The sequence below is a fragment of the Nonomuraea antri genome, assembly GCF_013283785.1.
GTDB classification, from domain to species: Bacteria; Actinomycetota; Actinomycetes; order Streptosporangiales; family Streptosporangiaceae; genus Nonomuraea; species Nonomuraea antri.
In genome coordinates this window covers 1-55,503 of sequence record NZ_JABCPZ010000029.1, presented here as the reverse complement: position 1 = coordinate 55,503, position 55,503 = coordinate 1, and the positions used below count along the sequence as shown (strand labels likewise).

The 55,503-nt window shown below is 71.3% G+C and carries 57 protein-coding genes and 1 tRNA gene (1 of these 58 only partly in view); 31 read left to right on the top strand and 27 right to left on the bottom strand.

Annotated features, from left to right (window positions below):
* Nucleotides 1–645: the 3' portion of a CynX/NimT family MFS transporter gene (locus HII36_RS12645; protein WP_173523321.1), read on the top strand. Its footprint begins 528 nt before the window's first position; 645 of the gene's 1,173 nt are visible here — the last part of the coding sequence; the start codon falls outside the window, past its left edge; the stop codon is at nt 643–645.
* A gap of 18 nt (nt 646–663) precedes the next feature.
* A complete protein-coding gene (locus tag HII36_RS12640; protein WP_173523320.1) occupies nt 664–1,329 on the top strand; it encodes a (2Fe-2S)-binding protein in 666 nt (221 codons plus the stop codon).
* Here HII36_RS12640 and HII36_RS12635 read toward each other — a convergent pair.
* A complete protein-coding gene (locus HII36_RS12635; RefSeq protein ID WP_173523319.1) occupies nt 1,301–1,867 on the bottom strand; it encodes a cysteine dioxygenase in 567 nt (188 codons plus the stop codon). The genes HII36_RS12640 and HII36_RS12635 overlap by 29 nt on opposite strands.
* Nucleotides 1,864–2,724 (bottom strand): amidohydrolase family protein, encoded by an 861-nt coding sequence (locus HII36_RS12630; RefSeq protein ID WP_328807690.1) that lies wholly within the window; start codon nt 2,722–2,724, stop codon nt 1,864–1,866. The genes HII36_RS12635 and HII36_RS12630 overlap by 4 nt, the downstream gene beginning before the upstream one ends.
* 244 nt (nt 2,725–2,968) lie before the next feature.
* On the opposite strand from HII36_RS12630, the gene HII36_RS12625 reads away from it, so the two are divergent.
* Nucleotides 2,969–3,955, top strand: a complete 987-nt coding sequence (locus HII36_RS12625) for a LacI family DNA-binding transcriptional regulator (protein ID WP_328807689.1) — start codon at nt 2,969–2,971, stop codon at nt 3,953–3,955.
* Here the strand turns inward: HII36_RS12625 and HII36_RS12620 are convergent.
* Nucleotides 3,952–5,277 carry an aromatic amino acid lyase gene (locus HII36_RS12620; RefSeq protein WP_173523317.1) on the bottom strand — a complete coding sequence of 442 codons (1,326 nt, stop codon included), beginning with the start codon at nt 5,275–5,277 and terminating at the stop codon, nt 3,952–3,954. The two genes, HII36_RS12625 and HII36_RS12620, sit on opposite strands and share 4 nt — an antisense overlap.
* A gap of 7 nt (nt 5,278–5,284) precedes the next feature.
* On the bottom strand, nt 5,285–5,665 hold the full coding sequence (locus HII36_RS12615) for a phage holin family protein (RefSeq protein WP_173523316.1): 381 nt from the start codon (nt 5,663–5,665) through the stop codon (nt 5,285–5,287).
* A 144-nt stretch (nt 5,666–5,809) separates the two neighbouring features.
* On the opposite strand from HII36_RS12615, the gene HII36_RS12610 reads away from it, so the two are divergent.
* Entirely contained in the window at nt 5,810–6,085 is a 276-nt protein-coding gene (locus tag HII36_RS12610; protein ID WP_173523315.1) for a hypothetical protein, read from the top strand.
* Nucleotides 6,086–6,118: 33 nt separating this feature from the next.
* On the opposite strand, the gene HII36_RS12605 is transcribed toward HII36_RS12610, so the two are convergent.
* The gene (locus tag HII36_RS12605) at nt 6,119–6,892 is read right to left on the bottom strand and encodes an FAD:protein FMN transferase (RefSeq protein ID WP_173523314.1); all 774 of its coding nucleotides are present in this window, start codon (nt 6,890–6,892) and stop codon (nt 6,119–6,121) included.
* Nucleotides 6,893–6,951: 59 nt separating this feature from the next.
* On the bottom strand, nt 6,952–7,623 hold the full coding sequence (locus HII36_RS12600; RefSeq protein ID WP_173523313.1) for a hypothetical protein: 672 nt from the start codon (nt 7,621–7,623) through the stop codon (nt 6,952–6,954).
* A gap of 52 nt (nt 7,624–7,675) precedes the next feature.
* Between HII36_RS12600 and HII36_RS12595 the strand changes: the two genes are divergently transcribed.
* The 5 genes from HII36_RS12595 to HII36_RS12575 all read left to right on the top strand — a co-directional run bounded on the left by HII36_RS12595 (nt 7,676) and on the right by HII36_RS12575 (nt 11,760).
* Nucleotides 7,676–8,077, top strand: coding sequence for an OsmC family protein (locus HII36_RS12595; protein ID WP_173523312.1), 402 nt, complete (start codon nt 7,676–7,678; stop codon nt 8,075–8,077).
* 276 nt (nt 8,078–8,353) lie between these two features.
* Nucleotides 8,354–9,277 (top strand): nucleoside hydrolase, encoded by a 924-nt coding sequence (locus HII36_RS12590; RefSeq protein ID WP_217369443.1) that lies wholly within the window; start codon nt 8,354–8,356, stop codon nt 9,275–9,277.
* A 41-nt stretch (nt 9,278–9,318) separates the two neighbouring features.
* A tRNA-Lys gene (locus HII36_RS12585) sits at nt 9,319–9,395 on the top strand.
* Nucleotides 9,396–9,569: 174 nt separating this feature from the next.
* Entirely contained in the window at nt 9,570–11,210 is a 1,641-nt protein-coding gene (locus tag HII36_RS12580; protein WP_173523310.1) for a catalase, read from the top strand.
* Nucleotides 11,211–11,277: 67 nt separating this feature from the next.
* Nucleotides 11,278–11,760, top strand: a complete 483-nt coding sequence (locus HII36_RS12575) for a pyridoxamine 5'-phosphate oxidase family protein (RefSeq protein WP_173523309.1) — start codon at nt 11,278–11,280, stop codon at nt 11,758–11,760.
* Between the two features lie 10 nt (nt 11,761–11,770).
* Here the strand turns inward: HII36_RS12575 and HII36_RS12570 are convergent, their stop codons facing one another.
* The 3 genes from HII36_RS12570 to HII36_RS12560 are packed head-to-tail and all read right to left on the bottom strand — an operon-like array spanning nt 11,771 to nt 13,713.
* Nucleotides 11,771–12,325 carry an NADAR family protein gene (locus HII36_RS12570; RefSeq protein ID WP_173523308.1) on the bottom strand — a complete coding sequence of 185 codons (555 nt, stop codon included), beginning with the start codon at nt 12,323–12,325 and terminating at the stop codon, nt 11,771–11,773.
* A gap of 27 nt (nt 12,326–12,352) precedes the next feature.
* Entirely contained in the window at nt 12,353–12,847 is a 495-nt protein-coding gene (locus HII36_RS12565; RefSeq protein WP_173523307.1) for a hypothetical protein, read from the bottom strand.
* On the bottom strand, nt 12,844–13,713 hold the full coding sequence (locus tag HII36_RS12560; protein WP_173523306.1) for a DUF4429 domain-containing protein: 870 nt from the start codon (nt 13,711–13,713) through the stop codon (nt 12,844–12,846). Before HII36_RS12560 ends, HII36_RS12565 begins: the two co-directional genes overlap by 4 nt.
* Nucleotides 13,714–13,761: 48 nt before the next feature.
* On the opposite strand from HII36_RS12560, the gene HII36_RS12555 reads away from it, so the two are divergent.
* Nucleotides 13,762–14,343 carry an HD domain-containing protein gene (locus HII36_RS12555; protein ID WP_173523305.1) on the top strand — a complete coding sequence of 194 codons (582 nt, stop codon included), beginning with the start codon at nt 13,762–13,764 and terminating at the stop codon, nt 14,341–14,343.
* 16 nt (nt 14,344–14,359) lie between these two features.
* Here the strand turns inward: HII36_RS12555 and HII36_RS12550 are convergent, their stop codons facing one another.
* Entirely contained in the window at nt 14,360–15,070 is a 711-nt protein-coding gene (locus HII36_RS12550; protein WP_173523304.1) for a FadR/GntR family transcriptional regulator, read from the bottom strand.
* 181 nt (nt 15,071–15,251) lie between these two features.
* On the opposite strand from HII36_RS12550, the gene HII36_RS12545 reads away from it, so the two are divergent.
* From HII36_RS12545 to HII36_RS12525, 5 genes are read left to right on the top strand one after another with little or no spacing between them, the layout of a single operon-like run.
* Nucleotides 15,252–16,859, top strand: a complete 1,608-nt coding sequence (locus tag HII36_RS12545) for an ABC transporter substrate-binding protein (protein ID WP_217369442.1) — start codon at nt 15,252–15,254, stop codon at nt 16,857–16,859.
* The gene (locus HII36_RS12540) at nt 16,856–17,815 is read left to right on the top strand and encodes an ABC transporter permease (protein ID WP_173523302.1); all 960 of its coding nucleotides are present in this window, start codon (nt 16,856–16,858) and stop codon (nt 17,813–17,815) included. Before HII36_RS12545 ends, HII36_RS12540 begins: the two co-directional genes overlap by 4 nt.
* Entirely contained in the window at nt 17,812–19,749 is a 1,938-nt protein-coding gene (locus HII36_RS12535) for a dipeptide/oligopeptide/nickel ABC transporter permease/ATP-binding protein (protein ID WP_173523301.1), read from the top strand. The genes HII36_RS12540 and HII36_RS12535 overlap by 4 nt, the downstream gene beginning before the upstream one ends.
* The gene (locus HII36_RS12530) at nt 19,742–20,731 is read left to right on the top strand and encodes an ABC transporter ATP-binding protein (protein ID WP_173523300.1); all 990 of its coding nucleotides are present in this window, start codon (nt 19,742–19,744) and stop codon (nt 20,729–20,731) included. The genes HII36_RS12535 and HII36_RS12530 overlap by 8 nt, the downstream gene beginning before the upstream one ends.
* Entirely contained in the window at nt 20,728–21,636 is a 909-nt protein-coding gene (locus tag HII36_RS12525) for a dihydrodipicolinate synthase family protein (protein WP_173523299.1), read from the top strand. The genes HII36_RS12530 and HII36_RS12525 overlap by 4 nt, the downstream gene beginning before the upstream one ends.
* A 3-nt stretch (nt 21,637–21,639) precedes the next feature.
* On the opposite strand, the gene HII36_RS12520 is transcribed toward HII36_RS12525, so the two are convergent.
* Nucleotides 21,640–22,014 carry a BlaI/MecI/CopY family transcriptional regulator gene (locus HII36_RS12520; protein WP_173523298.1) on the bottom strand — a complete coding sequence of 125 codons (375 nt, stop codon included), beginning with the start codon at nt 22,012–22,014 and terminating at the stop codon, nt 21,640–21,642.
* Nucleotides 22,015–22,082: 68 nt separating this feature from the next.
* Here HII36_RS12520 and HII36_RS12515 point away from each other — a divergent pair, with 68 nt between their 5' ends.
* Nucleotides 22,083–22,769 (top strand): hemerythrin domain-containing protein, encoded by a 687-nt coding sequence (locus HII36_RS12515; RefSeq protein WP_173523297.1) that lies wholly within the window; start codon nt 22,083–22,085, stop codon nt 22,767–22,769.
* A 3-nt stretch (nt 22,770–22,772) separates the two neighbouring features.
* On the opposite strand, the gene HII36_RS12510 is transcribed toward HII36_RS12515, so the two are convergent.
* The gene (locus HII36_RS12510) at nt 22,773–23,717 is read right to left on the bottom strand and encodes a sugar kinase (RefSeq protein ID WP_173523296.1); all 945 of its coding nucleotides are present in this window, start codon (nt 23,715–23,717) and stop codon (nt 22,773–22,775) included.
* Nucleotides 23,714–24,469, bottom strand: a complete 756-nt coding sequence (locus tag HII36_RS12505) for an IclR family transcriptional regulator (RefSeq protein WP_328807688.1) — start codon at nt 24,467–24,469, stop codon at nt 23,714–23,716. Before HII36_RS12505 ends, HII36_RS12510 begins: the two co-directional genes overlap by 4 nt.
* Nucleotides 24,470–24,588: 119 nt before the next feature.
* Here HII36_RS12505 and HII36_RS12500 point away from each other — a divergent pair, with 119 nt between their 5' ends.
* The 3 genes from HII36_RS12500 to HII36_RS12490 are packed head-to-tail and all read left to right on the top strand — an operon-like array spanning nt 24,589 to nt 27,530.
* Entirely contained in the window at nt 24,589–25,833 is a 1,245-nt protein-coding gene (locus HII36_RS12500) for an extracellular solute-binding protein (protein WP_328807687.1), read from the top strand.
* Nucleotides 25,830–26,711, top strand: a complete 882-nt coding sequence (locus HII36_RS12495) for a carbohydrate ABC transporter permease (protein WP_328807686.1) — start codon at nt 25,830–25,832, stop codon at nt 26,709–26,711. Before HII36_RS12500 ends, HII36_RS12495 begins: the two co-directional genes overlap by 4 nt.
* Nucleotides 26,712–27,530: a carbohydrate ABC transporter permease gene (locus HII36_RS12490; protein ID WP_173523295.1), complete on the top strand. Its 819-nt coding sequence runs from the start codon at nt 26,712–26,714 to the stop codon at nt 27,528–27,530.
* On the opposite strand, the gene HII36_RS12485 is transcribed toward HII36_RS12490, so the two are convergent.
* The 3 genes from HII36_RS12485 to HII36_RS12475 form a co-directional block, all read right to left on the bottom strand.
* A complete protein-coding gene (locus HII36_RS12485) occupies nt 27,501–28,601 on the bottom strand; it encodes a winged helix DNA-binding domain-containing protein (RefSeq protein ID WP_173523294.1) in 1,101 nt (366 codons plus the stop codon). The genes HII36_RS12490 and HII36_RS12485 overlap by 30 nt on opposite strands.
* 100 nt (nt 28,602–28,701) lie before the next feature.
* Nucleotides 28,702–30,330, bottom strand: coding sequence for a clostripain-related cysteine peptidase (locus HII36_RS12480; RefSeq protein ID WP_173523293.1), 1,629 nt, complete (start codon nt 30,328–30,330; stop codon nt 28,702–28,704).
* Nucleotides 30,300–31,325 carry a hypothetical protein gene (locus HII36_RS12475; protein WP_173523292.1) on the bottom strand — a complete coding sequence of 342 codons (1,026 nt, stop codon included), beginning with the start codon at nt 31,323–31,325 and terminating at the stop codon, nt 30,300–30,302. The genes HII36_RS12480 and HII36_RS12475 overlap by 31 nt, the downstream gene beginning before the upstream one ends.
* 311 nt (nt 31,326–31,636) lie before the next feature.
* Here HII36_RS12475 and HII36_RS12470 point away from each other — a divergent pair, with 311 nt between their 5' ends.
* A complete protein-coding gene (locus HII36_RS12470) occupies nt 31,637–34,381 on the top strand; it encodes a helix-turn-helix transcriptional regulator (protein ID WP_173523291.1) in 2,745 nt (914 codons plus the stop codon).
* Nucleotides 34,382–34,421: 40 nt separating this feature from the next.
* On the opposite strand, the gene HII36_RS12465 is transcribed toward HII36_RS12470, so the two are convergent.
* The 3 genes from HII36_RS12465 to HII36_RS12455 form a co-directional block, all read right to left on the bottom strand.
* Nucleotides 34,422–37,670, bottom strand: a complete 3,249-nt coding sequence (locus tag HII36_RS12465; protein WP_236003429.1) for a serine/threonine-protein kinase — start codon at nt 37,668–37,670, stop codon at nt 34,422–34,424.
* Nucleotides 37,671–37,781: 111 nt separating this feature from the next.
* On the bottom strand, nt 37,782–38,336 hold the full coding sequence (locus HII36_RS12460) for a GNAT family N-acetyltransferase (protein WP_173523289.1): 555 nt from the start codon (nt 38,334–38,336) through the stop codon (nt 37,782–37,784).
* A 12-nt stretch (nt 38,337–38,348) separates the two neighbouring features.
* Nucleotides 38,349–38,861, bottom strand: coding sequence for a shikimate kinase (locus HII36_RS12455; protein WP_217369441.1), 513 nt, complete (start codon nt 38,859–38,861; stop codon nt 38,349–38,351).
* Between the two features lie 36 nt (nt 38,862–38,897).
* On the opposite strand from HII36_RS12455, the gene HII36_RS12450 reads away from it, so the two are divergent.
* Together HII36_RS12450 and HII36_RS12445 are read left to right on the top strand one after the other, a co-directional pair.
* Nucleotides 38,898–39,179 carry a hypothetical protein gene (locus HII36_RS12450; protein WP_173523288.1) on the top strand — a complete coding sequence of 94 codons (282 nt, stop codon included), beginning with the start codon at nt 38,898–38,900 and terminating at the stop codon, nt 39,177–39,179.
* 13 nt (nt 39,180–39,192) lie between these two features.
* Nucleotides 39,193–39,576: a ChaB family protein gene (locus tag HII36_RS12445; protein WP_173523287.1), complete on the top strand. Its 384-nt coding sequence runs from the start codon at nt 39,193–39,195 to the stop codon at nt 39,574–39,576.
* Nucleotides 39,577–39,654: 78 nt separating this feature from the next.
* On the opposite strand, the gene HII36_RS12440 is transcribed toward HII36_RS12445, so the two are convergent.
* From HII36_RS12440 to HII36_RS12425, 4 genes are all read right to left on the bottom strand, one after another.
* Nucleotides 39,655–41,484, bottom strand: a complete 1,830-nt coding sequence (locus HII36_RS12440) for a transketolase (protein WP_236003423.1) — start codon at nt 41,482–41,484, stop codon at nt 39,655–39,657.
* A 95-nt stretch (nt 41,485–41,579) separates the two neighbouring features.
* Complete coding sequence (locus tag HII36_RS12435; protein ID WP_173523286.1) at nt 41,580–42,347, bottom strand: PIG-L family deacetylase; 768 nt, start codon at nt 42,345–42,347, stop codon at nt 41,580–41,582.
* Between the two features lie 102 nt (nt 42,348–42,449).
* Entirely contained in the window at nt 42,450–43,454 is a 1,005-nt protein-coding gene (locus HII36_RS12430) for an SDR family oxidoreductase (protein ID WP_173523285.1), read from the bottom strand.
* Nucleotides 43,454–43,711 carry a hypothetical protein gene (locus tag HII36_RS12425; protein ID WP_173523284.1) on the bottom strand — a complete coding sequence of 86 codons (258 nt, stop codon included), beginning with the start codon at nt 43,709–43,711 and terminating at the stop codon, nt 43,454–43,456. The genes HII36_RS12430 and HII36_RS12425 overlap by 1 nt, the downstream gene beginning before the upstream one ends.
* A gap of 96 nt (nt 43,712–43,807) precedes the next feature.
* Here HII36_RS12425 and HII36_RS12420 point away from each other — a divergent pair, with 96 nt between their 5' ends.
* The 3 genes from HII36_RS12420 to HII36_RS12410 are packed head-to-tail and all read left to right on the top strand — an operon-like array spanning nt 43,808 to nt 45,807.
* The gene (locus tag HII36_RS12420) at nt 43,808–44,782 is read left to right on the top strand and encodes a DNA topoisomerase IB (RefSeq protein WP_328807685.1); all 975 of its coding nucleotides are present in this window, start codon (nt 43,808–43,810) and stop codon (nt 44,780–44,782) included.
* 43 nt (nt 44,783–44,825) lie between these two features.
* Nucleotides 44,826–45,077 (top strand): BON domain-containing protein, encoded by a 252-nt coding sequence (locus HII36_RS12415; protein WP_236003422.1) that lies wholly within the window; start codon nt 44,826–44,828, stop codon nt 45,075–45,077.
* On the top strand, nt 45,070–45,807 hold the full coding sequence (locus HII36_RS12410) for a metallophosphoesterase family protein (RefSeq protein ID WP_173523282.1): 738 nt from the start codon (nt 45,070–45,072) through the stop codon (nt 45,805–45,807). The genes HII36_RS12415 and HII36_RS12410 overlap by 8 nt, the downstream gene beginning before the upstream one ends.
* Nucleotides 45,808–45,840: 33 nt before the next feature.
* On the opposite strand, the gene HII36_RS12405 is transcribed toward HII36_RS12410, so the two are convergent.
* The 3 genes from HII36_RS12405 to HII36_RS12395 form a co-directional block, all read right to left on the bottom strand.
* A complete protein-coding gene (locus HII36_RS12405) occupies nt 45,841–47,625 on the bottom strand; it encodes a PP2C family protein-serine/threonine phosphatase (protein WP_173523281.1) in 1,785 nt (594 codons plus the stop codon).
* A 140-nt stretch (nt 47,626–47,765) separates the two neighbouring features.
* On the bottom strand, nt 47,766–47,915 hold the full coding sequence (locus HII36_RS12400) for a GPGG-motif small membrane protein (protein ID WP_173523280.1): 150 nt from the start codon (nt 47,913–47,915) through the stop codon (nt 47,766–47,768).
* 64 nt (nt 47,916–47,979) lie between these two features.
* On the bottom strand, nt 47,980–48,465 hold the full coding sequence (locus HII36_RS12395) for a DUF1360 domain-containing protein (RefSeq protein WP_173523279.1): 486 nt from the start codon (nt 48,463–48,465) through the stop codon (nt 47,980–47,982).
* Between the two features lie 67 nt (nt 48,466–48,532).
* Between HII36_RS12395 and HII36_RS12390 the strand changes: the two genes are divergently transcribed.
* Nucleotides 48,533–49,129 carry a nucleotidyltransferase gene (locus HII36_RS12390; protein WP_173523278.1) on the top strand — a complete coding sequence of 199 codons (597 nt, stop codon included), beginning with the start codon at nt 48,533–48,535 and terminating at the stop codon, nt 49,127–49,129.
* Nucleotides 49,130–49,211: 82 nt separating this feature from the next.
* Here HII36_RS12390 and HII36_RS12385 read toward each other — a convergent pair whose 3' ends face one another.
* The gene (locus tag HII36_RS12385) at nt 49,212–49,556 is read right to left on the bottom strand and encodes a PRC-barrel domain-containing protein (RefSeq protein WP_173523277.1); all 345 of its coding nucleotides are present in this window, start codon (nt 49,554–49,556) and stop codon (nt 49,212–49,214) included.
* A gap of 155 nt (nt 49,557–49,711) precedes the next feature.
* Between HII36_RS12385 and HII36_RS12380 the strand changes: the two genes are divergently transcribed.
* The 5 genes from HII36_RS12380 to HII36_RS12360 all read left to right on the top strand — a co-directional run.
* On the top strand, nt 49,712–50,539 hold the full coding sequence (locus HII36_RS12380; protein WP_217369440.1) for an SAM-dependent methyltransferase: 828 nt from the start codon (nt 49,712–49,714) through the stop codon (nt 50,537–50,539).
* A 152-nt stretch (nt 50,540–50,691) separates the two neighbouring features.
* Complete coding sequence (locus tag HII36_RS57820) at nt 50,692–51,567, top strand: DMT family transporter (RefSeq protein WP_173523276.1); 876 nt, start codon at nt 50,692–50,694, stop codon at nt 51,565–51,567.
* Between the two features lie 170 nt (nt 51,568–51,737).
* Complete coding sequence (gene secA2, locus HII36_RS12370; RefSeq protein ID WP_328807692.1) at nt 51,738–53,930, top strand: accessory Sec system translocase SecA2; 2,193 nt, start codon at nt 51,738–51,740, stop codon at nt 53,928–53,930.
* A gap of 42 nt (nt 53,931–53,972) precedes the next feature.
* Nucleotides 53,973–54,347 (top strand): VOC family protein, encoded by a 375-nt coding sequence (locus HII36_RS12365; protein ID WP_173523274.1) that lies wholly within the window; start codon nt 53,973–53,975, stop codon nt 54,345–54,347.
* 318 nt (nt 54,348–54,665) lie between these two features.
* Nucleotides 54,666–55,503: DMT family transporter (locus HII36_RS12360; RefSeq protein ID WP_173523273.1), on the top strand; the 838-nt coding region annotated here is incomplete at its 3' end.

Genomic DNA, 55,503 nt, shown 5'->3' with positions numbered 1-55,503 from the left:
CTCTGGCTGCCCCAGGCGTTCGCCGCGCGGGGCCGGGCGGCCAACGGGCCCCGGCCGTTCGGCGCGGTGCTGCGCAGCAGGACCACCTGGTACGTCACCGCGCTGATGGGCCTGCAGTCGCTGACCTTCTACGTGATGCTGGCCTGGCTGCCGACGATCTACCTGGAGGCCGGGCTGCCCGCCGACCAGGCGGGTTACCTGCTCAGCCTGACCAACCTGATCCAGGTGGCCGCCTCGCTCGCGGTGCCGGTGCTGGCCGGGCGGCGGGCCTCGCAGGTGCCGTACGTGATGGCGGCGGGCGTGCTGACCGTGCTCGGCTACCTGGGCGTGCTGCTGGCGCCGACGACCCTGCCCTGGCTGTGGATGATCGTGCTGGGCGTCGGCCAGGGCGCCTCGTTCGCGCTGGCGCTGCTCATCATCGCGCTGCGTCCGTCGAGCCCGGCGGAGGTGACCGCGCTGTCGGCGGTGGCGCAGTCGGCCGGGTACGTCGTCGCCGCCCTGGGCCCGCTGCTGTTCGGCCTGCTCCGCCAGCTCTCCGGCGGCTGGACGGTGCCGCTGGCCGCCGGACTGGTCGCGCTGGCCTTCCAACTCCTGGCTGGCTGGTTCGCCGGACGCCCTGCTAAGTTAGGGAAGGCTAACCTATAGAACGTAAGGGGTCTCCGCGTGCTGACCGAGACGCTCCAGCGCATCGCCGCCGCCCGCGACGGGGTGATCGGGATCGTGCCCGAGCTGGTCATCGAGCCTGACGAGAGCTGGACGCCCGTGTCGGAGCTGGTGCGCGAGCCGTACCCGCTGCTGACCGGGCTGGTCGAGCAGACGGCGGCCCGATGGAACGCGCCACGGCACGTGGGCGCGGCGCTGTTCTGGAAGACCTACGGCTACTGGCACACGATGCCGCTGGCGCTCGGCTGGGCGCTCGACGGCCGGGTGCCGATCATGCGGCTCGCCGACACCTACTTCAAGGTCTCCGACGCCGGGGTGACCATCGGCGCCACGAGCGTGGAGTGGGGCTCGGGCGCCGAGGGCATCGGTGAGGCGCTGCGCGAGGGGCAGGCGCCGCTGGTCAAGGTGCTCAGCGGCCTGGCCAAGGTGGGCGAGCGCACGCTCTGGGGCTCCACCGCAGAGGCGTTCGTGCACCCGCTGACCGCGGTCGTGCCGAGCGACTACATGGCGCTGCTGCGTGAGGTCGGCAAGCCGGTCGACGGGCTGATCGAGCCCGTCGGCGACTCCTACTTCCGCAAGACCTGCTGCCTGTGGATCACGCTGCCCGACGCCGAGGCGTGCGGCACCTGCTGCGTGCTCAGGCCACAGCGGCAGCGCTGCGCTTGACGACGTCGTCGTCCTCGGCGCTGTCCATCGGGCGCAACTCGTCGGCGTAACTCACCGAGACCCGGCGCATGACGCCGGTGTCGTCGATGGAGTACTGGCCGAGCCGCCACAGCGGCGGCGAGTAGGCGTGGATGGACACGCTGGCGTCCACCGCGCCGTTGAGCCGGTGGATGTGGTCGGGGCCGAACGAGAACGACTGACCCTCCGAGACCACCGTCTCCAGGTGCTCGCCGCCGATGCGTGGGTTGCACTCCAGCAGCGCGCCCTGCACCACCCGGACCGCGCCGGAGGAGATGTCGTGGTCGTGCCAGCCCGTGTCGTCCTCGGGACGCCAGCACAGCAGCCAGACGTCCACGTACGCGTCACGGTAGAGCGAGGCGTAGTGACGGCCGCCGTCGGCCGGGAAGTCGACCTGTTCGCGCCACTCCTCGGGGCGCGCGGCCAGGTCGTCCACCAGCACGCGCAGCTCCCGCCGGTCGAGCGTGCGCTCGGGGAGCCTGGCACAGACGCCCCCGCCTTGGAAGTGCTCAACGGTCATGTGCGAGGCTCCTTTCTGCCGAGCAGGCGACGAGGATTGGTGACACGGATGGCATGGGCCGCCGCGGCGCCCAGGCCGGGATCGGGTGCGGTGGCGTAGGGGGCGTCCGAGCCGTTGACGACGACGTCGATGCCCAGCTCGCGGACGACGGCGTCGATGGCGCGCGGCCCGTAGGAGGAGGTCTCCACGTAGAAGCCGGGGTCGACCAGGCCGCGCCCCGGGCCGCCGCGCGCGATCAGCCGCTCGGCGTGCAGCGGCGCCAGCCCGGCCAGCAGCGCGAAGCAGACGCGCAGCCGGGGGTGCCTGGGGCGCACGACGGCGCGGAAGTAGTGCCAGGACGCGTGCATCTGCTGCACGTACGGCACCAGCGCCGGCCACCAGCCGGGCCGGCGGCCGTCGACCCGGGCCGGGCCAGGGTGCACGAACAGCGGCAGGTCGCGCTCGGTGAGCAGGTCGAGCAGCCGGTCGTCGGGCTCGGCCGTGGCCGGGATCTGCAGCCCGGCGAACCCGCGATCGAGGTCGGCGGCCAGCCGGTCGGGGTCGGGCCCGCTGTGGCAGGTGGAGGCCCAGGCGCCGAACGGCGCACCCAGCGCGAGCGCGCCGGCGTGGTGGGCGTCGAGCAGCGGCCAGCACTCCTCCGGCGGCAGGAACTCGATGCCCAGCGGGCTCGACAGCGACACCAGCGCCAGCTCCAGGCCGGTGGTGTCGCGTTTCTCGTGGTCGGCCGGGTTCACCTGGTAGGGCGGCTCGCCGTCGAGCAGCAGGGTCCAGCCGTCCAGGCGCGGGGGCGCGGTGCGGGCGCGCAGGGCCGCGACGAACGACGGCGTCCACAGGTGCTGGTGCACGTCGATGCTCACGGCCACTCCTCCCTCTATTTCCTACTCATAATATAGGTAAACCGTTCACGCTGCGAAGCTCTGGTGGTGAACCGATTCAGTGATACGGTTCAGTGAACCGCTTCACTAGGCGATTTGTCAACGTATGGCACCTCTGCGCCCGCGCACGAAAACCATGGTCAGCAACGGACTTCTGGCCGCCGCTCGGTTCGGCGGAGCGCCTTTCCACTGCGTCGGGCGCCGCTCCTCGCAATAGGCTGTCGGCGTGCCCCGCAAGAGAGCGACGATCAGGGAAGTGGCTCAGGCGACCGGCCTGTCGCCGGCCGCCGTCTCCTACGCGCTGCGCGGCCTGCAGGTGTCCGAGGAGACGATGGAGCGGGTGCGCGCCGCCGCGGCCGAGCTCGGCTACGAGGCCGACCCCATCGCCAGGGCCCTGGCCAGCGGCCGCACCGGGATGATCGGGCTGCTGTGCGGCTCGCTCGAAGACCTGTGGCAGCAGTCGCTGGCCGTGGGCATCAGCAGAGGGCTGCGGGAGAAAGACCGCTACGCGCTGATACTCGACGCCGTCGGCGACCCCGCCAGGGAGCGCGCGCTGGCCCAGCAACTGCGTGACCAGCGGGTCGACGGGCTGATCGTCCAGCCGCTCGACCCGGCCGCGCCGTTCTGGGCCGAGCTGTGCGAGTCGCTGCCGGTGGTCGCGATCGGCGACTCACTGCCCGGAACGGCCGGCGAGGTCATCTTCGACAACCGCAGCGGGGTGACCCTGGCCCTGGAGCACCTGCGCGACCTCGGCCACCGCCGCGTCGCCGTGCTGACCCCCACCAGGCCGAGCACCCCCGACCGGCCCGCCGACGTGCACGTCACGGCCGAGGCCGACCGGCTGGGGCTCGACATCGAGGTCGCCACCGCCCCGCACGACCTGGCCGGCGCCACCGCGGCCGCACACCGGCTGCTGACCACGTCCGGGCCGAGCGCCGTCTTCTGCTTCGCCGACTCCATCGCGTACGGCGTCTACGCCGCCGCCCGCGACCTGGGGCTGTCGATCCCCGGCGACGTGTCGGTCATGGGCTACGACGACCATCCGATGTCCGGGCTGCTCGCGCCCGGCCTGTCGACGGTCGACTGGGACCTCGACGGCATCATCAGGGCCGCCGTCCGGCTCATGTCGGCGGCTGCCGACGGTGGCGCTCGTCGCCGGCGTATCGTCCAGCGTCCGACCCTGCGCGAACGCGGCTCGGTCGCCCGCCGCTAGGGGCGCGGCCCGCCCCGCAGGGCCTGGCGGGAGTCGGCCAGGGCGGCGGTGAGCGGGGTGTCGGGCGGGGGGCCGTCGAGCGCGCGGGTGGCGGCGGTGCGTTCGCAGGCGAACACGATCTCCAGCGGCTCCACGCAGCGCAGCGCGTGCCTGGCGGCCTGGGTGGCGAACCCGGCGTGGTCCTCGGTGCCGCGCGAGATCACCGCGGTGCCGGTGGTCACCGGCGTGGCCAGGTGACGCAGGTCGGCCAGGGCGTCGTGGGCCACGTACTCGAGTATGAGCGCGCCCGAGCTGCCCGGACGGTCGGCCAGGAACGGGTGCAGTCCGGTATGGGCCGGGTCCATCAGCGTGGCCAGGCGGGTGGTGCTGAGCTGGGCCGTCTGCACCAGGGCGGCCCGCAGCGCGTCGAGCGCCAGCGCCACCGGCGCCGAGTGGAAGTTGCCGTTGTGCCAGGCCAGCGAGCCGGCGATGAGCGGGTTCTCGGCGGCGGCGTTCAGATCCGTCTCCACCGCCGACTCCGCGCGGTCGAGCGCGTCCATGGCGGCGCCGTGCACCTGGGCGAACGCGCGGTAGCCGTAGGTGTCCTGGACGCGTACCGCCCACTCCTGGCTGAGCAGGCCGCGCAGGCGGGCGGCCACCGTGGCCTGCCCGGGGTGCGGCCGGGCCTCCTGCACGGCGGCGGCCAGCGGCTCGGCCGAGGCCGACACCGCGACGAACGAGCAGGCGACCACGTCGACGGCGGCCTCGAGCAGCACGCGCAGCCGGTGACAGGCGAGCGCGGCGTCGGCCAGCGTGGCGGCGCCCGAGCTGATGAACGGCAGGGCGTCGGCGGGCGCGAGCGGGTAGCGGGGTCCCGGATCGCCGCCGGGCGGGCCGTCCCAGGGCAGTTCGCCGAGCAGGCACAGGGCGGTGGAGGACAGCGCGGTCAGGTCGCCGGTGCCGATCGCGCCGTAGGTGTGCAGCGGCGGGGTGAAGCCCTCGTTGATCGCGTCGGCCAGCACCGGCAGGACGCCGGGATCGACGCCGGAGCCGCCGGCCAGCAACTGGTTGAGCCTGACCACCAGCATCGCCTTGGCACGTTCCCGGCCGACCCTGGGGCCGGCCGCGCAGGCGTGGCTGCGCAGCAGATCGAGGCCGCAGGGCACGGCGAAGTCCTTGTTCGCGCCGACGCCGGTGCTGCGGCCGTACACCGGGCCGGTCAGCTCGCGGGCGGTGGCCCAGGCCGCCCGGGCCCGATCCGTCGAGGCGATCGTGACCCGGGCGCCGCCGCAGGCGGCTTCGTGGACCTGCGCGCAGGTCAGGCCGGTGCCGTCGAGCTCCATGGACGTGTCAGTCGCCGTCCGGGATGATCAGTCCGAGCACCCAGCTGACGACGCTGATGATGACGGCGCCCCAGAAGGCGTCGGGGTAGAAGCTGTCGACGTGGAAGGGGATGTCGAGCTGGCCGGAGATCCAGCTGGTCAGCAGCAACATGCCGGCGTTGATGACGAGGAGGAAGAGCCCGAGCGTCAGTGCGATGATCGCACAACCCAGGGCCTTGACGATCGGCTTCACGATCGCGTTGACCAGACCGAAGATCAACGCCACGATCAGCAGGACGCCCCAGTAGTTGGGGGTGTTCTCGGCCACGGTGATTCGGATGCCATCGAAGAACTGCATGGCCACCCAGAGCGCGGCCGCGGCCGCGAGGGTTCTGATGATGAATCTCACGCTGGTTGATCCTCCCACTTGTGCTCGGCGCTCCGATAGAGGCGTGAGTCCCCCGAACGGTACGTGCCCGGAGATGACCTTCCGTAGTCGCCGGTTATCGACGGGCGAACCCGGGAAGGGGCGGATCGGGGGAGGGAGCGAGAGATGGACGCGAATGGCCTGGAGTCGTTGCCCGCCGACGAGTTGCACGAGCGTGCCGTGAGGTACGCGGTCCGTCACGGGGACCTGGGGTTCCTGTGGAACCTGCTGAAGGTGATCCCGGCGGCCGAGGCCGCCAGCGGTCACGAGAACGAGACCGCCAACGACCTCACCAAGGTCTCCGCGCTGCTCAGCGACGCCATCGCGGCGGGCGAGGGCAAGCTGGGCGACGCCCTGCGCCCGATCTACCTCGACTACCTGCGCCGGCATCCCGAGGCGTAGCCCTGATCCGGCCCGCCCCGGGTCGGGCCGGTCTCAGCCGGCCAGGCGCTCGGTCGTGCCGTGGGTGGCGAAGCCCGGGGTGGCGACCTCCTGGCCGTCCCGCGCGATGATCAAGGTCTGGTACGGCTCGGCGGCCGCGAGCTCGGTGGCGAAGCGCCGGGCCAGCACCGGGCCCATGGCGTACATGGCGGTGGCGTACGCGTCCGCCACCGCGAGGTCCGGCCCGATCACGGTGACCGCGCGCAGCGTGGCCTGCGGCTCGCCGGTGCGCGGGTCGACCACCGGAGATCCGCCCGAGGTGGAGATGCCCAGGTCGTGGGCGAGGACGATCTTGCGTACCCGGTCGTCGTGCGGGTCGCGGACGCCGATCCGCCAGGGCCGTCCGGGTGTCGCCGAGCCGCGCACCCTGATGTCGCGGCCCGCGGTGATGCGGTGGTCCACGGCGCCGGCGTTGGCCAGGGCGCGAGACAGCCGCTCCAGCGCCCAGCCCTTGATGTAGCCCGACGGGTCGAGCACGCCGTTCCTGCGGGCGTCGAACCAGCCGCCGGTGGCCTCGCTCAGTTCGTCGCAGCGGTGCAGGACCTCGATGAGCTCGGGAATCTGCTCGATCGTGCGGCCGTGGTTCAGCCGGCCGATCTGGCTGCCTTCCTTGTCGGGGCTGAAGGTGTCCTCCACCCAGCGCAGCCAGGCGAAGGCGTCGTCGAGCAGGGGGTTCAGCTCCCTCCTCGGCAGGGCCGTGCGAATATCCACGCTGACCGGCATGCCCATGATCGTGTCGACACGGGCGCTTCCCGGGAAAGTCGTCACCTTGCCTCCCTTGTCCGCAGCTACCGTCCCACGCCGGGCGTAATGTGAGGCTAAACGTTTTACAGTGATTTGAAATGAATCTGTGATCTAGGGATCGCCAGGCGTGACAACGCGCCGCCGACGTACTGCTTGAAGCGGCGCGGACCGGCCACCAGCACGTCGCGTTCCGCGATGTCCGGCACCTGCCTGCTGAGCCCGGAGGCGCTCAGTCGCTCCTTGACCCTGGGGTCGTGCTCGTCGCCGACGACCAGCACCAGCCCGTACCGCGATTCCAGCTCGCGCAGCTCGTGGGTGGCGTGCTCGGTGCGGTAGACGGCCACCGTGTCGCCGCTGTTCAGCAGGCGGCGCAGGCCGTCGGGGGCCATGCCGGTGGCGATCACCAGGGAGCCTCGGGTCCTGATCGGGACCCGGTGGTGCCAGACGGCCATCACGGCGGCCACGGCGTACAGGACGATCGCCCCGACCCTGATCGGGCTCGCGCCGGAGCCGAAGCCGTGCGCGACCACCAGCGCCCCGGCCAGGTAGCCGCCCAGCCGCAGCCGCTGCCTGGCCTGTTCCGATCGGATGTAGTCCGAGACCTTGAGCGTGAGCAGCCCCAGCCCGATCAGCAGTGCCGCGCCCACGTACGCGGAGGTGACGCCGAAACCCGGCTGGATCGCGCCGAACTCGGCGACCGCGACTCCGCACCAGAAGAGGAGAGGACCTTGATTCGCTTTCACCTGGCTTGCCATGTCACCAAGGATGCGGGAAGAACATGAGATTGATCTGAGTAAGGTCTGAAACATGGCTAACGTGCGTGTTGAGCGGACTGAGAATGGTTTCCGGGCGACCAATGCCCGGGGCGCCGAGGTACTCATCGGCGGCGGGGACGAGGACGGCGTCTTCACCCCGGTCGAGCTGCTGCTGGCGGCGGTGGGCGGCTGCAACATCGTCACCGTCGAGCCGCTCACGGCCAAGCGCGGGCACCGGCTGGTCCGCCTGGCGATGACGGTGCAGTCGGACAAGGTCGAGCCGAACCTCCTCGGCCCGGTCACGGTCACCTACGACGTCGAACTCCCCGCGGAAGGGGACTCGGAGAAGGCCGACGAGGTCTACCGCGCGGTCGCCGAGCGCGTGCACGAGAAGTACTGCACGGTCAGTCGTTCGCTGCAGGAGGGGACGGAGGTCCGGTTGGAGCTTCCCTAGTCGGATTAAACAGATATTCGACCCCGTTATGACGCGACCGTTGCATTCGTCTCGGTAGCGTTGTAGCAGGTCGAGAGACCCGACGAACCTTCACCGAAGCGGACACGGAGGGGGACCGTGGTCTGCTAGTGCGGGACCGCCGACGTTTTTGGGGGAAAGCGTCGGCCTGGACCGCCGCCGATCGGGGGCCGGACAGATTTGGGGGAACTGTCCGGCCCCCGATCCATGCCTGGGGGCACCCCGATCCATGCCTTGAGCGGCCGTATTGTTCCTTTCGTGACAAAAGTTCTGATCGACTGCGATCCCGGCATCGACGACGCGCTCGCCCTGGCCCTGGCCGCCGGCTCGCCGTCCCTGGAGATCGTGGGCATCACCACGGTCGGCGGGAACGTGGACCTGTCGATGACCACCGCCAACGCCCTGGCCCTGCGCGAGTTCCTGGACCTGGGCGACGTGCCCGTGACCCCGGGCAGCGCCGGCGCCCTGCTGCCGCAGACCGTGCGCGCCGCCCACGTGCACGGCGAGAGCGGGCTCGGCGGCGCGGTGCTGCCCGCCCCGGTCCGCGACGTCTCCGCCGGGCACGCCGTGGACTTCATCATCGACGCGCTCAAGGCCGCCCCCGGCGAGATCACCCTGATCGCGGTCGGCCCGCTGACCAACATCGCGCTGGCCGTGCGCCGCGAGCCCAGGATCGTCGAATGGGCCCGCGACCTGGTCATCATGGGCGGCTCGTACACGCGCGGCAACCACAACCCGGCCGCCGAGTTCAACATGCTCGCCGACCCCGAGGCCGCCGCGATCGTCTTCGCGGCCGGCTGGACGGTCAAGCAGCTCGGCCTGGACGTCACGCTGTCGGCCGTGGTCACCTCCGCCGTGCTCGACCGGATGCGCCCGCTGGGCCGCCTGTCGGAGCTGCTGGTGCCCGCCGCCCAGTTCTACGGCATGGTCACCGCCGAGGGTGGCCCGGCCATCCACGACGCGTGCGCGGTGGCGTACGTGCTCGACCCGTCGCTGTTCGCCGCCGTCCCCGCCGTGGTGAACGTGGAGACGGCCGGGACGTACACGCGGGGGATGACCGTGACCGACTTCAAGGTCGCCGACCGGCGGCCGAACGCCCTGGTGACGACCTCGCTGGACGTCAAGCGATTCTGGGACCTGGTGCTCGGCGCGTACGAGGGGCTGGCGGCCAGGCTCGGGTGATGTGCGAGCAGTGCTCGGCGGCTGATAGAGTTATGCGTGTTGCGCCGCTAGCTCAGTTGGTCAGAGCAGCTGACTCTTAATCAGCGGGTCCGGGGTTCGAGTCCCTGGCGGCGCACCAGCGAGAAGCCCAGATCATCACCGATCTGGGCTTCTCTGTTTTCGCCGCACGGATGCGTCTCGTGCGGGTTTGTCCGCGGTGCGGGTTTGCGTGCCGTGCGACAAGTCTTTGCGGCACTCGCACCCCGGCTTGAGCCCCGCCGGGCATTGGCTCTGCGGGGAGAGGAGTCAGGCCATGGCCGACGATGCGGACAACGGGCGCGAAGTGCTCACCAACCGGCAGGGGCACCCGGTCTACGACAACCAGAACCAGCGGACCATCGGGCCACGCGGCCCGGCCACGCTGGAAAACTACCAGTTCCTGGAGAAGATCAGCCACTTCGACCGCGAGCGGATCCCCGAGCGGGTGGTCCACGCCAGGGGCGCGACCGCGTACGGCTACTTCGAGGCGTACGGGAAGATCGGCGACGAGCCGATCGACCGGTACACGCGGGCCAGGCTCTTCCAGGAGCCGGGCAAGCGCACCGAGGTGGCCGTGCGCTTCTCCACCGTGATCGGCGGCAGGGACTCCGCGGAGACCGCCCGCGACCCGCGCGGGTTCGCGATCAAGTTCTACACCGAGGACGGCAACTGGGACCTGGTGGGCAACAACCTGGCCGTCTTCTTCATCAGGGACGCGATCAAGTTCCCCGACGTCATCCACGCGCTCAAGCCCGACCCGGTGACGTTCAGGCAGGAGCCGAGCCGGATCTTCGACTTCATGTCGCAGACCCCCGAGGCCATGCACATGCTGGTCAACCTGTTCAGCCCGCGCGGCATCCCGGCCGACTACCGGCACATGCAGGGCTTCGGGGTGAACACCTACAAGTGGGCCAACAGGCGGGGCGAGAGCTTCCTGGTCAAGTACCACTGGATGCCCAGGCAGGGCGTGCGCAGCATGACCGAGATGGACGCCGCCGCCGTCCAGGCCCAGGACCTCGGGCACGCCACGCGTGACCTGCACGAGGCCATCGAGCGCGGCGAGCACCCGGAGTGGGAGCTGCTGGTCCAGCTCATGAGCGACGACGAGCACCCCGAACTCGACTTCGACCCGCTCGACGACACCAAGGTCTGGCCGGAGAACGAGTTCCCGGCCCGGCCGGTCGGGCGCATGGTCCTCGACAGGAACGTGGCGAACAACTTCGCCGAGAACGAGCAGATCGCCTTCGGCACCGGCGTGCTGGTGGACGGGCTCGACTTCTCCGACGACAAGATGCTGGTCGGCAGGACGTTCTCCTACAGCGACACCCAGCGTTACCGGGTCGGCCCCAACTACCTGCAGCTCCCGGTCAACCAGGCCAAGAACGCGGCCATCCGCACCAACCAGCGCGACGGCCAGATGACGTACTTCGTCGACACCGCCGGCGAGAGCCCGCACGTCAACTACGAGCCCTCGCTCATCGACGGCCTGCGCGAAGCCGACTACGCCACCGACGACGAGCAGGGCCCGATCATCTCGGGCCGGCTCACCCGCAAGCGCATCCCGCGTACCAACGACTACGTCCAGGCCGGGCAGCGCTACCTGCTGATGGAGCAGTGGGAACGCGACGACCTGGTGCGCAACCTCGTCACCGCGCTGGCGCAGTGCGACAGGCGCGTGCAGGAACGCATGGTCTGGCACTTCCTGCTCGCCGAGGACGACCTCGGCCAGCGGATCGGCGAGGGCCTCGGCATCGGCGCCCAGGACGTCGCCCATCTCAAGCCGCTGCCCGGCCAGACGCTCACCGAGGAGGACGAGGCCCGCCTGGCCTCGCTCGGCAACAACGGCCCGAGGAACGTGGAGGGGCTGAAGATGACCCACTGCGTGCCCGACGAGCGGGCCGTGCGGGAGCCGTGACGGGTTGACGTGACCGGCTGAAGGGCCTCCGAAGGAAACCCGAAGCGGCGCGGCGCATGGTGGTCGCATGACGGCAAGGGTGAAGGAGTTCGCCGAACTCCAGGACGACTTCGAGACCTACATCGGCGACATCGTGTACGCCACCATGACCACGGTGGACGGCAAGGGCCGGCCCAGGGCCCGGGTGCTGATCCCGATCTGGGAGGTCGTCGACGGGCGTCCGGTGGGATGGCTGGCCACCTACCGGACGCCGGTCAAGGCCGCGCACCTGGCGGGGAACCCGCACACCACGTTCTCGTACTGGACGCCCAGGCAGAACGCGGTCAGCGTGGACGCGGTCGCCGCGTGGACGGACGACCTGGCGGTCAAACGCCGGGTCTGGGACCTGTACCGGACGGGCAGCCCGCGCGGCGCCGGCTACGACCTGGGCAACTTCTGGCGGGACCCGGCCGACCCCAAGCTGCACGTGCTGCGGCTGGAGCCGTGGCGGGTGCAGGTGATCCGGGGCAGGGACCTGTTCAGCCGCATCTGGCGGTCGCCCGACACGTGAACCGGAGGGCTCAGGCGAGCGCGTCGCGGGCGTCCATCAGGGCGAAGCCGAGCAGGTTGAGCCCGCGCCAGGCGGACGGCGTCGCGGCGTGCTCGTCGTCGGCGGCCAGCCCGATGCCCCAGACCCGGTCCACCGGGCTGGCCTCGACCAGCACGCGCTGCCTGGTGCCCAGCAGGTATGCGGCCAGGTCGGGGTGTGCGCCGAACTTGGCGACGCCGGCGCGCACCACGATGGCGTAGCGGTGCTCCCGCCAGCGGGCCTCGTCGAAGCCGCGTACCTGGCGGCCCAGGTCCTTGGCCTGCTTGGGGTGGGCGGAGCGGAGGATCGCGGCGGCCGTCTCTTCGTCGCCGAACAGCCACGCCTTGTGGGCCATCATGTAGTGCTCGGCGGTGGCGTAGGTGTGGCCGTCCGCGGTGAACGGGGCCGGCCACCACTGGCTCAGGCAGCCGGGGCCGGGTGAGCCGTCGCGCGCCGGGCGGTGCCCCAAGAAGAACAGGTAACGCAGCCTGCGCCCGGCGTTCTGCGCGGCCACGGCCTGGTCGACGGAGCGGGGGAGGTCGGACATGCGTGACAGGTTGCCGTAATCGGCGGGTCAGCCGCCAGCGGTTTCCCGCCGGCCCAGCCAGAGGCCGTACCCGGCGGTGACGAGCGTGACGAGCAGGGCGGCGGGCAGCCAGTACGCGCCCACGGCGTCGAGCGTCGGCTGCGGCACGCCGGTGATCAGTGCGACGGCGAACGCCAGGTTCACCGCGAGCGCGGCCGCGACGTGCCCGGTCAGCGGCCTGCTGAGGCGCAGGGTGCGGACCACGACCGGGCCGCCCGCGAGCGCGACGGCCAGGGCCGCGGCCACGGCGGCGAGCATCAGGGTCCAGGCCAGCATCAGCAGCCCGCCCGCCGGGGTCAGGCCGGTGATCCCGGTGGGGAGCAGGGCGACGATGACCGAGATGATCGGCAGGCCGGCGCCGAACAACGCGCCGAGGCTCCGCAGCCGGGTGTCGCCCACGGCGGCGGCGAGGCGGCGGGTGCGCGCCGTGATGCCGCCCGCGCCAGGCCGCGCGCCGGGTAAGCCGGTTTCGTGATCCGTCATGGCGTCTGCTCCAAGCGGCGGAGGACGGCCTGCTTGGCCGCGGTGAACTCATCGTCGGTGAGCACCCCGGACCGGTGCAACTCGCCCAGTTCGGCCAGGCGGCGCAGGACGGCGTCGTGCGCGTCGGCCGTGACGGCCGGCGGCTCGTCGGCCGGCGACAGCTCGGCGAGATTGCGCGGCAGGCAGGCGACGACGGCCGCGGCGACGAGCGCGGTGGTGCCGCCGAAGCGCTGCATCCCCCACGAGATGCAGTGCGGGTCCTTCTGCGGTGGTTTGGCCGGGCCCTCGCCCTTGACCCGGAACCGCAGGCTGCCGTAGCCGACGCCGGTCTGCGGCTTCCACTCCACGCCCGTCAGGTCGGACAGCGGCCACTCGCGCGGCCCGATCCGCTCCTTGTCGCTGCTCGCGAAGCCGGTCCACTCCAGCCGGACGCGCTCGCCGTCGAAGACCACCGTGCCGTCGCCCGCCGTGGCCGTGATCGGCACCGGCGGCCCGGGCAGCAGGTACGTCTCGCACGGCCCGGTCGGGGTCTGCCAGACCAGCAGCGCGTCGCGCAGCTCGTCGACGAAGTATTCGGCGGCGCCGGTGCGGTCTTTCGCGACCGCCAGCCGGTACGGGTCGGCGGGCGCCTCAAGGGCGCCGGCCACCGCGTCGGTCAGCGGATCTGCGCCTTTACGCAGCCGCAGGCGCACGTGGCCGCCCCTGCGCGCGGGCTCGAAGGCGATGCCGGCCACCGCTTCGAGCGGGACGACCAGCTCGCCCAGCTGCTTGCGTACCGCGTGCACGTCCCTGCCGCTGCCGGGCACGATTCGGAGGATTTCTCCATTGAACGTCCATGCCCCGTCGGGGACCGCGATCTCGGCCATATTCTCAGCCTAGGACACCTTCCGGCGGGGCACGGCGAGAGGAGCGGGATGGAGATCTTCACGAGCTGGAAGTCCTGGAGGGAGGCCGAAGGGCCGCTGGAGAAGGCGTTGCCGCAACAGACCGTCGACACGTTGCGCGGGGCCGTCGAGTTCGCCGTCCGCAGGCACGGCGTGCAGCAGCGGCCGACCGGCGCCCCCTATCGGGAGCACCTGCTCGAAGCCCTAGAGGTGGCCGTGACCGGGGCCGGGCTCGACGACGGCGACGTGCTGACGGCGATCGTGCTGCACGACGTGGTCGAGGACACGCCGTGCACGGAGGCGGACGTCGCGGCGCGCTTCGGCCCGGTCGTGGCCGGGCTGGTGCGCTGGGTGACCAAGCCGAAGGGCGGCACGAAGGAGGCCTACCTGCGCGCGCTGGCCACCGCACCGTCGCGGGCCGTGCTGGTGAAGCTGGCCGACCGGGTGAGCAACGTGCAGGAGCTGCAGCGCATGCCGTACGCGTTCCAGCGGCGCTACTACCGCGAGACGGTCGAGCACATCCTGCCGCTGGCCGACCCGTACCCGTGGTTCGCCCAGTGGTACGCCGACTGGCGGCGGCACTGGAGACGGCTGGAGCGCTGGCCCGACTGATCCCCGGAGCGCTCCCTCAGCCGCCGAGCCGTTCCAGGCGGTTGCGTACGCCGTCGAAGTGGGCGTAGACGGCGGCCACGGCGGCGCTCTTGTCGCCGGCCAGCACCGCGGTGTAGATGTCGCGATGCCTCCTGGCCACGTCGGACGGTGATTCGTCCGGGGTGCCCAGGTGGTCGCGCAACTGGTGGTAGACGTCCCAGAACGCGCCGAGCAACTGGCTGACCAGCGGGTTGCCCAGCGGCCGGTAGAGCAGGTCGTGGAAGAGCCTGTCGGTCTCGGGCGAGACCTCCCGCACCGCGGACTCGTCCTCCATGCGCGCCATGACGTCGGCGACCGGGCCGAGGTCGGCCTCCGGCCCGAGGTCGATGAGCCGCTGGACCAGCCCGGCCTCCAGGATCTCGCGGATCTCCACCAGGTTCGCCAGGTGGTTCTTACCGTTCTGGAGGGTGATGCGGCTGTGGAAGGCCAGCTCGTCCACCAGGCCGGACAGGGACATGCGCCCCACGAACATGCCGAACCCGTGGCGGATGTCGACGATCCCGACCGCCTGCAGCGCCTTGAGCGCCTCTCGGATCGAGTTGCGGCTGACCTGCAGCTCCTCCATGAGCTCGGTCTCGGTGGGCAGGGGATCTCCGGCCACCAGCCCGCGCCGGACGATCAGGTCCTTGACGCCCTGCTGGGCCTCCACGGCACGGCTCGGCCGGGCAGGACGCGGGACAGTGGTCATGAAAGATCCTTTCGTCGTAGGTAACAATCCTGAAATGTTCTGTTGACCTCAAGTGCGCCCGGCCTTTAGCGTCCAGGTTACGCAAACATAGGACATGGGATGTCCCACGTTCTACCCCTAGCCCGCGTCCGGCGGGCCAGGCGGCGCCGAAATGTTTCGCGCTACCCCCTGGGAGGCATCCGTGAGCCCTGAGTTCAGCCGCCGCGACTTCCTGCGTTACAGCGGAGCGACCGGTGCGGCGGCGTTCATCGCGAGCACCCTCGCCGCGTGCAGCGGAGGTCCCGCCTCGACCGGCTCGGTCGGCGCCGGGTCGAACAAAGACCTGATCACGGCCGTCATCGGTTACGGCAACGACCAGAGCTGGGACCCGACGCAGACCGCCTCGGCCTTCGCCATGGCCGGCATCAACCACATCTACGAAGGACTGCTCGACACCGATCCGATCAGCCGCGAGCCGTACCCGGCGCTGGCCACGGCGCTGCCGTCCGACCTGAACGCGACCTCGTGGCGCTTCACCCTGCGCGAGGGCGCCAAGTGGCACGACGGGCAGCCGGTCACCGCCGACGACGTCGTCTTCACCTTCCAGCGCATCCTCGACCCCGCCGCCAACGTGCTGACCGGCAACTTCTTCAAGTCCTGGCTGCAGGAGGTGAAGAAGGTCGACGACAGGAACGTGGAGCTGGTGTTCAAGTTCCCGTTCCCGGACGCCGCGCCCAGGCTCACCATCGCCAAGATCATGCCCAAGCACGTCTTCAGCCAGCCGGGGGCCTGGGACCAGGCCAAGAGCGGCAAGGCGGTCGGCTCGGGGCCGTACAAGCAGGTCCAGCACAACCCCAAGTCCAACACCGCGTTCGAGGCGTTCGCCGAGTACAACGGCCCCCGCCCGGCCACGGTCAAGAAGATGAACTGGCTGACCATCGTCGACGCGTCCGCCCGGGTGGCCAAGATCTCCGGCGGCTCGGCCGAGGCGCAGATCGCCGACAACATCCCGTACGCCAACGTCGAGCAGCTCAAGCAGCAGGGCCTGACCGTCGAGGGCGGGCGCGGCATGAACCACATGTTCCTGATGTTCAACACGGCCACCAAGCCGTTCGACGACGTCCGGGTACGCCAGGCGCTGCACTACGCGATCGACAAGAAGAAGATGATCGACGTGGCGCTCAAGGGCCACGGCACCGCCTCCAGCTCGTTCCTCAACGAGGGGCACCCGGACCACAAGCGGGCCTCGGTCGTCTACGACTACGACCCGGACAAGGCCAAGGCGCTGCTGAAGGAGGCGGGCGTCGGCGAGCTGACGATCAACCTCATGGCCGTCAACGTGAGCTGGATCGCCGACTGCCTGCCCACGATCGCCTCGTCCTGGGAGGCCATCGGCGTCAAGACCACGCTGGAGCCGCAGGACACCGCCGCGCTGTTCACCAAGATGGACCAGTTCCAGGACTACCAGGTGGTCGCCGCCGCCTCGAACCCCAACCAGTTCGGCATGGACGCCGACCTGATCCTGCACTACAACTACGTGCCCGGCGGCCTGTGGATGAAGTACAGCCACTTCGACGGCACCGACGACGCCGAGAAGCTCTTCACCATGATGGACGCGGCGAGCAAGGAGACCGACAAGGCCAAGCGGTCGGAGCTGATCCACAAATATCTGGATCTGGTCGCCGAGCTGGCCGTGCTCTACCCGGTCGTGCACAACGAGCTGATGACGGCCTGGGACCCGAAGAAGCTGTCCGGCATCCGCGCCCAGCCGTACCCCGGCATCAACCTGCTGCAGGCCAAGAGGACATGACCCTCGTCGCCAGGATGCTGCTGCGGCGGCTCCTCATCCTGATCCCGCTGGTGCTCGGCGTGGTCGCGTTCGTGTTCATCGTGATGCGGTTCTCGGGCAGCAAGCCGGAGTACGCCTACTTCCAGGGCGCGAACCCCACCCCCGAGCAGATCCGTCAGTTCCAGCTCGAGAACGGCCTGCTCGATCCGCTGCCGGTGCGTTACGTTCGATTCGTCGGCGACCTGCTCCAGGGCGACCTGGGCACCAGCGTGCTGACCAAGAAGCCGGTGCTGGAGTCGGTCACCACCGCGCTGCCGCTGACGCTGCAGCTCACCTTCCTCGGCCTGGCCGTGGCCGTGGTGCTCGCCCTGGTCTTCGGCGTCACCGCGGCACTGTTCCGCGACCGCTGGCCCGACCAGGTGATCAGAATGGTGTCGCTGATCGGCGTGGCGGCGCCGGCGTTCTGGCTGGCGCTGCTGATGATCCAGTGGCTGGCCGTGGGCGAGGGGCTGTTCCCGACCGGCGGCTACATCAACCCCGCGGACTCCGTGAGCGGCTGGCTGCGCTCGATGGCGCTGCCCGCGCTGTCGCTGTCGCTGCCGGTGGCCGCCCAGCTCATCAGGATCATCCGCACGTCCATGGTCGAGGAGCTGGACCGCGACTACGTGCGCACCGCGATGGGCAACGGGCTGCCGCCGATCGTCGTGGTCGGCCGCAACGTGCTGCGCAACGCGCTGATCAACCCGCTGACCGTGCTCGGCCTGCGCATCGGCTACCTGATCGGCGGCACCGTCGTCATCGAGACGATCTACGGGCTGCCCGGCATGGGCCAGCTCATGATCAACGCGGTGCGCGACGGCGACCCGGCCGTCGTCCAGGGCGTCGTGCTGACCATCGCGGTCGGCTTCATGGTCGTGAACCTGGTCGTCGACATCCTCTACCTGCTGGTCAACCCCCGCCTCAGGAGTGCCGCATGAGACGTGGACTGACGGACCGCCTGTCCAGGCCCGGCGTCGGGTTCAGGCGGCTGAAGCCGCTGTCGTGGGCGGCGATCGGCATCGTGGCCGTCGTCGTGCTGGCCGCGCTGCTCGCCCCGGTGATCGCGCCGCACTCGCCGTACTTCCAGGAGGCCGCGGGCGGCGGGCCGTCCGCCGAGCACTGGATGGGCCTCGACAGCGCCAACCGCGACATCCTGTCCAGGCTGCTGTACGGCGCCCGCTGGTCGCTGATCATCGGACTCGGCGCCACCGGGCTCGCCCTGGTGGCCGGGGCCGTCATCGGCGCGGTCGCGGCCACCTCACGCCGCGCCGTGGACGAGACGATCATGCGGCTGCTCGACGTCATCATGGCCTTCCCCGGTATCGCGCTGGCCGCGGTGCTGGTGGCCGTGTTCGGCGGCAGCATCCCGGTGCTGGTCATGGCCATGGCGTTCCTGTACATGCCGTCCGTGGCCCGGGTCGTCCGGGCCAACGTGCTGGCCCAGTACGGCGAGGACTACGTGGCTGCCGAACGCGTCATCGGCGCCCGCACCCCGCACATCCTCATCAGGCACGTGGCCATCAACTGCGCGGCCCCGGTGCTGGTGTTCTGCACGGTCATGGTGGCCGACGCGATCGTCTTCGAGGCGTCGCTGTCGTTCATCGGCGCCGGCGTGCGCCCGCCGAACCCGTCGTGGGGCAGCGTCATCGCCGACGGCAAGAACCTGGTGCTGCTCGGCGGCTGGTGGGCGACGGTCTTCCCGGGCCTGCTCATCCTCATCACCGTGCTCGCGCTCAACATCCTGTCCGAAGGCATCTCCGACGCCTGGGCCGCCCCGGCCGCGCGCAAGCCGGTGCCCAGGAAGGACGACGCGTTCGAGCAGGCCACGCCCGGCTCCGGCGAGATCGTCGAACTGCCAGGGCTGGCCGAAGCCGCCCGCAGGCTCGCCGAACGCGCCCGGCCGCTGCCCCAGGGACCACCCGTGCTGGAGGTCAAGGGGCTGCGCATCGGCTTCGACGCCGGCGTCGACATCGTGGACGGCATCTCCTTCGACGTCCGGCCCGGCGAAGTGCTCGGCCTGGTCGGCGAGTCAGGCTGCGGCAAGTCGCTGACCGCGCTGACCGTCATGGGCCTGCAACCACGCAACGCCAGGGTCGACGGCGAGATCGTCTTCGCCGGACAGCAACTGCTGACCATGCCGCGCAAGGCCCGCAGACGGCTGCTCGGCCACGACATGGCCATGATCTACCAGGACGCGCTGTCCTCGCTGAACCCGGCCATGACCATCAAGGCCCAGCTCAAGCAGGTCACCAGGCGCGGCGGCCGGCGCTCACCGGCCGAACTGCTCGACCTGGTCGGGCTCGACGCGGCGCGCACGCTCACCTCGTACCCGCACGAGCTGTCCGGCGGGCAGCGCCAGCGGGTGCTCATCGCGATGGCGCTCTCCCGCGAGCCCAAGCTCATCGTCGCCGACGAGCCCACCACCGCGCTCGACGTCACCGTCCAGGCGCAGGTCATCGAGCTGCTGCTGAAGCTGCGGGAGGAACTGGGATTCGCGCTGATCCTCGTCTCGCACGACCTCGCGCTGGTCGCCGACGTCACCGACCGCGTGGTCGTCATGTACGGCGGCCAGATCGTCGAGACCGGCGTCACCGCGAGCCTGGTCGGCGCCCCCGCGCATCACTACGCCCGCGGGCTGCTCGGCTCGGTGCTCTCGCTGGAGTCGGGGGCCGAACGGCTCACCCAGATCCGCGGCGTCGTGCCCGCGCCCGCCGACTTCCCGGCCGGCTGCCGCTTCGCCGACCGCTGCCCGATGGCCACCGACGTCTGCCGCACCGACGCGCCGCCGCTCGAAGGCGACATCAGACGGCACGCCTACGCCTGCCACCACCCCGCCGTGATCCCCGAGGTCCAGGAGAAGGCGCATGCTTGAGCTGAAGGACGTGCACGTCGTGCACAAGGCCCGCTCGGGCGGCGTGTTCTCCCGCGACAGGGTCTACGCGCTCACCGGCGCGAACCTGACCGTCGAGCAGGGCGAGACCGTCGGCGTGGTGGGCGAGTCGGGCTGCGGCAAGTCCACCCTGGCCAGGGTGCTGGTCGGGCTGCAACGGCCCACCTCGGGCAGCGTGGCCTTCCGCGGCCGAGACCTGTGGGCGCTGCGCGAACGCGAACGGCGTGAACTCGTCGGATCCAGCGTCGGCATGGTCTTCCAGGACCCGTCCACCGCGCTCAACCGGCGGCTGCCGATCAGGCAGATCCTGCGCGACCCGCTCAACGTGCACCGCCGCGGCACCCCGGCCGCCCGTGACGCCCGCGTCCGCGAACTGCTCGACCTGGTCGGCCTGCCCGCCGGCGTCGCCGACGCGCTGCCCGCGCAGCTCTCCGGCGGCCAGCGCCAGCGGGTGGCCGTGGCCAGGGCGCTCGCGCTCGAACCCGAACTGCTCATCGCCGACGAGCCGACCAGCGCGCTCGACGTGTCCGTCCGCGCCCAGATACTCAACCTGCTGCTCGAACTCAAGGAACGGCTCGGGCTCGCGCTGGTGTTCGTCTCGCACGACATCCAGACCGTACGGCGGATGAGCGACCGCGTGATCACCATGTACCTGGGCAGGATCGTCGAGCAGACCCCGGCCCCGGCCGTGCCCCTGGGCGCCAGGCACCCGTACACGCGGGCGCTGTTCTCCGCCACACCCGGGCTGATCTCGCCCATCAACCCGATCCCGCTGGTCGGCGCGGTGCCCTCGGCCACCAGGCCGCCCAGCGGCTGCCCGTTCCGCACCCGGTGCTGGCGGGCCGACGACGTGTGCGCCGCCGAATGGCCCGACGCCGGGAACGGCGACGGCCACCTGTTCCACTGCCATCACCCGGTGGCGGCCGGCGCCACCGACCTCGAACTCATCCAGGAGCGTTCATGACGCAGTTGACCGGTGTGATCCCCCCGGTGTGCACCCCGATGACCCCCGATCGCCAGGTGGACACCGCCTCGCTCACCCGGCTGGTCGATCATCTGCTCGACGGCGGCGTGGACGCGTTGTTCGTGCTCGGCTCCTCGTCGGAGGTGGCGTACCTGACGGACGAGCAGCGGCGCGTCGTGCTCGACACGGTGGTGGGGCACGTGGGCGGGCAGGTGCCGGTGCTGGCCGGGGTGATCGACATGACCACGCCCAGGGTGCTGGACCATGCCCGCGCCGCCTTGGCCGGCGGCGCGTCGGCGCTGGTGGCGACCGCGCCGTTCTACACGCGCACGCATCCGGAGGAGATCCGCACGCATTTCCGGGGGATCGCCGCCGCGGTCGAGCTGCCGCTGTACGCCTATGACCTGCCGGTCTCCGTGCACACCAAGCTCAGCGCCGAGCTGCTGCTCGACCTGGCCGCGGAAGGAGTGCTGGCCGGGGTGAAGGACTCCAGCGGCGACGACGGCGGGCTGCGCCGGGTCATCATGGGCCGCGAGGCGCCGTTCAGCGTGCTGACCGGCTCCGAGGTGACCGTGGACTGCGCGTTGTGGATGGGCGCGGACGGCGTGGTGCCGGGGCTGGGCAACGTCGACCCGCACGGCTACGTCGAGCTCGTCGCCGCCGCCGGGCGCGGTGACTGGGAGACGGCCAGGAAGGAGCAGGAGCGGCTGATCAGGCTGTTCGAGATCGTCCGGGTCGGCGGCGGCCGGATGGGCGGCAGCTCGGCCGGGCTGGGCGCGTTCAAGGCCGCGCTGCACCTGCGCGGCGTCATCGCCTGCCCGCTCACCGCGCTGCCGCAGATCCCGCTGGACGACGACGAGACCGCCGCGATCGGCCGGCTGCTGGCCGCCGCCGGGCTGCTGTGACGGCTAGGACCGCGCGGTCTTGGGGGGAATGACCTGGAGCGCGGCCTCCAGCGCGGTGGCCTCCTCCGGGGTCAGCCGCTCCAGGAAGTGCACCAGCGTTGCGGCCTGGTTGCCGCTGGAGGCCAGCGCGTGGCGCATGAGCTCGGCGGTGTAGGCCTCCTTGGAGGCGACCGGCTCGTACACGTACGCGCGGCCCACCGATTCGCGCCTGAGCAGGCCCTTGGTGTGCAGTTTGTCCATGACGGTCATGACCGTGGTGTAGGCGGTCTCCCGCTCGCGCCTGAGGTCTTCGAGCACGTCACGGACGGAGGCGGGCCGCCGATACGACCACATCCTGTCCATGATCGTGGACTCGAGCTCTCCGAGGGCGCGCTTCATGACCACATGGTACGGGTTTGCAGTGGGGCACAAGCGTTTGACAATCGCGGGCGTGCATCCTAGTGGTCATGACTACTGAGAACAAGCCTGCCGTCTGGGAGATGGTGGTCGTCCACCGCGCGTTCCGCCGTGAGTTCAAGCTCGCCCCGGAGCTCGTCCGCCAGGTCGCACCAGGTGACCTGGACAGGACGGGCACGCTGGTGTCGTACCTGACCGAGCTGCTCGACGGCCTGCAGATCCACCACAGTGGCGGGGACAAACTGCTCTGGCCGTTGTTACGCAGCCGGGTCACGTTCGAGGTCGAGCTGGCCGACTCGATGGAGCGCCGGCGCGAGAGCGTCCACGCGCACCTGACGCGGCTGCGCGAGCTGCTGCCCGCGTGGGCGGCGAGCGCCGGCGCCGGCGAACGTGACCTGGTCGCCGACGCGCTGCTGCGCCTGCACGACGACCTGGTCGAGCACCTGGACCAGGAGGAGGCGCGGGTCCTGCCGCTGGTCGCCGAGTTCGTGACCAAGGACGAATGGGACACGCTGTCGGAGCACGCCAGCGGGCGGTTGCCCAAGGACCGGCGGCTCATCCACCTCGGCTCGGTGCTGGAGGACGCCACCGAGGGGGAACGCGAGAGGTTCCTGGCGCTGCTGCCGCTGCCCGCCCGCCTGGCCTGGCACGTGCGCGGCCGGCGGCAGTACCGCAGGGAGCGCGCCGACGTGCGCCGCGGGTTCCGCAGGGAGCGGGCCGGGCTGCGCGGGCGCTGACCGCTACCGGCTCACCCCGTCGGCGGGCCGGGCCAGCAGGCTCAGATCCGCCCGCCTGGGCAGGCTCTCCCAGTCGCCCTGGGAGGTCACCGCGAACGCGCCGGCCGCGCACGCCGTCGCCAGCCGCTCGTCCGGGCCCGCGCCGGCCAGCCAGTCGGCCAGCCAGCCGGCCGCGAAGGCGTCGCCCGCCCCCACCGGGTCCACCTCGGTCACCCGGTAAGGACGCCCCTGCCGCAGCACCCCGCCCGACAACTCCAGCGCCCCCCGCGCCCCGGACTTCAGCAGCACGTGCCCGGGCCCGAGCGCGGCCAGCGCCTTGGCCAGCTCGGCGGGATCGGCCACCTCGGCGATGAGCCGGCCTTCTGCCTCGGTGGCGAACAGCACGTCCACCTCGCCGATCGTCTCGCGCAGCCAGCGGCCCGCCTCGTCGTGGGTCCACAGCGCCTTGCGGTAGTTGACGTCCAGCGACACCGGCACCCCGGCCGCCCGCGCGGTCGCGATGGCGTGCCGTACGGCCTCGCGGGCGGACGCCGACAGCGCCGGCGTGATCGCCGAGACGTGCAGCACCCGGGCGGCGGCGATCAGCTCTTCGTCGAGGTCCTCCGGGCGGAGCCGCGAGCCCGCACTGTGCTTGCGGTAGTAGCGCACGTCGACCAGGTCGGCCGTGCGCCTGCCCTTGATCATCAGCCCGGTGGGCGCGTCAGGGTCGGTGATGGCCCGCGTGTCCACGCCCTCGCCGGTGAGCGTGGCCCTGATCAGGTCGCCGAACTCGTCGGCGCCCACCCGGCCGATCCAGGTGGCGCGGTGCCCGAGCCTGGCCACGCCGACGGCCACGTTCGACTCGGCGCCGCCGAGCCCCAGGTCGAAGTCGCGGGCGAAGCGCAGCGGACCGGTACGGCGGGCCGCGAACAACGCCATGGTCTCGCCGAAGGTCACCAGATCGGTCATCGGTTAGGGCTTCCCAGCTTTCTGGAGATGCGTGCGGCCGCGCCGGCCACCAGCGGTCCCAGTTCCCTGACCCGGGTCGCGGTGATGCGCGAGGTCAGGCCGGAGACCGAGATGGCGGCGATGACGGCGTCGTTGTGGTTGAAGATCGGCGCGCCGACGCAGCGCACCTCGGGCTCGTTCTCGCGGTCGTCGACCGAGTAGCCGCGCCGTCTGATGCCGGCCAGCTCGGCGCGCAGCCGGTCGAGGTCGACGATGGTGTGCTTGGTCCTGGGCTCCAGGTCCAGCTCGGTCAGGGCGTCCTCCGGCTGCCAGGCCAGGATGGCCTTGCCGACCGCGGTGCAGTGCATCGGGCCGCGGCTGCCGATGCGCGAGGCCATTCTGACGTTCGTCTGGTTCTCCACCTTGTCGATGTAGACGACGTGCGGCGGGTCGTAGACGACGAGGTGGACGGTCTCGCGCACCTCGCTCATGAGCCGGTGCGACTCCTCGGCGGCCACCGCGCGCAGGTCGAGCGTGGCCAGGTAGGCCTGGCCGAGCCGGAGCGTGCCGTGGCCGAGCCGGTAGGCGCCGCTCTTCCTGTCGCGTTCGAGCAGCCGGGCGTCGATGAGCGGCGCGGTGAGGCGCAACACGGTGCTCTTGGGCAGCCCGACCGCCTCGGCGAGCTGGGTGAGCGTCAGGCCGCTGTGATCGCGTACGTGGTCGAGCACCACCAGGGCACGGCGGAGTGAGGCGGACTGGTTGCGATCGGACACGATCTACAAAATACGCCATAGACCGATTTCGCAGCATCTTGTTGTGCAATGCAGAACATCTGGCGACAGCTCTTTCCGGCGCCGGTGCGGGTTTCTAGGGTCCGGTCAGGGAGGTAATAGTGAGGTTTCTTTACTGTGCCGCGGCCGGAATGGCCCTCCTGGCGCTGGCCGCCTGTGCGCCTTCGACCGCCCCGGCCACCGGTGGCGGCGACGAGAAGACCGGGACACTGCGGGTGTGGCTCTACGACGAGCCGAACCGGGCGCCCAAGGAGAAGGTGGTCGGTGAGGCGATCGCGGAGTTCACCGCGACGCACAAGGACGTGAAGGTCGAGGTCACCTACATCCCGACCACGCCCGCCAGGCACGAGAAGTTCAAGGGGGCGTTCAACGACCCCGCCAGCGCGCCCGACGTCGCCGAGTACGGCAACACCGACCTGGCCGAGTACGCCGCGGCCGGCGGTTTCGCCGATCTCACGGCCGATCTGCAGGGCCAGGACCTGACCCCTGACCTGCTGAAGTCGGCCTCCGTGGACGGCAAGGTCTACGGCCTGCCGTGGTTCATCGGCATCAGGGCGCTGTACTACCGCACCGACGTCTTCGACGAGCTCAAGCTCGAACCGCCCACCTCGATCGAGGAACTGACGACCGCGGCCCGCACGATCCGGGCCAAGAAGCCCGACCTGTACGGCATCGCGGTCGGCGGCGAGTACACCTTCGGCGCGCTGCCGTTCGTCTGGGACGCCGGCGGCGACATCACCACGCTCGACTCGCCCGAGGCGCGCAAGGGCGTCAAGGCGTACACCGACCTGCTCTCCGACGACATCTGCCCGCCGCAGGCGTGCGTGTCGCTGACCGGCGGCAAGACGGTGGAGCTGTTCGCCAGCGGCAAGGCGGCGATGGGCATCCTGGGCAACTTCAGCCGCTCGGCCGTGGACGCGGGCGCGGCGGCCGGCAAGTACAAGGTGGTGCCGCTGCCCGGCGCGGCCAAGGGCTCGATCGCCCCGGCCTTCGCCGGCGGCAACAACCTGGGCGTGATGAAGAACGCCAAGCACCGCTCGCTGGCCGTGGCCTTCATGAAGCTGCTCGGCAGCAGGGGCTACCAGATGAAGATGTACCAGGCCATGGGCAACCTGCCGACGCTGTCCGGGGCACGTCAGGAACTGGCGACCAAGGAGCCGTTCCTCCAGCCGTTCCTCGACACGGTCGAGAAGGGCACCCGCTTCGTGCCGATCGACCCGGCCTGGGTGAAGATCGACAACGGCAAGGTCATCCCGACGATGCTGCAGAAGATCGCCACCAAGCAGTCCACCGTGGACGAGGCGACGACCGAGGCCGCCACCTCCGTCAAGGCCGCCTTCGGGTGAGGACGCGCAACAAGCCGCGGCCGTGGGTGTATCTGCTGCCCGCGGCCGCGGTGCTGGTGCCGATGTTCGGCTACCCGATCTACATGCTGGGCCTGCTGTCGGTCTTCGACTACCGGCAGGCCCAGGTCAGCGGCGGCCAGCCGACCACGTTCGTGGGCTTCGGCAACTACGCCAGGCTGCTCGGCGACGGCCGGTTCTGGGAGGTGCTGGCCCAGACCGTCGGCTTCGCGGCGGCGCTGGTGGTCTCCACGCTGGCGGTCGGCGCGGCCCTCGCGGTGCTGATGACCAGGATCTCGCCGCTGCCCCGGCTGCTGCTGTCGCTGGCCGCGCTGGGCGCCTGGGCGGCGCCGGCGATGACCGGCTCCACGGTCTGGATGTTCCTGTTCGACGCCGACCTCGGCCTGGTCAACCAGGTGCTCGGCATCGACGGCTTCAACTGGTTCTACGACAAGTGGATGACGTTCGCCGTGGTCGGGGCCACGATCGTGTGGCACTCGTTCCCGCTGGTCATGGTCACCCTGTACGCCGGCATCCAGGCCATCCCCGGCTCGGTGCTGGAGGCCGCCGCGCTCGACGGCGCCTCGGCCTGGGCGAGCTTCTGGCGGGTGATCGTGCCCATGCTCCGGCCGCTGATCACCATCGTCGTTATCCAGTCGGTGATCTGGGACTTCAAGGTGTTCACCCAGATCTACGTGATGACCAACGGCGGCGGCGTGGCGGGCCAGAACACCGTGCTCAACGTCTACGCCTACCAGACCGCGTTCGGCTCGTCCGAGTACGGCCTGGGCTCGGCCATCGCCGTGGTCATGACGCTCATCCTGCTGGTGGTCACCCTGTTCTACATCCGCGCGCTGCACCGGTCGGGAGAGGAGCTGTAGATGCGCAACCGGCTCCTGCCCAACACGATCGCCGTGGTGGTGGCGGTCCTGACCGCGTTCCCGCTCTACTGGATGGTGCTCTCGGCGCTCAAGCCGGACGGCGAGATCCAGTCGCTGGACGTCAAGCCGTGGACGCTGAACCCCACGCTGGACAACTTCGTCCGGGTGCTCACCGGCGAGAACTTCGCCCGCTACCTGCTCAACAGTGCGCTGGTGGCGTTGAGCGTGGTGGTGCTGTCGGCCGCGGTGGCGTTCCTGGCGGCGGTGGCCGTCACCAGGTTCCGCTTCAGGTTCAGGACCACCGTGCTGATCATGTTCCTGATCGCCCAGATGGTGCCGGTCGAGGCGCTGACCATCCCGCTGTTCTTCGTGGTCAGGGATCTCGGGCTGCTCAACACGCTGGGCTCGCTGGTGCTGGTGCAACTGGCGTTCTCGCTGCCGTTCGCGATCTGGATGATGCGCGGGTTCGTGGCCGCGGTGCCCGAGGCGCTGGAGGAGGCCGCGATGATCGACGGCGCGAGCCGCGCCACCGTGCTGTGGCGGATCGTGTTCCCGCTGGTCGCGCCGGGACTGGTGGCGACCAGCGTGTTCTCGTTCATCACCGCGTGGAACGACTTCATCTTCGCCCGCACGTTCATCATCTCGGCCAAGGACAGCCAGACCCTGCCCGCCGCGCTGCTCGTCTTCTTCAAGCCGGACGAGAACGACTGGGGCGGGATTATGGCGGCCTCGACGCTGATGACGATCCCGGTGCTGATCTTCTTCATCGCGGTGCAGCGGCGGCTGGTGTCAGGGCTTGGAGGGGCGGTCAAAGACTGAAATATCGTGCTTGTCGTCGGGGGCGAGGAACTCCAGCAGCCGCTGGCCCTCCTCCTCGACCTCGTCCAGGCAGGCGATGGGCTCCCACTGGTGGATGTTGAGCGTGGAGACGCCCTTGGCCCGGGTGACCGTCCAGTCGCCGGCCGCGACGCCGTCCACGAGGATGGAGCGCGGCATCACGTTCGTGCCCATAAATCCGGACATGGCGGCCAGGCTCGTCTCGGTCAGCACCCGTGACCGGTCGGCGTGCGACAGGAACAGGTTGTCGAAGTCGTACATCAGCCGCACCGGGACCGGGGTGTCCTCGGCCGGGCGCGGCGCGTCGGGCAGGTCGTACATGGTCCGGCCCGATTCGTCCCTGAACCGGACCAGGTCCATCGGCTCCACCACCTCGGCCAGCCTGGTCAGGCCCGACCAGGTCTGCACGTCCATGACCGAGGCCGGGCCGAACGCCTGGAGGTAGCGGCGGACCAGCTCGGCCGGCGTCATCGGCGGCACCTCGACGCCCAGCCACGACTCCGCGCTGGTGTGCGCGATGGGGCCGCTCCTGCCCCAGAGGCCGCGCGGCGGCACCTGCACCAGCGGCACCCGCCAGCGCACGCCCTGGCCCAGCGCGTGCGGGTCGTTGTCCGGCCACCGCTCGGCCAGGGCCTTGCCCAGGTCGGCGAAGGTCATCGGCCGCTCCTCGACGAGCGCCCGCGCCGCCGACTCCAGCTCGTCCAGGTCGACGCCGGCCAGCCGCTTGCCGAACGTCGTCCGCGTCATGCGCTCGGTCACCACCTGCAGCAGCGGCCGCATGGCCAGGCAGTCGCGGGCGCTGACCAGGTGGATGGTGGAGCGTTGCAACGCGATCCGCACCAGGTCGCGCGAGACCAGCAGGTCGGCGGCGTCGGACGCGGCGAAGCCGGCGATGCGGTTCCACAGGCCGACGTACCAGGTGTGCGGGGTCTGCGCCTGCAGCCCGGCCAGGTGCTCGACCACGTCGAGCACCGGCAGATCGGTGCGGCGGGTCAGGAGCTGCCGCTCCAGGGTGGCCCGGTTGAGTGCCCGTCGGCTGATGAGGGGATCCATGAAGACAAAGGTAGGGGCTATCGCGGCCGGTCCCGGGCCGCGATAGCCCCCTCGTCACCGGCGGATCGCCGGATTTGTGGCTCGTGTCGTGCTCAGGCTCCTACTGGCGTGGAGGCCTTCTGCCGCCGATGGTACGCGCGTTTCCGTACGCCGTGAGGAACTCGTCCCAATCGGTGTCCTGGGCGATCTGGAGCCTGGCGTAGTGCCTGGAGATCGTGCGTTCCATGGGGAAGTAGGCGCTCAGCCCGCCGCAGTCCTCGACCTTCGCGCCCTGCCGGTCCTCGTGGATCACGAAGCCGCCCGGATTGTGCACGGCGAGCATCTTGTCCGCGACGGAGGCCAGCGTCGCCTCGGTCCTGGTGTCGGCCACCAGGGCCAGGCACAACGTGCGCAGGTCCACCAGCGACCGGTCCGAGTTGAACCGGGTGACCACCGACTGCACGCTGTCCACCACGGACCTGTTGGCGTGCACCTGGTGCTTGAGGCTCTCGGCGAGCGTCTGGAATTCGCGCATGAACTCGTCGATGCGGGTGGCGTCCACCGCGCACTGCGTGACGGTCTTCTGGGAGGCGCGGTGGGACCTGATGTACTCCTCCACCACGAGCCCGGCGAGATCCCTGGCCTCCATGCGCGGGTTGGCCGCCAGCGCGTTGACGATCTCGGTGTACGGCCAGCCCTCGTTGGGCTCCAGCTCCTCCGAGCCCACGACCGAGCCCACGTGCTCGCGGATCTCGTAGCAGACCTCGAGGTTGCTCATCAGGCAGGCGTCCATGCCCAGCAGGTCGAGCGGCCGGCCGAGATCGTGGTGCACCTGCCGCAGCACGTTGCGCAACTCGATGGTGTCCAGCGAGTGCAGGGTGCCGTCGTCGCCGCAGATCGCCCGGTCCTCGCCGGTGGGCAGCGTCAGCACCTCGCGCAGGGACGTCGAGAACAGGCTCTTCCTGACCTCGGGGGTCTCGGTGAGCCTGCTCAGCTCCGAGAAGGTGGGCTCGGCGTCGGCCATGCTCGCCCGCGGCGCCCTGCGCACGTAGCCGCTCTCCACGTCGTGGCCGACCGTACGGCCTCTCACCTGGGTGTAGAGCTGGTCGAGGTCATCGGGGGTCCAGCCGCCGCCGTGGTTCCACAACACCAGCGCGTACCTGCGCGCGGGGGCGCGCCCGGCCGCCCAGCGGACGAAGTCCACCACCGTCTGGGGATGGCCGGAGTCGGTCGGGCCCAGCTCCTCGATCGCGTCGGGGGCGCCGCCCCGGCCGATCTCCATGCGCTGGGCGCGGCCCTGGGCCTCCTGGCGCTTGACGAAGGCCGTGACGCGGACGCCCTCCGCGGCCCTGGCGGCACGCAGCTCCTCCAGGTCGCGGCCGGCCGCGTCGGACAGGTTGTTGTTGCCCGCCATGTACACCATGAGGTTCCACTCGGCGGGCTCCGCCGGCCTGCCCGGCTCGCTCACCGCCTGGACGTACCGCGGGTGCACGGCGACCGGCTGGGGCGGGGCGCCGCCTTCGAGCGCCTGCCAGGTGCGCGGGCCCGCCACGCCGTCGGCCGTGATGCCGGCCCGCTGCTGCATGCTGAGCAGCGCGCCGTAGGTGGAGCCGCCGAAGTAGCCGTCGGCCTGGATCCGGTGGCCCCGGGCCCGCAGCAGCTCCTGCAGCCGCCTGACGTCCTCTCCTGTGCTGCCGAGTCGCAGCCTGCCGGCGGCCATCAGTCCGCGGCCCAGTGGAAGGTGAGGCACTTGGCGTCGGGTGCGAGCTCGCTGATCGGGATGACGTACATGGGCAGCGGCTCGCCGTACATCCCGGCCTTCCACAGCACGATCGCGCCGCCGTTCTGCAGCGCCCTGGACTCGAAGCTCGCGTACGTCTCGCGCTCGGTGTCGACGAACGCGATCTGCCGGTCGGTGCCGTCGGTGACCTGCACGCCCTTCCACCACAGGCTGTGCGGCGAGAGGCTGATGCGGATCTCGGTGGTGCCGGGCGGCGCGGCGGTCTCGGTCAGGTGCACGACGTCGCCGTCACGCAGCCGGTGCGCGTTGACCAGCTCGTTCCTGCCGCAGCGGATGAGCCGGACCTGGGCGCGTCCGGGCATGCGCTCGTAGCGGGCGGGCGCGCGCTGGTCGCCGTGCACGATGGCGAGCAGCTCGGGCAGCTGAGAGATGATCGCGGGCAGCAGCGCGTGCACGATCGGGCCGAAGTAGCGCTGGTTGAGCTCCCGGTCGGTGACCCGGATCGGGTGCTCGACGCGGCCGCGGTTCATGGTCTGCAGCAGGCCGGGCAGCACCTGCATGACGATGGGCGTGATCGTGCCGATGAGCTGGGGCACGAACTGGAGGAAGCGCTCCTCCTCGTTCTGGTCGGTCTCCGACTTCGCGGGCCCGAACTGCAGCAGCTGCTCCACCAGCGGCGGCACGACGGCCTGCACGACCGGCATGAGGACGCAGGCGACGTCCATGAAGGACCGATCGGCCGCCTGCTGGGGGTGGCCCGCGGAGAACGGGTACGGCTGCCGGTGCTCCGGCGGGTACCCGTAGGTCCGGTGCTCCAGCTGCACGGCCATCTGCATGGCCATCTGCGGCGGCAGCAGCGGCAGCTGCGCCGCGCGCGGCGCGGGCGCGCCGATCTGGTTGGCCGCCTGGTGGGTGAGCTGGAGGCCCTGGAGGATGGTGGGGAACAGCACGTTGAGAATCCGTGCCTCCGTTCCCCGCTGCTCCTCTGCGATGTAGGACGGCATGATGTTCTCCCGGCGTTGGGGGCATTCGTCCACGTTGGACGCTATGAACGGGTTCTGCCGCGAGCATCAGGGAAAGTCCTGGGGATAACCCCGGGGCCATTCCCTAAGGACGGTCATGACCGGCTCGGGGTGATCGGGCGACCGGGCCGATATCGGGAACACCGGCGTTCTCGCTGGTCAGGCATCCGGGTGGACCCCAGGGGCGGCCCTCGGGTCAGTCCCTAGTGAGGGATACGGCCGACTCGGGTCAGGCGAAGGGTGGACGCATCCCGGACCAAGGATCAGGATGAATTGGTCCAGGGGGTGAGTCCATGACAGCCCGCGCCCTACGTAACGGACCCGAGCGCTCCCGCGACGAACAGTTCGTAGGTCGCTGCCGGGAACTGGCGGTGCTGCACGCCCAACTGGCCCGCGTGTGCGAGGGCCGCTCCAGCCTGGTGGTGGTGGAAGGCCCGGCGGGCATCGGCAAGACCGCGCTCGTCGGCGAGTTCCTGGCCGCCGTCGAGAACGCGGTCGTACTCGACGTGAGCGGCGAGGAGAGCGAGAGCGAGCTGGCCTACGGCGTGCTCGGCCAGCTCGGCGGCCAGGTGCAGCCGGTGCCGGAGGCGCTGGCCGGGCTGCCCGGGATCGGCGAGCCCGGCCGGCCCGACCCGCTGGTGGTCGGCGCGGCGCTGCTCGACCTGCTCGGCCAGCTCCAGCGCTCCTGGCCGGTGGTCATGGCCGTGGACGGCGCCGGCTGGGCGGATCTGCCCTCGCTGCAGGCGCTGACGTTCGCGCTGCGCCGGCTGCGCGCCGACCGGGTGCTCGCCGTGGTCATCGCCAGGGACAGCGACCATCCCAGGCTCCCCGACGGGCTGCGCAGGCTGCTGCGCGGCAGCGCCGCGCTACGCCTGCCGCTGCTCGGGCTGAGCGGCCGCGACCTGCAGGCGCTCAGCGCCAGGCTCGGTCCCGTCCGGCTGAGCCCGCAGGCCGCGGACCGGCTCTGCGAGCACACCAGGGGCGTGCCGCTGCACGCCCGCGCCCTGCTCCAGCAGGTACGCGCGGAGACCCTGGCCGACGTGGACGCCCCGCTGCCGGCCCCCCGCTCGTACGCCACGCAGATCCTGGGCAGGCTCACCACCTGCGGCGGCGCCACCCAGCGGCTGGTCACCGCGGCCGCCGTGCTCGGCACCTCGGCCCCGCTGCACCTGGTGGCCCGCATGGCCGAGCTGGACGAGCCGCTGCCCGCACTGGAGCAGGCCACCGCGCTCGGCCTGCTCGCCGAGTGGCGCACCGGCGCCGGGGTCTCGCTCGGCTTCCCGAACCCGCTGGTCAGGGCCGCCATCTACCACGACCTGGGCCCGGCCACCCGCCGCCGGCTGCACCTGCTGGCCGCCGAGCTGGAGGACGACGTCGTGCACCGGCTGCGGCACCGCTTCTCCGCCGCCGACCAGGTGAACGCCGACCTGGTGCGCGAGGTCGCCAGGATCGGCCGCGAGCAGGCCGCCGCCGGGCTGTGGCCGAGCGCCTGCGGCTGCCTGACCAGGGCGGTGCAACTGACCCCCGAGGGGCCAGAGCGCGACAGGCTCATCGCCGAGGCCGTCGAGTCGCTGCTGGCCGCCGGTCGGCCGGCCGACGCGGGCGCGCTGGCCGCCCAGGTCGCGCCGACCGCGGACCCGGCCGTGCGCGACTTCACGCTCGGCTCGGTCGCGCTGGTCAGCGGACGCCTGGACGAAGCGGGCAGGCAGCTCGACAACGCCTGGGCGCACGCCGCGCACGACCGCCGCCTGGCCACCGGCATCGCCGCCAGGCAGGCCATGGCGGCCCTGGCCCGGGGCCGCGGCGCCGACGCGGTCACCTGGGCCCGCCGCGCCGCGGACGGCGAACTGGTGCGCTTCTCCCACCTGATCGGGCTGGGCCTGTGCGGCCAGGTCGAGGACGGGCTGAGCCGCGCCGGCGACCTGCCCGCCCCCTCGCAGGGCCGGCCGGGCGAGGTCGACGCGCTGCTCGGGCGCGGCATGCTCCGGCTGTGGGCCGACGACCTGCCGGGCGCGCACGACGACCTGCTCGGCGTGCTGACGGTGAGCGCCGGCCGGTCCGCACCGTTCCAGCTCCTGGTCTCGATCGCGCTGGCCCAGGCCGAGTACCGGCTCGGCCGATGGGACGAGTCGGTCATGCACGCCGAGATCGGCGCGTCCACCGCCGACGACTTCGGCCAGGAGTGGCTGGCCGGGTACGCGCACGGCGTGGCCGCGCTGGTGCCGGCCGCCAGGGGCGAGTGGGAACGCGCGCTCGCCCACGTCCGGGCCGCGCGGGCCGCCTGCCACTCCGACAACGCCATCGCCCACCTGAGCACGGCCGGCGCCGAGGGCCTGCTGGCCACCGCCAGAGGCGACTACGAGGGCGCCATCGCCGCGCTCGCCCCGCTGGTCAAGACGAACCTCCCGGACGAGCCCGCCGTGACGCTGTGGCCCGCGCTGCTGGCCGACGCCCTGGTCAGCGCCGGACGCCTGGACGAGGCGGAGGCGGTGCTCGTGCCGTGCGAGCTGCTGGCCCTGGACCGGGACCGGCGCAGCGCGCTGGCCGCCGCCGCCCGCGCCAGGGCCGCACTGCACGCGGCCAGGCACGAGCCGGCCGAGGCCGAGACCGGCTACCAGGTGGCGCTCGAACACGCCGCCAAGATCGACATGCCCTTCGAGGAGGCACGGATCAGACTCGCCTACGGCACGTTCCTGCGCCGCAGGGGCCGCCGGGCCGCCGCCGCTGAGCAGCTCGAAGCCGCCCAGGTCACGCTGTCCAGGCTGGGCGCGCTGCCGTACCTGGAGCAGTGCGACCTGGAGCTGGCCGCCAGCGGCCGGGCCACGCTGCGCCCGCAGGACACCGCCAGGCTGGGGCTGACGCCGCAGGAGCACACGGTGGCGGTGCTGATCAGCCGCGGGCTGACCAACCGGCAGGCGGCACGCAAGCTGGTGCTGAGCGTGAAGACCGTCGAATACCACCTGAGCCACATCTACACCAAGCTCGGCATCACCTCGCGCACCGCCCTGATCGGCCGCCTGAGCGACCTGGAGCCGTGACGCGGTCAGCAGGCGTCCTGGAGCCGTGGGAAGGCGCGGGTCAGCAGGCGTCCTGGTAGCCGCTCTCCGGGATCAGCCTGGCCCATTCGAGCTGGCTCAGCGGGCCGCCCGCGCGGGCGCACACCTCGCGCACCGTCAGCGCCGGATCGACCGGCGTCTCGCGCACGCTGCCGTCGCGGGCCAGCCCGAGCAGCCGCTTGCCGTCGTGGCTGAAGGCCAGCCCGCTGGTCCGCGAGCCGGCGGGCACCCGGCCGACCTCGCGCAACGTCTCGGTGTCCCACAGCGCGGTGCGCTCGCCGTCGACCGCGAGCAGCTTGCCGTCGGGGGAGAAGCGCAGCTCCTCGACCGGGCCCGAGTCCGTCTCGATCGTGGCCTGCCGCTCGCGCGCCCGCACGTCCCAGAGCAGCACCTGGCCGTCGGCCAGCCCGTACGCCAGCGTGCCGCCGTCCGGCGAGAACGCCAGCGCCGACGGCGATCCGCCGGCCAGCGGCTCGATCCCGCCACTGGCCAGGTCGAGCAGGTTCGACCCGGCCGCCAGCCTGGCGCCGTCGGGGCTGAAGGCCATGGCCAGATCGCCGGCCCCGTCGTAGGCCTTGATGCGCCGGCCCTGGCGCACGTTCCAGGTCTCCAGCTTCTTGCCCCTGGCGGTGGCCAGGGTGGCGCCGTCGGGGGAGAGCGCCACCGCGGGGACGTCACCGCCCGCCTCGATCACCGCCAGCCGCCTGGGCCCGGCCACCTCCCACACCGTCACCGGGTCGCCTGACACGGCCAGCAGCCTGCCCTCGGCGTCGAAGGCCAGGTTGCCCGCGGCCGCGATCGTGCCCAGCTTCGTGTGCCCGGTCGCGTCGGTCAGCGTGATCTCGTCGTCCACCTCGCTGGCCGCGACCCGGCCGTTGCCCGACAGCGCGGCGGCCCCGGTCTCCTGCCGCGGCACGGACAGGTCGGCCACGTCCAGCGAGACGACCGAGCCCTGCCTGCCCAGGTAGCGCAGCGAGCGCCCGTCGGCGGAGAAGGCGTAGCCGTGCTCGGAGTCGCGCAGCGGGAAGCTGCCCGCCAGGTCCTGGCCGGAGTCGCGGCGCACGTCCCACACCCGGACGGAGTCCATGCCGGCCAGCGCGAGCAGGGCCCCGTCGGGGCTGAAGACCGGGGTCTCGCGGCTGGTGTCGTGGATGGTGCGGGTGCCGCCCGGGCTGATCAGCGTCACCCCGTCTCGCCCGGCCACCGCCAGCGTGTCGCCGTCGGGGCTGAAGGCCAGCGGCGGGGCGGTCGCGTCCTGGCCGGTCAGCGGCGGGAGCTTGACGATGCGGGTGCGCCGCCTGGACGGCAGCTCCCACAGCTCGACGCGGCCGTCGAGGCTGGAGATCGCCGCCGTCGCGCCGTCGGCCGACAGCGCGATCCTGCGGTCGGTGAGGTCGAACAGGGTCCGGCCGCCGACGTGGATCCTGGCCCGGTTGCCGTTGACGATCGCGTACGTGCCGGTGGTCAGCGGCCGTCCGGTGGCCACCTCGAACGGCTTGCCGTCGGGCCCCTCGGCGACCCTGCCGTCGTCGCTCAGCGCGGTGATGTCGACCGGCAGCGTGTGCGTGGCCAGCCGCCGGCCGTCGGCCACATCCCAGACGGTGACCGTGCCCGCCGCCCACTTGATCAGGTTGTCGCCGTGCAGCCGGTAGCGGGCCGGGCGGCCGGCCCCGGGGGCGTCGGCGGCCTCGGGGTCCTTGAACACGCCCAGCTCCGGCTGCACGAGCGAGGCCTGCAGCGCCACGCGTGCCTCGAACACCGGCGACAGCCGCCAGGCGGCCACGCTCAGCCGCATCGCCGTCCGCGGGTCGGACGTGCGCATCGCCTCCGCCCTGGCCGCCACGGCCCGCGCGTTGGCCTCGACGAGCTGGGCCCGCAGCTCGTGCTGCCCGTTCACGGCCAGGACGGCGGTCGAGACCGCCACGGCCAGCACCGTGGCCACGGCCGTCAGCAGCGGGCCGCGCATCCTGCGGCGCTGCGCGGACAGCGTGACGCTCTCCTGCAGGAAGTCGCGTTCGAGCTGGTTCAGCCGCAGGTGGCGGCGCTTGGTCGCGGCCCAGCCGAGCGCGGTGTCGAGGCGTCGGCCACGGAAGAGGTGGTTCCTGCCGCGCCGGTGCTCCGACCAGTTCCTGGCCGCGTCGCGGACCTGCCGGTGGACGGGCAGGCCGGCGCGCTCGTCGGCCACCCAGCCGCGCAGCCTGGGCCAGGCCCGGTAGAGCGCGGCGCTGGCCGGGGCCACCCGGTCGTCGGCCACCGCCACGAGCTTGCCGATCTCGGTCTCCGCCGGCGGGACGCGCACGCTGCGGCGCACCAGGAGCCCGGCCGCCAGCAGCGGGGCCAGCACGCCGCCCTCGTCGTGCGGGAAGTCGCCGTCCATGAGCCGCAGCAGCAGGCCGGGCACCTCCTCCTGCTGGCGGGGGGTGAGCGCGGCGTAGACCGCCTCGGCCACCTCGCCCAGCGAACGCGGCCCGGACATCCCTTCGGGCGGCCGCAGCCCGGCTGCGGCCTCGACGATCAGCTCGGCCGCCAGCCCGGCCGCATCGGGCCGGTCGGCCGGGTTCTTGGCCAGCGCGCGGGCGACCGGCTCGCGTAAGGAGTCGGGCAGTTCCGACAGGTCGGGATCGGCGGTCAGCAACCGGTGCATGACCGCGCCCGGGCTCGCGCCGTGGAACGGGTCGCGTCCGGTGGCCGCGAAGACCAGCACCGCGCCCCAGGCGAACACGTCCGCGGCCGGCCCGGGCGGCGCGCCGGTCAGCACCTCGGGCGCCTGGTAGGTGCGTACGCCGCCGGACGGCACGCGCACGCAGCCGGCGCCGGGGCCGTCCGCGCGCGTGCCGTCGGTGCGGAAGTCGATGAGTTTCGGCCCGTCGCGGGCCAGCAGGACGTGCTCCGGCTTGAGATCGCGATGCGCCAGCCCGGCCTCGTGCAGCGCGCGCAGCGCCGCCGCCAGCGCCGCGGCCAGCGCGAGCAGGTCCGCGCCCGCGTACGGCCCCCGCCCGGCCACCGCCTGCCGCAGGTCGGGCCCGTCGACGAACTCGCTCACCACGTACGGCACCGCGCCGTCGAGCCCGAAGCCGACGACCTCGGCCAGATGGGGTGACGTCACCTCCGCCGCCGGCGTGCTCCCCGACGCGCCGCGCGGCACCCGGACGGCGAACCTGCGGCCCTCGTCGTCGCAGGCGTCGTAGACCACGCCCCGGCCGCCCGCGCCGAGCCGACCCGCCAGCCAGTAGCCGCCGAGCCTCTCGGGATCACCGGGCACCAAGCGCATCGTCACCACTGCTTAGATGCGCTGGAGAGCGCATTGGTTGTCGTCCGATGCCGTCGCATCAGAACGTCACAGGCCCCCCGCGCGCCTCGGGGGACCCGTGCGTCATGATCATTATGCCAGCACTCCGGATCTTGAAGCCCATTCCGGGCGCAGCACCGACATGGTGATGGAGTCGTAGCGCTCGCCGCCCCAGAGCAGATCGTCGCGCAGCACGCCCTCCGCCACGAAGCCGATCTTCTCGTAGACGTGCCGCGCCCGGTCGTTGAACGCGTACACGCTCAGGCTGATGCGATGCAGCGGCGTGGTGGCGAAGGCGTGGTCGAGCACCAGGGTGATCGCCTCCGTGCCGTAGCCCCTGCCGAACGCGCGCGGGCCGATCAGCGCGATGCGCAGGTTGCAGGCCAGGTTGTCGGGGTCGAGTTCGTTGAGCACCACCTCACCCACGTAGTCGCCGTCGGCCATGATGGCCAGGTCGAGCCGGTCGGCGTGCTCGGCCCTGGTCGCGCACCACCGCAGGGTGGTCTCGCGGTCGAACTCGCCGTGCGAGCCCGTCAGCCGGCGCACCTCCGGGTCGCGGGTCAGCTCGTACAGCCCGGCGGCGTGCTCGGGGCCGACCGGGCACAGCGTCACGCGCTCGCCCTTGAGTGTGGGTTTCTCGTCGAACATCCCTCGTGGCTATCAGTCCCGCTCGTCCGGGGGCAATCGGATTTCCCGCAGCACCGCGTCGCGCACCCGTTCCGGTGACATGACGCCGACGTCGCACTTCAGGTCGGCCACCTCGACGAAGTACGCCTCGCGCCTGGCCCGCATCGCGGTGGGGGAGAAGCCCGGCCGGTGCGAGCCGGACTTCATGCGCTCGGCCAGGATCGCGTCGGCGGCGTCGAGCCAGACCACGTGCGCCTCGCGCCGCAGCGCCGCGCGCACCCGCACGTCCTCCAGGGTGCTGGCGGCGGCCGCGATCACCTTCGGCTCGCCGCCGAGCTCGTGCAGCACGTGCTCGGCCTCGTAGTGGTGCAGGGCGTCGGCGCCCTCGCGGGCGACGATCTCGGCGGCCGTCCCGCCGTGCGTGGCACGCAGGTAGGAGTCGCTGTCGGTGAACGGCAGCCCGAGGGCTTCGGCGATGAGCCGGCCCGCGGTCGACTTGCCCGACCCCATGAGCCCGATCATCACGACTGGTTTGTTTTTCGACATGTGGATAGAGGTTCCCGTGTCAAGGAGGTAAATCAGATGACCATCGCCGGAAGCATCATCCTCATCATGCTCGGTGCGATCCTCACCTGGGCCGTCGAGTTCGACCTCGCCGGTCTGGACATCAACGTCGTCGGCGTCATCCTCATGCTCGGCGGCGTGGTCGGGCTGTTGTTCGGCCTGTACAGGATCAGTGTCACCCGCCGGGCCGTCGGCCCGATCGACGAGCCGGTGCACCGCCACGAGGTCTACGAGGAGCCCGAGCCTCGCCGGACCACCGTGTACGAGGAGCGCCGCCACTACAACGAACCGCCGATCTAGGAGGTGAAGCGACATGCCAGCCGTGCAGGAGCTGCCGTCGACCATCAAGCGTTCGCCCAAGAAGGCGCAGGACACGTGGATCAAGGCGCACGATTCGGCCGTGGAGGAGTACGGCGAGGGTCGCCGCGCCCACATGACCGCGTTCGCGGCGTTGAAGCACGCCTTCGAGAAGGTCGGCGACCACTGGGAGCCGAAGGCGAAGAAGGGGCCGTCCGACAAGGGCGCCACCGATCGTTCCGGACGGACGGCCGAAGGCGTCGACGCCAACGCCAGCAAGGACCATCTGCAGGGCGTGGCGTCGAAGCTGGGCGTGCGCGGCCGGTCCAGGATGACCAAGGCACAGCTCGTGGACGCCATCAAGATGGCCAACAGGAAGGCCACGGCCAAGTCCCGCTGACCCGCCCCACGACCTCGGCCGGGTCCCGGGGCCGGCCCCCGCGCCTCGGACCCGGCCCGGTCTCACCCCCGATCCCTCTCACAGCAGCCGCTTGACCGCCTCGGCGATCGCCCTCCTGTCGATGTGCGCGTCGGCCAGTTGTTCCGCGGGCGTCGCCGACGCCGGCAGCCCGCGCACCGCCAGCTTCACCACCCTCGGCCCGAGCTCGCTCACCGCGTCGAGCACCGCGTCGCCCAGGCCGCCCTCCAGCCGGTGATCCTCCACCGTGATCAGGTTGCCGGTGGTGGTGGCCGCCTCGACCAGCGCGGCCGTGTCGACCGGCTTCACCGAGTACAGGTCGATCACCCCCACCGGGATGCCGTTCTCGGCCAGCTCGTCGGCCGCGGCCAGCGCCTCGTGCACGGTGACGCCCGCGGCGATCACCGTCGCCCGGTCGTCCGGCGAGTGCCGCAGCACCCGCGAGCCGCCCACCGGGAACCGCTCGCCCGGCTGGTAGATCACCGGCGTGCCGCCCCTGGTGGTGCGCAGGTACGACACCCCGGCCAGATCCGCCATCTCCACCACCAGCGCCGCCGCCTGGTTGGCGTCGCACGGGTACAGCACCGTGCTGCCGTAGACCGCCCGCATCATGGCCAGGTCCTCCAGCCCCATCTGGGACGGGCCGTCCTCGCCGATCGCCACGCCCGCGTGCGAGCCGACCAGCCGGATGGCCGCCTGGCTCACCCCGGCCATCCTGATGAAGTCGTGTGCCCTGGTCAGGAACGCCGCGAAGGTCGCCGCGTACGGTTTCCACCCGCGCACCTGCAGGCCCACCGCGGCGGCGACGAGCTGCTGCTCGGCGATGTACATCTCGAAGAACCGCTCGGGGAACGCCTCGGCGAACTCCTCCGTCTTGGTCGAGTCGGCCACCTCGCCGTCGAGCGCCACCACGTCGCCCCTGGCCGCGCCGAGCGCCGCCAGCGCCGCGCCGTACGCGGCCCGCGTGGCGACCTGGTCGCCGAGCTGATACTCGGGGACCGTGGCCGGCCGGGTGTCGAAGCGGAACGGCTCGCCGCCGTCGGCCGGGGCCCGCACCTCGACGCGCACGTCGCGCGGCCCGCCCAGCTCGCCGATGGCCTGCTCGGGGTCCTTGAGCGCCTTGCCGTGCGCGCCCTCGCGGTTCTCCACCTCCAGGACGCCCTCGCCCTTGCGCGTCTTGGCCAGGATCACGGTCGGACGGCGGCGGGTGTTGCCGGCGTCGCCCAGCGCGTAGTCGATCTGCCCGGGGTCGTGGCCGTCGATCTCGATCGTGTGCCAGCCGAACGCGCCGAACCTGCGCGCGTACGCCCCGGTGTCCCAGCCGTGCCGGGTGGGGCCGCGCTGGCCGAGCCGGTTCACGTCCACGATCACGGTCAGGTTGGCCAGCCCCTCCGTCCCGGCGTGTTCCGCGGCCTCCCAGATCGACCCTTCGGCCAGCTCACTGTCGCCGCACAACACCCACACCCGGTACGGCATCCGCTCCAGCCGCCCGGCCATCGCGACCCCGACGCCGACGGGCAACCCCTGCCCCAGCGACCCGGTCGCCACGTCCACCCACGGCAGGCGCGGCGTCGGATGGCCCTCCATCCGGCTGCCGCGCCTCCTGAACGACAACAGCTCCGCGTCGTCGATCGCGCCCGCGGCCTTGTAGAGGGCGTACAGCAGGGGGGACGCGTGACCCTTGGAGAAGATCAGGTGGTCGTTGGCGGGGTTGGCGGGATCGCCGAAGTCGTAGGTGAGGTGGCAGGCGAACAGCACGGCCATCAGGTCCGCCGCGGACATCGACGACGTGGGGTGTCCCGACCCCGCCGCCGCGGCGGCCCGCACCGAGTCGACGCGCAGTTGCGCGGCCAGATCGGAGAGGAACTGAAGATCGCGTTCAGGCATCATGACCTCCTCGTGACTTCCCGCCGCCTACCCCTCCGTGCCCGCTTAACGCGGTCGCATCACCAGGTCGTCCCTTTTATCCACAAGCGTGCGGAGGGTCAGAGCTCCCCGCGCCAGGCGCCGGCCTTCTCGCGGCCGTAGGACACCCGCCGGTACCACTCGTTGCCCAGCAACCGGGCGCGGGCCCGCTCGGGCAGCGAGGTCAGCAACGTCATCGACGCGCCCCGCCCGACCTCGGACTCGTGCGCGTGCATGGCCGCCCACTTGAGTTCGGCGTACGCAGACACGTCGAGGTGCGCGTCGATCTGGTCGTCGGGGACGCCGGGCAGCGTCTGCCCGGGGTCGGGCGGCGTGCCGAACACCGACTCCCACTGCGCCGCGACGACCGAGCGCGGCATCGTGACCAGGTAGGCCGCGCGGGGCCGCCAGGGCGCGCCGGAACCGGGGTAGAGCTGGTCGTACCCGGCCGCCTCGACCGCGGCCAGCGTGATCCGGTGGACGAGCACGTGGTCGGGGTGCCCGTAGCCGCCGTAACCGTCGTAGGTGAGCACGACGTCGGGGCGGACGTCCCTGATATGCTCGACCACCCGTCCGACCGCCTCGTCGAACGGCACGTCCTGCAGGCGCGGCCGGCCGGGGGCCGAGTCGGGGTTGCGGCCGTCGGCGTAGCCGAGCAGCCGCGGCTCGCCCGCGCCGAGGAGGTCCAGCGCGCGTTCCAACTCGCCGGCGCGGTGCGTGCCCTCGGCCCAGGTGCAGGTCACGACCGCCGTCCTGGCGCCCTGGTCGGCGTACTTGGCCAGGGTGCCGCCGGTCCAGATGGCCTCGTCGTCGGGATGGGCGTGCACGCACAGCAGGCTGAGATCCACCGCGATCCTCCAGGATGATCAGGGGCGGCCCATGCTAGCGACGCCGGCCGGCCCTGAGCGCGGGGATCCGCGCGGGTCCTGGGTGCGGGGTCCTGCGTGCGGTCAGTGGCGCAGGGCCTTGATGGCGGCGCCGGTGGCGGCGGCCCCGGCCAGCGCCATGGCCACGGCCTTGCGGTGCTGGGAGAGCCACACCTGGGGGCTGCGGGAGTGCGAGCGGTCGTCGAAGCTGCCGTGCGCCCCGTAGTCGGCGTTCTCGTCGGCCGGCTCCCAGAGGTTCGACACGCCGGTGGGCGGTTTGTCCGGGGTCTGCTGCGAGTCGACGCCGGTCCTGGCCAGGTAGCGGTCCACCAGGGCGGGGGCGATGCGCTGCGCCAGCAGGGTGGCGGCGGTGGTCGCGCCGACCCAGTACTCCTTGCGCTCGGGGTGCTCAGCCGCGTACACGATGGCGCGCGCGGCCACCTCCGGCTGGTAGATCGGCGGCACCGGCTGCGGATGGCGGCGCAGCTTGGACAGGACCCAGTCGAACTGGGGCGTGTTCACCGCGGGCAACTGGACCAGCGTGAGGTGGATGTCGCGCTTGTCCGCCAGCAGTTCGGTGCGAATCGACTCGGTGAAACCTTTGATGGCGTGTTTCGCCCCGCAATACGCGGACTGCAGGGGGATGCCGCGCTGCGAGAGCGCGGAACCGGTCTGCACAATGGTGCCGGTGTTTCTCGGCGCCATGACGTCGAGCGCCGCCTTGGTGCCCCAGACATATCCCAGGTACGTCACATCAGTCGTACGTTTGTATTCCTCTGGCGAAATATCGATGAATTTCGCGAAAACCGAGGAAAAAGCGGTGTTGATCCAGACGGAGATCGGCCCCATTTCGGCCTCGATCCTGGCCGCGGCCTCCCGTACCTGGTCGTAGTCGGCCACGTCCGCCTCGTAGATCTGGGCGCTGCCGCCCTCCGTGCCGACGTCCACGGCGGCGGCGCCCAGCCCGGTCGTGCCGCGCGCGATCAGCGCCACCCGCGCGCCGCGTGCGCCCAGCTCACGGACGACCGCCCGCCCGACCCCGCCGCTCGCGCCCGTGACCACGACGACACGTCCTCGTACCGCCGCCATCAGCCTGCCTCTCCCGTCCGGTGGTTCTTCTGCCTGCGCAGCGCCAGAGCGATGTCGATCACGGTGATGACGGCCAGGACGACCGCGATGCCGGTCATCACCGGCGCCTGGGCGATGATCCCGAGCACCGCGAACGCGAACAGGAACATCAGGATGAACGACCCCACCCGGACGTGGACCACGTCGCGCGGCGTCGCCGGCACCATCGGGTGTCCCCGCGGAGATCGTTCTTCGTGCCATTCTTCTTTGTCAGCCATACGCCCCACCTGCCCGTCCCGTTTGTCGCCTAACGTCACGGGTAGTCCGGCCTCGTGCCCGAGCTACATCCCAGTGACCAGAGTGAGCCGGGAATCGTGCGGCGCCGGCGCGGCCGGGGGTTCAGCTATCACGGGCCTGACGGGGCGGTGATCGGAGACGGCCCCACCCTGGCGCGCATCAAGGCCCTGGCCATCCCCCCGGCCTGGACGGACGTGTGGATCTGCGCCTCACCGTACGGGCACCTGCAGGCGGTGGGCACCGACGCGGCGGGCCGCCGGCAGTACCGCTACCACGACCTGTGGCGCGAGCAGCAGGACCGGGTCAAGTTCGACCGGGTGCTCGAGGTGGCCGAACGCCTGCCCGCCTTCAGGAAGGCCGTGGACGACCAGCTCAAGGGCCGCGGCCTGACCAGGGAACGGGTGCTCGCCGCGGCCGCGCGGCTGCTCGACATCGGCTTCTTCCGCATCGGCGGCGAGAGCTACGACACCTACGGCCTGGCCACGCTCAGGATGGAGCACGTGAGCTGCGGCAACGGCATCGTCACCTGCTCCTACCAGGCCAAGGGCGACATCCCGCGCGAGGTGGAGGTGGCCGACCCCGGGGCGTGCGCGGTGCTCAGGTCGCTGAAGTCCCTCGGCGTGGACGGCGAACTCCTGCGTTACCGCCGCCCGGAAGGCGGCTGGGGCGACGTCAGGAGCGAGGACATCAACGACTACCTGCGCGAGATCATCGGCTACGAGGTCACCGCCAAGGACTTCCGCACCTGGCACGCGACCGTGCTGACCGCCGTCGGCCTGGCGGTCTCGCTCGACCCCGGCACGGCCGGGCGCACCAGGACCGCCAAGAAGCGCGCCGTCACCCGGGTGATGCGGGAGGTGGCCGAATACCTGGGCAACACGCCCACCGTGGCCAGGGCCTCGTACGTGGACCCGCGCGTGGTCGAGGCGTACGACCAGGACAAGAGCATCGCCGGGGCGCTGACCGAGCTGGGCGCGGACGCCGATTTCGGGCAGCTGGCCACGCACGGGACCGTGGAGCGGGCGGTCATCGACCTCATTCGTGCCGTTTGAGCTGTTCGTGCCCGGGCATGCGGCGTCAGAAGAAGGGAGGCGAATGATGGAAGCTCCGCAGTACGTCGCGGCCCGGGTCCAGCAGGCCATGGCCGAGGACGGGCGCACGCACGAGCTGGGCATCCGCGTCGACGTACGCGGGGACCAGGTCTTCCTGCGTGGTGAGGTGAGCGGGGCCGAGCAGCGCGAAAGGCTCGGCGAAGTGGCGCGCGAAGCCGCGCCAGAGCTCCACGTCCACAACGAGATCAAGATCGTGCAGGTCAGCGAGCCGGGGGAGGACGAGCACCTTGACTGATCTACGCATCGCGGCCGTGGGCGACATCCACCTCGGCGAGGACGTCAGAGGCCAGTACCGGCGCAGGCTCGCCGGCATCGAGGACCGGGCCGACGTGTTCATGCTGGCCGGCGACCTCACCAGGCACGGCACCCTGGAGGAGGGCCGGGTGGTGGCCGACGAGGTGCGCGGCCTGCCGATCCCGGTGGTGGCCGTGCTCGGAAACCACGACTACCACTCCGACCTGCAGTACGAGATCGCCGGCGAGCTGCGTGACGCGGGCGTCATCGTCCTCGACGACGACGGCGCGGTCATCCAGTGCGGCGACAAGAAGCTCGGCGTGGTCGGCGGCAAGGGCTTCGGCGGCGGGTTCGCGGGCAAGAGCGCGAGCGAGTTCGGCGAACGTGAGATCAAGAACTTCATCTCGCACACCCGCTACATCGCCGAGGCGTGGAAGGTGGCGCTGAAGGAGATCGTGGCCGACCACCGCGTGGTGTTGTCGCACTACTCGCCGGTCAAGGAGACGCTGGAGGGCGAGCCGCCGGAGATCTACCCGTTCCTCGGCAGCTACCTGCTGGCCGAGGCGGTCGACACCGCGGGCGCCGACCTGATCCTGCACGGTCACGCGCACAAGGGCAGCGAGAAGGGCATGACGCCGGGCGGCATCAGGGTGCGCAACGTGGCGCTGCCGGTGCTGGGCAAGGCGTACGGCGTGTACTGCCTGGAGGAGAACGGCGAGCACGGCTTCTGAGCCCACCGACCGCACGGCTTCTGGGCCGGCCGATCAGAGGATGCGCGCGGCGAGTATGCACACGTCGTCGTCGGTCTCGCCGCCGAGCTGCTTGAGCACGCAGTCGATCATCTTCTCCGGGTTGTCGCTGACGCACTTGCGCGCGGCCTGCACCAGGGCCGCCATCCCGGCGTCGAGCTCCTGGCCGCGCCGCTCGACCACCCCGTCGGTGTAGAGGATCAGCGTGTCCCCCGGTTCGAGCTGCGTCTCCTGCAGCTCGTACTCGGTGGTGTCGAAGGCGCCGAGCAGGGTGCCGGTGGCGCCTTCGAGCAGGTGGGCCTCGCCCTGACGGACGAGTATCGGCACCGGGTGCCCGGCGTTGGTCCAGCAGTAGCGGCGTTCCTGCGGCTCGTAGTGGCCGATGACGGCGGTTCCGGTCACCGTGACGCCCTCGTTGGAGTGCACGATGAGATCGTTCAGCCAGACGGCGAGCTGGTCGGCAGGGGCGTGCGTGTAGGCCAGGCCGGCCAGTCCCGAGCGCATCTGCATCATGATGCTCGCCGCGGTCAGGCCGTGCCCCATGGCGTCGCCGATGGCCAGTAGCACCCGCCCGTCGGGGATGAGCCTGGCCTTGAACCAGTCGCCGCCGAGCTTGGACAGCTCGCCGCCCGGCTGGTAGCGCACCCCGATCTCCAGTCCGGGCATGTGGATGAGCCCGCGCCTGATCGGCAGGATCGTGTTCTGCAGCTGCACGGTGACCTGGTGCTCCTGCTCGGCCCGCTGCCGCTCGGACGACGCCTGCTCGTGCGCCACGGCCAGCGCCCGCTCCCTGCGCCGGTTCCTGGTCATGTCCTGCACCAGGCATCTGACCTTGACGGGCACGCCGTCGGTGTCGAGTATCGGCTCGCTGTAGACGCTCAGGTGATGCAGCCCGGTCCGCTGCTGCACGCGGAACTCCACCTGGGTGGCCTCGCGGAAGTCCAGCAGGGAGCGCAGCTGCTCGTCCACGATGGCCAGGTCCTCGGAGACCACGATGTTGGGCAGCTCCTCCAGCGGCATCGGACCGTCCGCGGGGTCGCGGCCGAACATCTCATACATCTGGGACGTCCACAGCGCCCGCTCGCTGGTCAGGTTCCACTCGCCCCAGCCCAGCTCGGCCAGGCGCTGGGCGCGTTCCCAACCGGAGACGAGCATCTCCTCGTCGTCCAGCATGCGCCAGCTCACCAGCAGCCCGTCGGCCACCCTGGCGGCGCGCACGGCGAGCGTGGCCGGCCACAGCCGCTGGTCCTTGGCCTCGACGAACTCCACCTGGGGCCGGTACATGGGCTCGCCCGTCTCGTACACGTGCAGGTAGTCGTCGAGCAGGCCGGCGGCGGCCACGCCGGGATTGGCGGTCAGCAGCCGCTGGCCCGCCATCTCCGCGCCGGTGCGTCCGGTCGGGGTCCTGGCGTGGTCGTTGCCGGCGACGACGAAGAAGTCCACCACGCGGCCCGCGGCGTCGGTGACCGGGGTGAGGTAGAGGGCGGAGGCGTGCACCGCCGCGAGCACGCTCGCGACCCAGTCGGGGGCCTCGCGGCGCTCCGCGCCGTCCTGCGGGAGCGGGGCGTCGACGCCCCTGGCGACCTCGACGAGATCGAGGCCGCTGTGCTGCGCCATCCGGTTGAGCTGCTCGGCCGCCTCGCTCGGACGGAGGTCGAGCCTGGTGGCCAGCTTGGCGATGGCCTCGTCCACGATGGCCTCGTTACGCATGTGCCGCTGCAGCCGCGCCAGCCTGGTGCGGATCCTGGCCGCCGCGGTGCTCGCCTCGTAACGGCCACCGTACAGAGGGTAATCGCTCACCTTCTCCTCATGCCCGGAGGAGCGCCCATGAGGTGGATTATGAGCGATATTTCAGTAAAGCTCCGCTGGGCCGGTCTCGGAGAATCGGCCCAGCGGAGGAGACGGACAGCGGGCAGCGCTTCTGCTAGACATCACTTCATCTAGACATTGAAGATGCTGACCCCACCGGGCCCCACGAGGAGGCCGATAACGATGAGCACGATTCCCCAGAGGAGATCGCGCCGGGCCAGGATCACGTAGATCCCGGAGATGACGAGAATTACCGCGATGATCCAGAGCAATGTAGCCATGAGCTGGCAACTGCCCTCATTGCTCGCTATTTAACGTGTTTCCGAAATATGCGGAGAGGGCCGGTCAGGACGCCGACCTCATCAGTTTGCAGTACGCCAGCTGCAACCAGTCCGACGCGGCCACCGCCGTCATCGTGGCCCCCGCCAGCCGGGTCAGCCTGGGTGCGAACACCAGCCCGATGGCGTACCCGGTGGCCGTCCACTGGGCCAGGCAGAACGGGCAGGCCAGCAGCTCGCCCATGGTCCCGCGCGGCTCCTCGTCGATCTCGGAGGGGCCGCTGTGCCCCTCGAACCTGGTGAACGGCGCCCTGATCGGGCTCGTCACCGGATCCTTGGCCAGCCGCCGCGACAGCTTGTGCGTGCACCCGGCCATGAGCAGCAGGTCCATCGGCCCGACCCGGATCGGCGGCCGCCGCCCGGTGAGCGCCGCGACGGCGATCGCCGCGGCGACGGTGGCGCCGTAGACGGTGAGAATGCGCGCGTAGCCCCGCAGTGGCAGGTCGTGCTCGCCGTTGTACGCCCGTCCCGCCTTTTCCAGCATCTCCGTCATGGGCCTGGCGCTACCCTCAGGCACGCTTCTAACGCCTACTTGGCCACCGCGCGGGTAGCCCGATCACATGAGCAGCCACGGTCACGCGGTCACCGACGCCATCCTCGACACGCTCAAGCGCGCCAGCTCTGGGCTGAAGGATGCCGGGGTGAAGTTCGCGCTGGCCGGCGGGTGCGCCGCCTACGCCCGCGGCGCGGCCCCCTCGCTGCACGACGTGGACTTCGTCCTCACCGAGCACGACGTGCCCGCCGCGCTGGAGGCGCTGCGCGGCCTCGGCTTCCAGACCGCCAAGCCGCCCGAGGACTGGCTGGTCAAGGCGTACGACGAGGGCCGGCTGGTGGACCTGATCTTCCGCGTGTCCGACTTCCCGATCACCGACGACCTGCTCGACCGGGCCGAGCCGCTGAAGGCGTCCGCGGTGATCGTGCCCGTGCTGGAGGCCACCGACCTGGTCATCTCGTGGCTGCTGCCGCTGTCGGAGCACGCCTGCGACTACGGGGCGATCCTGGCCCAGGTGCGGGCGATGCGCGAGCAGGTCGACTGGTCGCGGGTGGCGGCCGTGGTGGCCGGGTCGCCGTACGCGACGACGTTCATCACGCTGCTGGAACGGCTCGGCGTGCTGGACGGCCCGGTGCAGCCGGCCGGCGACGTCAAGTGGCCGTGAGTCCCGGCGCACGGAACCTCGCCGCAGGGAAAGGGCCGCGCCCTCGGGGGGCGCGGCCCTTCCTGCGGCAGATCCCGCGGAGTTACCCGGGGAAGCGGCCGTAGTAGTCGCCCAGCCGCGTCCGGTACTCGGGTTCCTTGTACCTGCCCTCGTCGAACTCGGGCGCGTCCTTGATCTCGGCCTTGGTGCGCGAGACGTAGACGTTGCGCTCCTGAGGGTCGATGCTCGTCACGACCTGCGCCGGGAGCAGGACCTTCTTGCCGAAGATCCAAGGACCGGTGTCGACGATGATGTAGCTCTCGCCGACCTCGTACGTCGCCTCGTCGACGGACCCGATCTTCCCGTCGGTCGCCTGCACGTGGAAGCCCACGAGGTCCAGGCTCTTGCCGCGGTCATAGACGTCAGGACGATAGTTCCAGAGCTCCATCGGGCTCTCTTCCTCTCTTCTTCCGTCTTCTCGGGCCTGCTTCCGCTACCCGGCCAGGTGACGGTAAACCCCGGGCAAAAGCCGCATCCCGAGTGGCGGACATCGGCCCCCGGGTCCGGATACGATCCGCGCACAGCCTCGAAAGGGGGGCCGCGTTGACCATCGGATACCAACCCGAATGGGCGCCGCCCGGTGTCGACCCCGAGACACCGAGCGTGGCCCGCGTGCACGACGCCCTGCTCGGCGGCACCGAGAACTTCGCCGCCGACCGTTCCGCGGCCAGGCGGCTGAAGACCGCGGTGCCCGAGGTGGTCGACCTGGTCTGGTGCAACCGGGCCTTCATCGGCCGCGTCGTCGACTACCTGGTGCGCGAGGCGGGCATCCGTCAGATCGTGGACCTCGGCGCCGGGCTGCCGACCATCGAGAACACCCACGAGGTCGCCCAGTTCGCCGACCCCGCCGTCCGGGTGGTCTACGTGGACATCGACCCGATGGTGGAACCGCACGCCAAGGCCCTGCTGCACGGCAACGGCCGGGCCGACGCCATCACCGCCGACGCCCGCGACATCGACGCCGTGCTCGGCCATCCCGCGCTGGTCAGGCTCATCGACTTCTCCCAGCCCACCGCGTTGCTGGCGATCGGGCTGCTGCACCTGCTCCCCGACAGGGACGACCCGCACGGCCTGATCAGGCAGTACATGGACGTGTTCGCGCCGGGCAGCCACCTGGCCGCCTCCAACCTGTTCGCCTCGCCGAACCCGCAGGCCAAGGCGCTGGAGACGATGCTGCAGGTGACGATGGGCACCGGCTACTTCCGCGACCGGGCCGCGATCGCGCGTTACTTCGACGGCCTCGACCTGGTCGAGCCAGGGGTGGTGCACTTCCCCGAGTGGCATCCCGACGAGCGCCTGCCCGGGCCGCTGGCGACCTGGGAGGAACTGCTCCTCGGCGGCGTCGCACGCAAGCCGGGGCGGCTCGGCTAGGGTGTGCTCGTGCCGCGCTTCCTGATCTGCTCCCCGCCGCCCGCCCACTAGCGGGCGGCATCTCACGAGTTCTCCGGGTCCACGTCGATCCGGGGGTGGCCGCCGCCCGCGTACGGGCCGGACTTCCACCACCTCCACCCGGAGAGAAACTCATGACCCACGTCTCCGCCCGGCGGGGCGCGATCTACGTGTCCGTGGCCGCGACCGCCTGGGGCACCGGCGGCGCCGCAGGCTCACTGCTGTTCCAGACGGGCGATCTCGGTCCCGTCGGCGTCTCGCTCTGGCGCTACCTGCTCGGCGCCGCCTTCCTCCTGCTCCTCACCTGGGGGCGACGTCCCATCACCCCCTGGCGGCTCAGCCCGCGCCTGCTGGCCACCGGCGTCGGCATGGCCGTCTACCAGACCGCGTACTTCGCCGCCATCGCGCACTCGGGCGTGGCGGTGGCGACCGTGGTCACCATGGGGGCCACGCCCGTCTTCACCGCCCTGGGCAGCCGCTTCCTGCTGCGCGAGCCGCTGGGCAGGGTGGTCGGCGCCGCTCTGGCCGCGGCCCTGGCCGGGCTGCTCCTGCTGACCGGGGAGTCCGCGCTGCAGGCCCGCTCGGCCGCCATGGCGGGCATCGGGTACGCGCTGCTGTCGGCCGCCGGGTACGCCGCCGTGACCCTGTACTCCAGGCGGCACAGCGACGACCCGCGCGGCACGGCCATCGGCGGGTTCGTCGTCGGCGCGGTGTGCCTGGCGCCGTTCGCCCTGGCCGACGGCGTGCTGCCGCAGATCAACCTGGAGTCCGTCGCGCTGCTGCTCTACCTGGGCGCGGTTCCGACGGCCCTGGCCTACGGCCTGTTCTTCAGCGCGCTCACCGCGCTGCGCGCCACCACCGTGTCCATCATCTCCCTCGGTGAGGCCGTGGGCGCGGCCCTGCTCGGGGTGCTGCTGTTCGGCGAGCGTCTGACGCCGGCGGCCTGGGCCGGGTGCGGGCTGCTGCTCGCCGCCGTGGTGGTGCTGTCCGTACGGGCCGACACCGCCTGAGCGCGGAGGCGGGGAGCGGGGGACGATTCAGCCCGGCACATGAGTTAAGGTCCGGTACGGCGACGCTTGCCGTATCGTCGCTCCGCTCCCTGACCTGCCCGCCCGGCAAAAGGGCCGGGCTTGAAGGGAACGGCGCCGACGAAGCGTGCGTTGGAGGGACTGTGGCCTCAATTTCGGGAATTCTCAGGAACCTTCTGGATCGCCCGGGCGGTGTGAACCTGAGCCCGTACCAGAAGATCGTCAAGGCGGCGAACGAACGTGCCGCCCGGGTGGGCGAGCTGGAGGAGCTGCCCGAGCCCGCGATGGACGATCTGGCCGAGTTCTGCGCCGTCGCCCGCGAGGCCGCGGACCGCACGCTCGGGCTGCGGCCGTACGACGTCCAGCTCCTGGGCACGCTGGCGCTGCTCGACGGGAAGGTCGCCGAGATGGCCACCGGCGAGGGCAAGACCCTGTCGGGCGCGATGGCCGCCGCCGGGTACGCGTTGCAGGGCAAGCGCGTGCACGTGATGTCCGTCAACGACTACCTGGCCAGGCGAGACGCCGAGTGGATGGGCCCGTTCTACGAGTCGCTGGGCGTCAGCGTCGGCTGGATCGGCCAGAACTCCACCCCTGAGGAGCGGCGCGAGGCGTACGCGAAGGACGTCACGTACGGGCCGGTCAGCGAGATCGGCTTCGACGTGCTGCGCGACAGGATGCGCACCGACGCCGGCGAGATCATCGTGCCCGCGCCCGAGGTGGCGCTGGTGGACGAGGCCGACTCCGTGCTCGTCGACGAGGCCAGGGTGCCGCTGGTGATGGCCGGCGCCGCCGACGCGGGCAACGCGGTGCCGGAGATGGCCGCGCTGGTCAGGCAGCTCGTCCTCGGCTACCACTACGAGATCGACGAGCAGGCGCGCAACGTCTACCTCACCCAGAAGGGGGCCGACAGCGTCGAGAACCTGCTCGGCGTCGAGCTCTACGACGAGAACGAGCCGGGCACGCTCATCGAGCTCAACCTGGCCCTGCACGCGCACTCGCTGCTCGCCCGCGACGTCGACTACATCGTGCGCGACGGCAAGGTGCAGCTCATCAACCCCTCGCGGGGCCGGGTGGCGCTGCTGCAGCGCTGGCCCGACGGGCTGCAGGCGGCCGTGGAGGCCAAGGAGGCGCTGCCGCCGAGCGAGAAGGGCGAGATCCTCGACTCGATCACCGTCCAGGGTCTGATCCGCCGTTACCCCCACATCTCCGGTATGACCGGCACGGCGGTGGCCGTCAGCGAGCAGCTCGGCGAGTTCTACGGGCTCAAGGTCGCGGTGATCCCGCCGAACCGCCCGTGCGTCAGGGACGACGAGCCGGACCGGATCTACCCGACCGTCCCCGACAAGGACGCCGCGCTGGTCGAGGAGATCCAGGAGGTCCACGCCACCGGACGCCCGATCCTCATCGGCACCCTCGACGTGGCCGAGTCGGAGAACCTGGCCAAGCTGCTGCAGCGGCGCGGCATGGAACCGGTCGTGCTGAACGCCAAGAACGACGCCGAGGAAGCCGCGATCATCGCCAGGGCCGGCGAGCGCGACGCGATCACCGTCTCCACCCAGATGGCCGGCCGCGGCACCGACATCCGCCTCGGCGACGGCGTCGCCGAGCTGGGCGGCCTGTACGTCATCGGCTCGGGACGCCACGCCAGCAGCCGCCTGGACGACCAGCTCCGCGGCCGGGCCGGCCGCCAGGGCGACCCCGGCGGCTCGGTGTTCTTCGTCAGCATGCGCGACGACCTGATCACCCAGTTCGTCCCCGACGAGCGCCCGCCCGCCGCCGACCCCGACGGCCTGGTACGCCACCGCCGGGGCAGCTACCTGGTCGGCCACGCCCAGCGCGTCGCCGAAGGCGTCAACCTGGAGATCCACCGCAACACCTGGCGCTACACCCGGCTCCTGGAGCACCAGCGGGAGCTGATCCTGGAGTGGCGCGACAAGGTCCTGCACGGCGACTCCGCCGCCAAGGCGCTGGCCGAGGCCGACCCCGAACGCTGGGAGTCCATGCCCGAGGACACCCGCGACGAGAGCGCCCGCCAGATCGTCCTGCACGCCATCGACCGCTGCTGGACCGAGCACCTGGCCTTCCTCACCGACCTGCGCGAGGGCATCCACCTGCGGGCGCTGGGCCGGATGAGCCCGGTGGACGAGTTCCAGCGCGAGGCCGTGGCCGAGTACAAGACGCTGCTGGCCGAGGTGGAACGCCGGTCGCTGGAGAGCTTCGAGTCGCCCGAGCCCGATCTCAAGCGGCCCTCGGCCACCTGGACGTACCTGGTGCAGGACAACCCGTTCGGCACCGAATGGGACCGCATACTCAAGCGCGTCACGGCCGCCACACGTCGCGGCTAGTACCTGACAGAAGATGACAGGTACGGCTGCGACGCTGGAGGCATGACAACGAAAGCCAAGCTCCTCGCCTTCACCATCGACTGTGCCGAACCCAAGAGGCTGGCGGAGTTCTACCACCAGGTCACCGGGCTGGAGATCCAGTACTCGGAGGACGAATACGCCGCGGTCGGCGACGGCACGCTGAACATCTACTTCGGCCGCGTCGCCGACCGTAAGCCGGTCACCTGGCCCAGCCCGGACAAGCAGTTCCACCTGGACTTCCGGGTGCCGGACGTGGAGCAGGCGGCGGCGGAGTACGCGGCGCTGGGCGCCACCCGGCCGGACTTCCAGCCGGGGATCACGGACGAGGGGGTGCGCTGGATCGTCATGCAGGACCCGGAGGGCCACCTGTTCTGCCTCACCCCCGACCGGACCTGACCTCGCGGGCCGGGAACCTCACGAGCTAGCGACCTCGCGGCGGCGGTGTCCGCGAGCCGGGGGGTCGCGTGGCGGCGGTGTTCGGTGAAGCGGAGGCAAGCCCCGGGGCTGTGTTCACCAAACATCACGTCACATGTTCGTGCTGGTCAAGTAGGAAGTCAGGGCAATCATCGGCCTAAAGGATGATTCCAACGCTTTGCTTCCCTCATAAGCTGGAGTAATGCTCTTGGAAGTATCCCCGCCCCCGCGAGGAAGCGCCGCCACCGCCGCCGGCCGCCCCGTCTCACGCACTGAGGCCCGAGCCCCGCTTGGGCCGCAATGACCTGGGTCGGCGTGCTGATCGCCCTCGCCGGCGCGCTCGGATACGCACTCGGCGCGGCACTGCAGCAGTACGAGGCGGTGGCCGAAGGCGCCTCGCTCAAGCTGGTCAAACGCCCCCGGTGGTGGATCGGCGGCATCATCGGCTTCGCCGGCGCGTCGCTGCACGCCGTGGCGCTGAGCTTCGCGCCGCTGGTCGCCGTCCAGCCGATCAGCGTCGCGACGCTGGTGTTCGCCGTGCCGCTGGCCGCGTTCATGTACGGCCGCAAACCGTACAAGGCGGAGATCTTCGGCTCGATCGCGGTGGCGGTGGGGCTGCTCTGGCTCATGCTGCTGGTGCCCCAGCACCACGTGACGCCGCGGCTGAGCACCGGGGCGGCGCTCGGGTTCATCGCCGTCATCGCCGTCATCGTGCTCATCACCCAGGTGGCCGCATCCCGCCTCCACGGTCCCGGACGGGCGCTGCTGCTGTCGGTGGGCGCCGGCGTGGCCACGGCCAGCGTGTCCACGTTCGTCCGGGTGGTCGGCGGCGGCATGGAGGGTGACTGGGGCAGACTGCTGCACTGGTTCACGCTCGCCGTCCCCGTGCTGCTGATCTGCGCGGTGGTGCTGCTGCAGCGCTCGTACGCGGTGGGCTACTTCGGCATCGCCTACGCCGGCGTCCAGGTCGTCGACCCGATCACCTCGGTGCTCGCGGGCGCCATCCTGCTGGGCGAGCCGCTGCCGACCAGCCCGTCGACCGCGGTGCCCGCGCTGCTGGCGGCGGCGCTGACCATCGGCGGGACCATCACGCTCGGCCGCCTCGCCCCGGACCACTCCAGCCCCCGCGAACCGTCCC

Coding starts and splice junctions, on each gene's coding strand:
- HII36_RS12635 (WP_173523319.1), bottom strand. CDS start 1,867: ATGACCGTTGAGCACTTCCAAGGCGGGGGCGTCTGTGCCAGGCTCCCC.
- HII36_RS12620 (WP_173523317.1), bottom strand. CDS start 5,277: ATGGAGCTCGACGGCACCGGCCTGACCTGCGCGCAGGTCCACGAAGCC.
- HII36_RS12610 (WP_173523315.1), top strand. CDS start 5,810: ATGGACGCGAATGGCCTGGAGTCGTTGCCCGCCGACGAGTTGCACGAG.
- HII36_RS12600 (WP_173523313.1), bottom strand. CDS start 7,623: ATGGCAAGCCAGGTGAAAGCGAATCAAGGTCCTCTCCTCTTCTGGTGC.
- HII36_RS12595 (WP_173523312.1), top strand. CDS start 7,676: ATGGCTAACGTGCGTGTTGAGCGGACTGAGAATGGTTTCCGGGCGACC.
- HII36_RS12580 (WP_173523310.1), top strand. CDS start 9,570: ATGGCCGACGATGCGGACAACGGGCGCGAAGTGCTCACCAACCGGCAG.
- HII36_RS12575 (WP_173523309.1), top strand. CDS start 11,278: ATGACGGCAAGGGTGAAGGAGTTCGCCGAACTCCAGGACGACTTCGAG.
- HII36_RS12570 (WP_173523308.1), bottom strand. CDS start 12,325: ATGTCCGACCTCCCCCGCTCCGTCGACCAGGCCGTGGCCGCGCAGAAC.
- HII36_RS12565 (WP_173523307.1), bottom strand. CDS start 12,847: ATGACGGATCACGAAACCGGCTTACCCGGCGCGCGGCCTGGCGCGGGC.
- HII36_RS12560 (WP_173523306.1), bottom strand. CDS start 13,713: ATGGCCGAGATCGCGGTCCCCGACGGGGCATGGACGTTCAATGGAGAA.
- HII36_RS12555 (WP_173523305.1), top strand. CDS start 13,762: ATGGAGATCTTCACGAGCTGGAAGTCCTGGAGGGAGGCCGAAGGGCCG.
- HII36_RS12550 (WP_173523304.1), bottom strand. CDS start 15,070: ATGACCACTGTCCCGCGTCCTGCCCGGCCGAGCCGTGCCGTGGAGGCC.
- HII36_RS12540 (WP_173523302.1), top strand. CDS start 16,856: ATGACCCTCGTCGCCAGGATGCTGCTGCGGCGGCTCCTCATCCTGATC.
- HII36_RS12535 (WP_173523301.1), top strand. CDS start 17,812: ATGAGACGTGGACTGACGGACCGCCTGTCCAGGCCCGGCGTCGGGTTC.
- HII36_RS12530 (WP_173523300.1), top strand. CDS start 19,742: ATGCTTGAGCTGAAGGACGTGCACGTCGTGCACAAGGCCCGCTCGGGC.
- HII36_RS12525 (WP_173523299.1), top strand. CDS start 20,728: ATGACGCAGTTGACCGGTGTGATCCCCCCGGTGTGCACCCCGATGACC.
- HII36_RS12520 (WP_173523298.1), bottom strand. CDS start 22,014: ATGAAGCGCGCCCTCGGAGAGCTCGAGTCCACGATCATGGACAGGATG.
- HII36_RS12515 (WP_173523297.1), top strand. CDS start 22,083: ATGACTACTGAGAACAAGCCTGCCGTCTGGGAGATGGTGGTCGTCCAC.
- HII36_RS12510 (WP_173523296.1), bottom strand. CDS start 23,717: ATGACCGATCTGGTGACCTTCGGCGAGACCATGGCGTTGTTCGCGGCC.
- HII36_RS12490 (WP_173523295.1), top strand. CDS start 26,712: ATGCGCAACCGGCTCCTGCCCAACACGATCGCCGTGGTGGTGGCGGTC.
- HII36_RS12485 (WP_173523294.1), bottom strand. CDS start 28,601: ATGGATCCCCTCATCAGCCGACGGGCACTCAACCGGGCCACCCTGGAG.
- HII36_RS12475 (WP_173523292.1), bottom strand. CDS start 31,325: ATGCCGTCCTACATCGCAGAGGAGCAGCGGGGAACGGAGGCACGGATT.
- HII36_RS12470 (WP_173523291.1), top strand. CDS start 31,637: ATGACAGCCCGCGCCCTACGTAACGGACCCGAGCGCTCCCGCGACGAA.
- HII36_RS12465 (WP_236003429.1), bottom strand. CDS start 37,670: ATGCGCTTGGTGCCCGGTGATCCCGAGAGGCTCGGCGGCTACTGGCTG.
- HII36_RS12460 (WP_173523289.1), bottom strand. CDS start 38,336: ATGTTCGACGAGAAACCCACACTCAAGGGCGAGCGCGTGACGCTGTGC.
- HII36_RS12455 (WP_217369441.1), bottom strand. CDS start 38,861: ATGTCGAAAAACAAACCAGTCGTGATGATCGGGCTCATGGGGTCGGGC.
- HII36_RS12450 (WP_173523288.1), top strand. CDS start 38,898: ATGACCATCGCCGGAAGCATCATCCTCATCATGCTCGGTGCGATCCTC.
- HII36_RS12445 (WP_173523287.1), top strand. CDS start 39,193: ATGCCAGCCGTGCAGGAGCTGCCGTCGACCATCAAGCGTTCGCCCAAG.
- HII36_RS12440 (WP_236003423.1), bottom strand. CDS start 41,484: ATGATGCCTGAACGCGATCTTCAGTTCCTCTCCGATCTGGCCGCGCAA.
- HII36_RS12430 (WP_173523285.1), bottom strand. CDS start 43,454: ATGGCGGCGGTACGAGGACGTGTCGTCGTGGTCACGGGCGCGAGCGGC.
- HII36_RS12425 (WP_173523284.1), bottom strand. CDS start 43,711: ATGGCTGACAAAGAAGAATGGCACGAAGAACGATCTCCGCGGGGACAC.
- HII36_RS12415 (WP_236003422.1), top strand. CDS start 44,826: ATGATGGAAGCTCCGCAGTACGTCGCGGCCCGGGTCCAGCAGGCCATG.
- HII36_RS12400 (WP_173523280.1), bottom strand. CDS start 47,915: ATGGCTACATTGCTCTGGATCATCGCGGTAATTCTCGTCATCTCCGGG.
- HII36_RS12395 (WP_173523279.1), bottom strand. CDS start 48,465: ATGACGGAGATGCTGGAAAAGGCGGGACGGGCGTACAACGGCGAGCAC.
- HII36_RS12390 (WP_173523278.1), top strand. CDS start 48,533: ATGAGCAGCCACGGTCACGCGGTCACCGACGCCATCCTCGACACGCTC.
- HII36_RS12385 (WP_173523277.1), bottom strand. CDS start 49,556: ATGGAGCTCTGGAACTATCGTCCTGACGTCTATGACCGCGGCAAGAGC.
- HII36_RS57820 (WP_173523276.1), top strand. CDS start 50,692: ATGACCCACGTCTCCGCCCGGCGGGGCGCGATCTACGTGTCCGTGGCC.
- HII36_RS12365 (WP_173523274.1), top strand. CDS start 53,973: ATGACAACGAAAGCCAAGCTCCTCGCCTTCACCATCGACTGTGCCGAA.